The organism is Nocardioides imazamoxiresistens (assembly GCF_032378595.1).
Classification (GTDB): domain Bacteria; phylum Actinomycetota; class Actinomycetes; order Propionibacteriales; family Nocardioidaceae; genus Nocardioides; species Nocardioides imazamoxiresistens.
Genome location: NZ_JAVYII010000010.1, coordinates 1 through 55,704, shown reverse-complemented (window position 1 = coordinate 55,704; position 55,704 = coordinate 1). Strand labels below are relative to the sequence as shown.

Genomic DNA, 55,704 nt, shown 5'->3' with positions numbered 1-55,704 from the left:
GTAGGCGTCGCACTCGGAGAACGCGCCGCACTCCTCGACGACCGCGAAGTCGTAGCCCACGCTGGTGCCGTCCCAGCCCGCACGGTTCTTCTGGCCGGCTGCGAGCCCCGCCTCGTGGGCCGCGTCGACGAGCAGCTCGGCGTACGCGTCGGCGTCGGCCTCCGCGATGCGGCCCCCGCTGCGCGAGAAGGAGTCGAGGTTGTCGAGCTCGACGGCGTCGAACCCGTCGTCGGCGCAGCCCTCGATCTCGGGGCCCAGCTCGTCCACCAGCGCCTCGCGGTTCTCCGGCGTGGTGATGTCGAAGATGTACTCCTGCCAGACCTCGTCGATCACGGGCTCGCCGGAGTCGTCGCGCAGGATCAACTCCGAGTCCGCCCAGCGCTCCTCCTCGTCGGGCTGGCCCTGGAAGCCGTTGACGTAGCAGATGTCGTAGCCGCCGGTCGGCTCCGCCGTCCGGTCGCGCTCGACGATCGAGACGTCCTCGGGCACGTCGCGCGGTCCGCCGAGCTGGATGTCCCAGCGGGCGTCGGCGGGCGGCAGCGCGACCTCCCGGCCCGCGGCCGCGTCGTCACCGGCACCACCGTCCTCCGCGCCGTCGTCGGTCCCGCCCTGGGCCGAGCAGCCGAGGAGGACGACGAGCGCGGCCGGCAGCGCGACCAGGGCCCGGGCGCCCCGCGGTCCCCGACGGACCATCAGTCGTCGACCTCGACGTCGGAGATCGCACCCGGCTGCCCGGCCGAGGCCGCCTCGTTCCCGACCTGGACGACGACCTGGTAGTTGTCGCCGACGAACGTGCAGTACGACGACCCCGCCGCTCCCTCGCAGCCCTGCAGTGCGGGCGTACCGCGCAGGTCGTCCTCGTCGAAGAGCTCGTCGGCGTCGTCGAGGTCGCGCACGAGCTGCTCGGCCGCCGGCCGGTCACCGGCCTGCCACGCGTCGACGAACGCCTGGGCGTACGCCTGCGCGTCGGTCGGCAGGGCACCCCCCGCACCTCCCCCGCCGTCGGTCGGCGCCGTGGTGGGCGTCGAGGTCGCCCCTCCGCCCGCGCCGCCCTCGTCGGAGCCGCCGGTGCCCGTGCTCGTGGGCGACGCGTCCGGGGTCACGGTCTCCGTGACCGTCACCGTGGGCGTCGGGGCCGCCTCGTCGTCCCCGCCCGAGCAGGCGGCCAGCGCCGCGCCGCCCATGGCGAGGAGGGCCGCTGCGGCCGCTCCCCGCCGCGCGCGGTCGAACCGTCGTGCCTGCACCCGACCTGCTGTGGCGACCATGGCGCCCATCGAACACCCGCCGTCAAGCCCGGGCAGCGCCGACCGCGGGCGCTCACGCGTACTCGTGGAAGCCCGCCCCGGTCTTGCGCCCCAGGCGCCCCTGGGCGACCAGGCTCTCCAGGGTCGCCGCGGGCTTCAGGCCCGGCTCGCCGAACTCGGCGTGCAGCTCCTTCTGGATGGCCAGGGAGACGTCGGTGCCGACCACGTCGAGCAGCTCGAACGGGCCCATCGGCAGCCCGACCTGCGCCTTGATCGCGGCGTCGATCTCGACCAGCTGGTGCTCGCCCGCCTCGGCGAGCAGCACCGCGTCGTTGAGGTAGGGGAACAGCAGGGCGTTGACGATGAAGCCCGAGCGGTCGCCGCAGGAGACCGCGACCTTGCCCACGGAGGCGCACAGGGCCCGCACGGTCTCGTCCACTTCGGGGGAGGTCTGGTCGGTGGTGACGACCTCGACCAGCTTCATCACGGGGGCGGGGTTGAAGAAGTGCATCCCGATCACGGCCTCGGGCCGCTTCGTGGCGGCGCCGAGCTGGGTGATCGGCAGGGAGGACGTGGTGGTCGCCAGGATCGCCCCCGGCTTCGTGATCCGGTCCAGGTCGCGGTAGAGCTCCGTCTTGACGTCGAGGTCCTCGGCGATCGCCTCGACCACGAGGTCCACGTCGCCCAGCGCCTCGCGCTCGGTGGCGCCGGTGAGGCGCCCCAGGATCGCGTCCTTCGTCGCGGCGTCGCTGCGCCCCTTCTCGATGGCGCGGTCCTGGTTGCGGGTGATCTGGGTGACCACGGCGTCCAGCTTGTCCTGGCTGCGCCCGACGTAGACGACGTCGTAGCCCGCCTTGGCGAACACCTCGACGATGCCGCCGGCCATCGTCCCGGTCCCGACGACGCCGACCCGGGTGATCTCGTGACGCAGGGCCGGGGCGTCGTCGGCCGTGGGCGTCTCGTCGTCGGCGACGACCTCGCCGTCGGCGTAGGTGTAGAAGCCCCGACCCGACGCCTTGCCGGTGCGTCCCTCGCCCACCAGTCGCTCGAGGAGCTCGGCGGGACGGTGGAGCGGGTCACCCGTCTGCGCGTACCGGGCGGCCAGCGCGTCGCGCACGACGTCGAGGCCGATCTCGTCCAGCGCCGCGAGCGGGCCGACGGGGTAGCCGCAGCCGAAGCGCATGCCGGCGTCGACGTCGCCGCGGGAGGCGTACGCCTGCTCGTACATCCGCACCGCGTGGTTCAGGTACGGGTAGACCAGGGTGGCGCTGATCTGCTCGTTCGTTCCAGAGGTCATGGCCGGGATGATGGCACGAAACCTACTCGTGGGTAAGTACCTGGGCGCAGAGAAGTTCGCCCGTCCGGTCGGGCAGGCGCACGCCCGTGCGCCCGCCCGACGGGGGCGTCAGACCATCCGGCGCTCCTCCTTCGGCACGGGCGCGATCGACCCGTCCTTCAGACCGGCGCGGAACGAGCGCAGCTCGCGCTTCACGACCGGCAGCAACAGGTAGCAGGCCAGCAGGTTGACGATCGCGCACACGAAGAGCATCGAGTCCGCGAAGTCGATCACGGAGCCGAACGAGATGACCGTGCCGATCACGGTGAAGGAGCAGAACACCACCTTGAAGACCAGCTCGCTGCGCGGCGAGCGGCCGAACAGCTCCGTCCACGCCTTCATCGTGTAGTAGGACCAGGTGATCAGCGTCGAGAACGCGAACAGCGCGACGGCCAGGGCGAGGACGACCGGGAACCACGGCACGAACGTCTCGAAGGCGTTCGAGGTGACGACGACGCCGTCCGGAGCCGGTCCCCCGTCCGCGACGATCTGCCGCTGCTCGGAGTAGAACGCCGTGTCGGCGATGACGATGGTCAGCGCCGTCATCGTGCAGACGATCACCGTGTCGATGAACGGCTCGAACAGCGCGACGAAACCCTCGCTGACGGGGTGCTTGGTCTTGACCGCGGAGTGGGCGATCGGCGCCGAACCGACGCCCGCCTCGTTCGAGAACGCCGCGCGCTGGAAGCCGATGATCAGCACGCCGATGGCGCCACCGGCGACGCCCTCCGGCTGGAACGCTCCGGTGACGATCGAGCCGACGGCTCCGGGGGCGTGGTCGATGTTGAACCCGATGACGAGCGCGCAGGCCGTGAGGTAGATCAGTCCCATCGCGGGGACGAGGCGCGCGGTGGCACTGGCGATCGAGCGGATGCCGCCGATGATGACGGCCCCGACCATCACGGCCAGGACGATCCCGAAGCCCAGTGCGGCACCGGCGGAGGAGAGCATCCCGTCGTCGCCGCCCGTGACCTCCTTGGCCTGCGCGAAGGTCTGGTTGGCCTGGAACATGTTGCCGCCGACGGCGCCGAAGAAGAACAGGGCGACGGCGAAGATGCCGGTCAGCACCTTGGTCGGGATCTTCCCGAACCGCTCGAAGGCGACCGGGAGGTAGCGGAACGGTCCGCCGGTCACGGTGCCGTCCTCGTGGACCTCGCGGTACTTCACGCCCAGGGTGCACTCGACGAACTTCGTGCACATCCCGAACAGGCCCGCCAGGATCATCCAGAAGGTCGCACCGGGACCGCCGAGGGTGACGGCCGCGCCGACGCCGGCGATGTTGCCCAGACCCACGGTGCCGGACACGGCCGAGGTGAGCGCCTGGAAGTGGGTGATCTCGCCCGGGTCCGATCGCCGGCTGTACGTGCCGCGGACCAGCTTGGTCGAGAGGCCCGCGCTGCGGAACTGGATGCCGCGGAAGTAGATGGTGAAGATGACCGCCGCGGCGACCAGCCACAGCACGATGAGCGGAAAGGTGACCCCGCCGATGGTCGGGGCGTAGAAGATGACGTTGCTGACAGCGGTGGCGACCGGCTCGAAGGCGTCGCTGATCGTGGTCTCGAGGTCCCCGATCCAGCCGGACTGGGTCGGTTCGGCGGCCAGGTCCTGGCTGCCGGAGGGGGCCAGCAGTGGGTGCGCTGAGGTCATGCGCACCGACACAACCCGTCCCGGACGGGGAGCGTCAACGGCTGACGGTCGATCGTGACCCGCCTGTTGTCGAACCCGACCGCCGGACCCGCCGCGGTCGTGCGCGGGTAGATTCCTCCGGCGTGAGAATCGTCGTCGCTCGCTGCCAGGTCGACTACGCCGGCCGCCTGACCGCCCACCTGCCCATGGCCACGCGCGTCATCATGGTGAAGGCCGACGGCTCGGTGCTGGTCCACTCGGACGGGGGCTCCTACAAGCCCCTGAACTGGATGAGCCCGCCGTGCACGCTGCGCGAGGGCGCGACCGACGACGGCCAGGTCGAGTGGACGGTCACCAGCACGGCGTCCGGCAAGGGCCCCGGGGACACCCTGCGGATCCTCCTCGAGGAGGTGCACTCCGACTCCCGCCACGAGCTGGGCGTCGACCCCGGCCTGCAGAAGGACGGGGTCGAGAAGCACCTGCAGGCGCTGCTGGCCGACCACCCCGCGACGCTGGCCGACGGGCTGACGCTGGTGCGCCGGGAGTTCCCCACCGCCATCGGGCCCGTCGACCTGATGTGCCGCGACGCGGCGGGCGCCTCCGTGGCCGTCGAGATCAAGCGCCGCGGCGAGATCGACGGCGTCGAGCAGCTGACGCGCTACCTCGAGCTGCTCAACCGCGACCCCGCCCTCACCCGGCTGGGCCCGGTGCGCGGCATCTTCGCCGCCCAGGAGATCAAGCCGCAGGCCCGCGTGCTCGCCACCGACCGCGGCATCGCCTGCGCGGTCGTCGACTACGACGCCCTGCGCGGCATCGACGACGTCGAGGACCGGCTGTTCTGAGGCGTACGCCGTGACCCTGCGACTCCACGACGCGTCCGGGCACGGGCTGACGCTGCGCGTCGCGCACTACGAGCACCCCGACCGCACCGGGCCCCTCGACCACCACGACGGGTACGACGACGACGCCAACTGGCTCGTCGTCGACGGCGAGGTGGTCGACGGCGGGCGTCGGTGGGCCTTCCGCGCCCCGTGCCTGACGACCAGCGAGGCCGGCGCTCTGGCGCACTGGCTCCGCGAGGCTGCAGCGGGCCGCGCGCCCGCCCGCCTCGGCTTCGTCGAGCCCTGCCTCGGCCTCCGCATCGGACGGCAGGCGGGCGGGTCCGTCCACCTCACCGCGACGTTCGCGTCCCGGGCGCTGCCCCCCGGCGAGGAGGCGCCCCGCGCGGTCGCGCTCGTCGTACCCTCGGCGCACCTGCGACGCGCCGCCGAGGCGTGGTCGGAGCACCTGCTGGCCTACCCGGAGCGCTGACGTGCTGATCTTCCACATCTCCACCGTCTCCGACTGGACCCGTGCGCAGGCGGACGGCGCGTACACGACGTCCACCCGCGGCCGCACGCTCGAGCAGGAAGGTTTCCTGCACGCCGCGCGGCGCGAGCAGGTCCGCGGCGTCTTCGAGCGCTACTACGCCGACCTCGCCGAGCCGCTGGTGCTGCTGACGGTCGACACGGACCGCCTCGAGGAGGCCGGGGTGCCCTGGCGCGAGGACGCTGTCGGCGACGACCGCTACCCGCACGTGTACGGCGCGCTGCCGCCCGCCGCCGTGGTCCGGGTGACGCCGATGACCCGCAACGGGGTCGCGGCCTCGTTCACCGAGCTGTTCCTGCGCGAGGCGCTCGTCGCGGCCGCCTGGCTGCTCGGGGCGATGCTGCTCGCGGCGCTCGGCGTCGTCCTGGGGCGCGCGACGGGCACGGCCTGGGGGCCGTTCCTGGGCGGGGTCGTCGGGCTGGTGGTGGGCGGCGCCGTGGCGGTGCTGCTCAGCCGTCGGCGCGGGCGCCGCTGACGCCGGCGTCGCGGCGGGCCCCTGCGGCGTCGCCGCCGACGAGGCGTACGACCTCCTCGGCGCAGCCCCACGCCAGGGTGACCCCCGAGCCGCCGTGGCCGTAGCAGTGCACGACGTCGTCGACGCGCTCGACGCGCACCGAGGGCCGCAGCGGGCGCAGGCCCACCTTGTGGCGCAGCACGCGGGCGCCCCGCAGCTCGGGCACGAGGTGCGCGGCCCGCTCGAGGATCTCCTGCGCCGTCTCCGGGGAGGGGGTGCGGCTCCACTCCCCCTCGATCTCGGTGCCGCCGACCACGACGTCGTCGGAGCGCGGGACCACGTACGTCGGGTGGTCGCCGTCGCCGTCGCCCGGCGCGAGGCACCAGCGCTCGAGGCCGACCTGCTCGACGTAGAGGACCTGGCCCCGCACCGGGACCACCGTGCGGTCCGAGGCGAGCAGCCGGGCGCCGATGCCGGTCGCGTTGACCACGACGTCCGCGTGCGTCGGCAGGGCCGACAGGTTCATGCGGGTGACGGTCCCGCCCAGCTGCTCGACCCGCGAGTGCAACCACCGCAGGTGCAGCGGCATCTCGACGACGGGCAGCCGGAACGACCAGCCGCTGGCGTACCCGTCCGGCAGGCTCGTCTCACGGGCGGGCGTCGGCCCGGGGACCGAGGCCGCCCACCACGGCTCGCCCGTCGGGCGACGGGAGAGCTCCGTGCCGTCGCGCATCGTCACGCCGGCCGCGGGCTCGGTGTCGCTGAGGGCGTCCAGCACCGCGTAGGAGGTGCGGGCCCAGTCCGCGACGCGGGCCCGTGGCAGCGCCAGGTACGGGTACCAGATCGCCGCCGCGACCGAGGAGGTCGTCTCCAGCGGCAGGTCGCGCGCGACCACGTCCACCCGGTGCCCGGCCTCGAGCAGCCGCACGGCCGCCGTGAGACCGACGACGCCGGCGCCGACGACGATCACGCGGCTCATGCTCAGGCCCCGGCGACCGGAGGGGCGGTCGGGTCGGCACCCTCGCCGCCCTGCTCGCGCGCGACGTACTCCTCGATGTCGTTCACGTCGTCGCGGCTGCGGGTGACGACGGTCAGCAGGTCGCTCATGGTGGCGACCTCCTCGACCTGCTCCTTGATGAACCACTGCATGAACTGCTCGGAGGCGTAGTCGTGCTCCTCGCGGGCGATCCGGAGCAGTCCGTTGATCTGCTCGGTGACCTTCTTCTCCTGCGCGAGCGCGAGCTCCACCGGGGCGACCACGTCGGCGAAGCCGGACGTCGGCGCCTCGACGCCGGGGATCGTCACGTCCGCGTCGGTGTCGAGGAGGTACTGCACCATCATCATCGCGTGCTCGCGCTCCTCGAGCGCCTGGCCGTAGAAGAACGCCGCCATCTGCGGCATCGTCAAGGCGTCGTAGTGGACCGCGCACGCCAAGTACTGGTTGTGCGCCGCGAGCTCGTTGCCGATCTGGACGTTGAGCTGCTCGGCGAAGCGGGCGGCGGGCATGCGGGATCTCCTCGGTCGTCGGTCCGGGCCGGACGGCCCACGACGATTCAAGCAGACCTCGCGTCCCGCGGGGCGTCGCGCGGGGCTCAGGCCGCCTTCTGCAGCTTCTTCTTGCTGACCTTCTTGCCGTCGACGCGCACGAGGTGGCGGTGCTTGACGGTGTACCCGTCCGGCAGCGTGCCCTCCTTCAGCATGCGCAGGGGGCAGCGACCGCACCGCGACTTCGACTCGCAGCACTTCAGCTTGGGAAGCTTCTTCTTCCCCTTCGACTTGCCCACGTCGCGGATGCTACGGGACGACCGGGCAGATCAGCGAAGCCAACCCTTACCCGAGACCGTTGGCGCGGCGGATCACGTCGACGATGCCACCCATGATCTCCGTGAGCCCGAAGTCCTTCGGCGTGTAGACCGCGGCCACCCCGAGCTCGCGCAGCCGCCGGGCGTCGGAGTCGGGGATGATCCCGCCGACGATCACGGGGATGTCGCCCGCGCCCGCGTCCCGCAGGCCCTCGAGCACGTCCGGCACCAGCTCCATGTGCGAGCCCGACAGGATCGAGAGCCCGACGCAGTGCACGTCCTCGGCGACGGCCGCGGACGTGATCTGCTCCGGCGTCAGTCGGATGCCCTGGTAGACGACCTCGAACCCGGCGTCGCGCGCCCGCACCGCCACCTGCTCGGCGCCGTTGGAGTGGCCGTCGAGACCGGGCTTGCCGACGAGCAGTCGCAACCGGCCGCCCAGCTCGTCACCGGTCGCCGCGACCCGCTCGCGCACCGCGGTGAGCTCCGCGCCGGCCTCGGCCACGCCGACCGCGCCGGAGACCCCGGTCGGGGCGCGGAACTCGCCGAACACCTCGCGCAGCGTCGAGGCCCACTCCCCCGTCGTCGCGCCGGCGCGCGCGGCCTCGAGCGTGGCGTACATGAGGTTGGCGTCCGTCTTCGCGTCCGCGGCGAGCTTCGCGAGCGCGGCGGTGACCGCGGCCTCGTCGCGCTGGGCCTTCCAGGCCTCGACCGAGGCGATCGCCGCCTGCTCGGCCTCCGGGTCGGCGGTCTGGATCGCGCCGTCCAGGTCGGCGGTCAACGGCGAGGGCTCGGTCGTCTCGAACTTGTTCACCCCGACGATCACCTCGTCGCCCGACTCGATGCGCGAGCGGCGCGCGGCGTGCGAGGAGACCAGCGACTGCTTCATGTAGCCCGACTCGACGGCCGCGATCGCCCCACCCATCGCCTGGACCCGGTCGATCTCGGCCTTCGCACCCTCCACCAGCTCGGCCACCTTGGCCTCGATGACGGTGCTGCCGTCGAAGATGTCGCCGTACTCCAGCAGGTCGGACTCGTACGCCAGCACCTGCTGCAGGCGCAGCGACCACTGCTGGTCCCACGGGCGCGGCAGCCCGAGCGCCTCGTTCCACGCCGGCAGCTGCACGGCGCGGGCGCGGGCGTTCTTGCTCAGCGTCACCGCCAGCATCTCCAGCACGATGCGCTGCACGTTGTTCTCCGGCTGCGACTCGGTCAGGCCGAGGCTGTTGACCTGCACCCCGTAGCGGAACCGGCGCATCTTGGCGTCCTTCACGCCGTAGCGCTCGGCGGTGATCTCGTCCCACAGCTGCACGAAGGCGCGCATCTTGCAGGTCTCCTCGACGAAGCGCACCCCGGCGTTGACGAAGAACGAGATCCGCCCGACGACCTTCTCGAAGTCCTCCTCGCCGACCTGGCCGGCAGCCTTGACCGCGTCGAGGACCGCGATCGCGGTGCACAGGCTGTAGGCCAGCTCCTGCGTCGGCGTCGCCCCCGCCTCCTGCAGGTGGTAGCTGCAGATGTTGATCGGGTTCCACTTCGGGATCTGGTGGACCGTGTACGCGATCATGTCGCTGATCAGGCGCAGCGAGTGCTCCGGCCCGAACACGTACGTGCCCCGGGACAGGTACTCCTTGATGATGTCGTTCTGCGTCGTGCCCGCCAGCTGCTGGGCCACCTCCGAGGGGTCCAGTTCGGGGTTCTGCTCCTCCGCGGTCACCTGGTACATCGCGAGCAGCCACATCGCCGTGGCGTTGATCGTCATCGACGTGTTCATCGCGGTCAGCGGGATGTCGGCGAACAGCTTGCGCATCTCGCCCAGGTGCGGCACCGGCACCCCGACCTTGCCCACCTCGCCCCGCGAGAGCGGGCTGGTCGGGTCGTAGCCCGTCTGCGTCGGCAGGTCGAAGGCGACCGAGAGCCCGGTCTGTCCCTTGCCGAGGTTGGAGCGGTACAGCGCGTTCGACGCCTCGGCCGTGGAGTGACCGGCGTACGTCCGCATCACCCACGGGCGGTCCTTCGCCGGGCGCTGGGGGACGGCGGCGGGCGTGGGGGCTTCCGCGGCGTCGACGGCGCGGGGCGAGGAGTCACTCATGAGGGCAGAGTAAGCGAAAGTGACCCGTAAGTAACCACGTCCGGCAGGGTGGAATGTCACCCCTCCGATCGGCGGGCGCGCCCCCGCGCGCGTCCGCCGACCGGGGCCGGGTCAGGCCGGCACGTCGAGGCGCTCGACCTCGAGCAGGCGCGCGAGGTGCGAGACGTGCATGAGACGCCGCACCCCGGGCCGGGGCCCGGCCACGAGGAGGTGGCGCCCGGCGTGCGTGGCCCGCCAGCTCGCGACGGCGAGCACGCGGAGCCCGGTCAGGTCGGCGTTGTCGACCTCGGAGAGGTCCACCACGACCCGCTCGTACGCGGCCACGGCGGCGTCGACGGCGTCGCGGACCCAGTAGGTGCTGCGACCGTCGAGGTCCCCGACCAGCTGCAACCGCGGACCGTCGCCGAGGATCTCCATGCGGCTGCCCGCGGCGCTGCTGCGACCTGCTGACGTGCTGAGCTCATCCATGCGAATGCCTCACTCCCGGAGTTCGCCGAGTCGCGCTCTCACACCTGACAGACGCTTCCGGCGCCGACCGGGTTGCATCCGATCCGCGCCCCGCTGCCGCGGTGTGAGATGGGCCACACTGTACGCCGCCGAGGCGCCGTGGCGGCGCTCCTCGCCGCGTCGCGCGGCTGTCATGCTGGGCGGCATGGTCAACCTGACGCGCATCTACACCCGCACGGGCGACGCCGGCCGCACCCGTCTCGGCGACATGAGCGAGACGACGAAGACGGACCTGCGGCTTGAGGCGTACGCCGACGTCGACGAGGCGAACGCCCACATCGGGGTCGCGCTCTCGGTCGGCGGGCTCGACGAGGACGTCGTCGGCGTGCTCACCCACGTGCAGAACGACCTGTTCGACGTCGGCGCCGACTTCTGCACCCCCGTCGTCGCCGAGCCCGAGTTCCCGCCGCTGCGCATCGAGCAGGAGTACGTCGACCGGCTCGAGGGCTGGTGCGACGCGTACAACGAGGACCTCCCGAAGCTCCGCTCGTTCATCCTCAACGGCGGCACCGCCGGCGCTGCTCACCTGCACGTCGCCCGGACGGTCGTGCGCCGCGCCGAGCGCGCCGCCTGGGCCGCCCACGAGGTGCACGCCGAGACGATGAACGTCGTCGCGATCACCTACCTCAACCGGCTCAGCGACCTGCTGTTCATCCTGGCGCGCCACGCGAACCGCGCCCAGGGCGACGTGCTGTGGGTGCCGGGCGGCGACCGGGGCTGAGCGCCTCACGCCGCTCTCCCCCGTCGCCACAGGCCCTCGACGAGGTCGATCACCCCGACGACCACGAGGACGATCCCGAGCGGACGGCCCTCGAACCACCCCAGCTCGGCGTCGGGGAACCCCAGGGCGAGGACGGCACCGGCCGCGACGAGCGCGACGCCGATCGCGAGCTGCAGTGCGGTGGTCATGGCTCCACCCTCGCGGACGCCGACCGGACGGCGCGTCCGCCGATGGTCGGACGTCGTGCGACTTCGGTCGCGGGGTCGTCCGCCCACGGGTGGACGTGGCGGGCCGGTCCTCAGCCCGACGTGCGGTCGGCGTGGCCGAGCGAGCGCCCCGGCGCGACGAGGTCGCGCACCCGGCGCTTCGCCTCGGTGATCTCGGGGAACCCGCCGTCGGTCTTGCGGTTCCACACGCCGTGCCGCTCGCCGTCGACGGTCACGTCGATCCGGAACACCCCGCCCGTCGCGGGCGCGAGCGCGACCTCGTCCAGCTCGTCGGCGAAGGTCTGCAGCAGCTCACCGGCGTACCAGCTCGCGCGGAGCAGCCAGTTGCACTGCGTGCAGTAGGTGATGCGGACGCTCGCCACGGTCGCGCTCAGACGTGCTCGGTCGTGCCGGGCGGCTTGGCCTCGAGCCAGGCCTGCAGGCCCATCAGCGACGAGGCGCTCATCGCCAGCTCGTCGACGCCGTCGGGCGTCGTGCACTCGACCACGAGGTGGCCGTCGTAGAGCGAGACGGCCTCGGGGCCCTGCGGCGCACGGCGGGAGACGTACTCCAGCTCCGTGCGCTGCCAGGCTCGCTTCGGTCGCGGGGAGAGGGAGAAGATGCGGAACCACTCGAGCCGTCCGCCCGCGTAGCGGCCGAGGCCGAGGACCCAGCCGTGACCGGGGCGTGCCTGGGGGCTGCGGACGCTGAGCTCGAAGGTGCCGCCGTGGCGCGAGAGCGTGCGGCGACGGACGACGAGACCCACCCCGTACAGGAGGACGAGCCCGACGAGCACGGCGACGACGTCGAGCACCACCTGCCACAGGGGCATCCGTCACCTCCCTCGACCCTCGCCGGTCCCTCCCGCGCGAGCCGCTTCACGCCGAGGATGGGAAAAGACTACTGCCCGGCTCCGCGCCACGAGGGCGAGGGCCGGGCAGCAGCCGGTGGTGCGTGGCGCAGGTCTCAGGAGGCCTGCTCCGCGGCGCGGATCCGCGCCTCGGCGAGGCGCAGGGTCTCCAGCGCCTCGGTGTCGTCCTCGCCGGCCGCGGCGGCGCGCTCGGCGTCCGCCCGGGCCTTCTCGAGGTCGATGTCGTGCGACAGCTCGGCGTACTCCGCGAGCACCGAGACGCGGTTGTCGGCGACGGAGAGGAACCCGTCGGAGACCGCCGCGACCCAGGTCTGACCCTCGTCGGACTGGATGTCGACCACGCCGTGCGAGAGCAGCGAGAGCAGCGGCGCGTGACCCGGCAGGATGCCCACGTCACCCGCGACGGTGCGCGCGATGATGCGGACGGCCTCGCCGGACCACACCACGCGGTCCGCGCTGACGAGCTCGACGTGCAGGGTGCCGGCCATCGTCAGAGGCTCTTCTGGATCTCGGCCCACTTGGCCTCGACGTCGTCGAGGCCACCGCACATGAAGAACGCCTGCTCGGCGACGTGGTCGTACTCGCCCTCGGCGATCTTGTTGAACGCCTCGATGGTGTCCGCGATGGAGACCGTCGAGCCCTCGATGCCCGTGAACTGCTTGGCCACGTAGGTGTTCTGCGACAGGAAGCGCTGGATGCGACGCGCGCGGTGCACGACGACCTTGTCCTCCTCGGAGAGCTCGTCCACACCGAGGATCGCGATGATGTCCTGCAGCTCCTTGTTGCGCTGCAGGATCTGCTTCACGCGGATGGCGCAGTCGTAGTGCTCCTTGCCGATGTACTGCGGGTCGAGGATCCGCGAGGTCGACGTGAGCGGGTCCACGGCGGGGTAGATACCGAGCGACGCGATGTCGCGCGAGAGCTCCGTCGTGGCGTCGAGGTGCGCGAACGTCGTGGCCGGCGCCGGGTCGGTGTAGTCGTCGGCGGGCACGTAGATCGCCTGCATCGAGGTGATCGAGTGACCGCGCGTCGAGGTGATCCGCTCCTGGAGCTGACCCATCTCGTCCGCCAGGTTCGGCTGGTAGCCCACCGCGCTCGGCATGCGGCCGAGCAGGGTCGAGACCTCCGAGCCGGCCTGCGTGAACCGGAAGATGTTGTCGACGAACAGCAGCACGTCCTGCTTCTGGACGTCGCGGAAGTACTCCGCCATCGTCAGCGCGGACAGGGCGACGCGCAGGCGCGTGCCCGGCGGCTCGTCCATCTGGCCGAAGACGAGAGCGGTCTGCCCGAAGACGCCCGCCTCCTCCATCTCGACCATCAGGTCGTTGCCCTCGCGGGTGCGCTCACCCACGCCGGCGAACACCGACACACCGCCGTGGTTGCGGGCCACACGCGCGATCATCTCCTGGATGAGCACGGTCTTGCCCACGCCCGCGCCGCCGAACAGACCGATCTTTCCACCGGTCACGTAGGGCGTGAGGAGGTCGATGACCTTGATGCCGGTCTCGAACATCTGCGTCTTCGACTCGAGCTGGTCGAAGGCCGGCGCCTTGCGGTGGATGCCCCACCGCTCGTTCACCTCGAGCGTCTCGCCCTCGGGGAGGTTCAGGCAGTCGCCGGTCGTGTTGAACACCTTGCCGAGGGTGATGTCACCCACGGGGACGGTGATCGACTCGCCGGTGTCGCGCACCTGCAGGCCGCGGACCAGGCCGTCGGTCGGCTTCATCGAGATGGCACGCACCATGCCGTCGCCGATGTGCTGCGCGACCTCGAGCGTGATCGTCGTCGACTCGCCGCCGAGGTCGAACGTGACCTTGAGGGCGTTGTAGATCGCCGGCATCGCGTCGGTCGGGAACTCGATGTCCACGACCGGGCCGATGACGCGGGCGATGCGGCCGACGGAACCGGTGGCCCCGCCAGCCTGGGTCTCTTCAACAGTGGCAGTCATTACTTCTCACTCGCTCCCGGCTTGGGCGTCGGCCAGCGCGTTGACGCCACCGACGATCTCGCTGATTTCCTGGGTGATGCCGGCCTGGCGGGCCTGGTTGGCGATCCGCTTGTACTTCTTGATGAGCTCGTCCGCGTTGTCCGTGGCCGACTTCATCGCCTTCTGACGTGCGGCGAGCTCGGAGGCCGCCGCCTGCAGGAGCGCGAAGAAGATCCGGCTCTGCACGTACTTCGGCAGCAGCGCGTCCAGCACCTCGGTGCCCGACGGCTCGAACTCGTAGAGCGGCAGCAGGTCGCCCTGCTCGGGCGCCTCCTCCCCCTCGACGACCTCGAGCGGCAGCAGGCGGATCGCCTGCGGCTCCTGCACCAGCATCGAGCGGAAGCGCGTGAAGACCACGTGCACCTCGTCGGCGCCGGCGATGTCGTCCACGACCTCGCCGGTCTCCGTGAGGAACGCCGAGATCAGCGTCTGCCCGATCGCCTTCGCGTCGTCGTACGACGGCTGGTCGCTGTAGCCGGTCCACGCCCGGGCCACGTCCCGCTGGCGGAACTTGAAGTACGCCTCGCCCTTGCGGCCGCTGACGTACAGGTCCACCTTCTTGCCCTCGGCGCCGAGCCGCTCGACGAGCCGCTCCGCCTCCTTGAGCACGTTGGCCGAGTACGCCCCGGCCAGGCCGCGGTCGCTCGTCACGACGAGGACCGCGGCACGGGTCGGGTTCTCCGGCTCCGTGGTCAGCGGGTGGTCGACGTTCGAGAACGTCGCCACCGCCGACACGGCTCGGGTGAGCTCCCGGGCGTACGGCGCGGCGGCCTGCGCCCGCTGCTGCGCCTTGATGATGCGGGACGCAGCGATGAGCTCCATGGCGCGCGTGATCTTCTTCATCGACTCGGTCGATCGGATCCGCGCGCGGTACTCACGCAGCGAAACGGCCATGGGTCAGCCCCGCTTCTGCTTGACGATCTGCTCCTGCTCGAGCTCGTCGTCCTCGAGCGCCTCGTGCGACTCCTTGCCGGCCTTGATCGACTGGCCGTCGGAGGTCTCGAACTGGTCGAGGAACGAGTCGTAGGCGCTGGCCAGCGAGTCCGCGGTCGAGTCCTCGAACTTGAGGGACTCGCGGATGCCGGCCAGGACGCCGTCGTGGGAGCGACGCAGGTAGTCCAGGAACTCCTGCTCGAAGCGGAGCACGTCGTCGGTGGGGACCTTGTCGAGGCGGCCGGAGGTGCCCAGCCACAGCGACACGGTCATCTCGTCGATCGGGTACGGCGAGTACTGCGCCTGCTTGAGCAGGGCCATCAGCCGCTGGCCGCGGTCGAGCTGCTGGCGCGAGGCCGCGTCGAGGTCGGAGGCGAACATCGCGAACGCCTCCATGGCGCGGAACTGCGCCAGGTCGACCTTGAGCGAGCCGGTGACGGCCTTCATCGCCTTCGTCATCGCCGCGCCACCCACGCGGGAGACCGAGACGCCGACGTCGATCGCGGGCCGCTGGTTGGCCGCGAACAGGTCGGACTGCAGGAAGATCTGGCCGTCGGTGATCGAGATGACGTTGGTCGGGATGAACGCCGAGACGTCGTTGGCCTTCGTCTCGATGATCGGCAGGCCGGTCATCGAGCCCGCGCCGAGCTCGTCGCTGAGCTTCGCGCAGCGCTCGAGCAGCCGGGAGTGCAGGTAGAAGACGTCACCCGGGTACGCCTCGCGGCCCGGCGGGCGGCGCAGCAGCAGCGACACGGCGCGGTACGCCTCGGCCTGCTTGGTCAGGTCGTCGAACACGATGAGGACGTGCTTGCCCTCGTACATCCAGTGCTGGCCGATGGCCGAGCCGGTGTAGGGCGCGAGGTACTTGAAGCCCGCCGAGTCCGACGCCGGGGCGGCGACGATCGTCGTGTACTCCAGGGCGCCGGCCTCCTCGAGCGCGCCACGCACGGAGGCGATGGTCGAGCCCTTCTGGCCGATGGCGACGTAGATGCAGCGGACCTGCTTCGACGGGTCGCCCGACTCCCAGTTCTGCTTCTGGTTGATGATCGTGTCGATCGCGATCGTGGTCTTGCCCGTCGCGCGGTCGCCGATGATCAGCTGGCGCTGGCCACGGCCGATGGGCGTCATGGCGTCGATGGCCTTGATGCCGGTGGCGAGCGGCTCGTGCACCGACTTGCGCTCCACCACGGTGGGCGCCTGGAGCTCGAGGGCGCGGCGGCCGACGGTCTCGATGTCGCCCAGTCCGTCGATGGCCTTGCCCAGCGGGTCCACGACCCGGCCGAGGTAGCCGTCGCCGACGGGCACCGAGAGGACCTCGCCCGTGCGCTTGACGGTCTGGCCCTCCTCGATGTTGTCGAAGTCACCGAGGATGACGACGCCGATCTCGCGGGCGTCGAGGTTCAGCGCGAGGCCGAGCGTGCCGTCCTCGAACTCGAGCAGCTCGTTGGCCATCGCGGACGGCAGGCCCGAGACACGGGCGATGCCGTCGGCGGCCTCGGCGACCAGGCCGACCTCTTCACGGCTGGCGGTCTCGGGCGTGTAGTCCGACACGAAACGCTGCAGCGCGTCGCGGATCTCGTCCGGACGGATCGAAAGCTCCGTCATCACTCTTCCTTCTGGTTCGGCCCGGGTGGTGGAGGGCGCGGGAACGGGGATCGGGGCCGGGGTCAGCCGGCGAGGCGGCGGCGTGCGGTGTCGAGGCGACCGGAGACGGTGCCGTCGATGACGTCGTCGCCGATCTCGACGAGGACACCTCCGACGACGCTCGGGTCGACCACGACGTTGAGGTGCACCGGACGGGAGTACTGCCGCGAGAGTACGTCGACCAGGCGAGCGCGGTCGGCGTCGGCGAGGGGCTTGGCGACGGTGACCGTCGCGACCCGCTCGCCGTTGACGTCCGCGGCCACCCGCTCGTACGTGGCCAGCGCGACGCCGACCGTGCGGTACGTGCCGGCGAGTGCCTGCCGCACCAGCGCGACCGTGGCCGGCAGCGCCTTCTGAGCCAGGAGGTCGTCGACCAGACGGGCCTTGTCCTCCGGGGAGCGGGCAGGGTCGGAGAGGGCGTCGCGCAGCTCGGGCGCACCCTTCACGACCTGACCGACCGCGAAGAGCTCGTCCTCGAGCCGCGCCGTGTCGTCACCGGCCGAGCGGACGACGGCGATCTCGCCGAGGCGCTCGACGGCGTCCGCCAGGTCGCGCGCGACCGTCCACCGCTGGGCGACGGCGTTCGCGACCAGCGACAACGCGGCGTCGCTGACCTTGCCGCCCAGGATCTGGCGGACCAGACCCTGCTTGGCCTCCGGGGCGACCGACACGTCCGTCACGACCCGGCGCAGCGCCGGCTCATCGCGGAGGATGCCGGCCACCGCGAACAGGTCGCCGCCGACGCGAGCGAGCTCGCCGGACGGGACCGAGCGCAGCTCGTCGGTCCGCGCCGCGAGGGCGTCGGCCGAGGCACCCCGGAAGTCGGCCATCAGTTGACTCCGCCCGAGGACTCGAGGTCCGCCAGGAAGCGGTCGACGACGCGGCTCTGGCGAGCCTCGTCCTCGAGGCTCTCCCCGACGATGCGACCGGCCAGGCCGGTCGCGAGCGCGCCGACCTCGGCACGGAGCGAGGTGACCGCCTGCTGGCGCTCGGCCTCGATCTGGGCCTTGCCGGCCTCGACGATGCGGGTGGACTCGGCCTGGGCCTGCTCCCGCATCTCGGACACGATCGTCGCGCCCTGCTCACGCGCCTCCTCACGGATGCGCGCGGCCTCGTGCCGGGCGTCGGCGAGCTGCTTCTCGAGCTCGGCGAGCTTGGCGTCGGCCTCGGCCTGCTTCGTCTCGGCCGCCGCGAGGCCGCCCTCGATCGCCGAGGTGCGCTCCGCGAAGGTCTTCTCGAAGTTCGGCACGACGAACTTGTTGACGAGCCAGAGGAGCACGAGGAACACGACCACACCGAGCACGAGCTCGGGGATGTGCGGGATGAGCGGGTTCGGCTCTTCGCCCTCTGCCGCGAGGAGGTAGTTCATGGGCTGTCCTTCGCTGGAGTGCCGTTCGGGTTACGTCAGAGGACGAACGCGAGGGCGATACCGATGATCGCCAGCGCCTCGGCGAGCGCGAAGCCCAGGATGGCGATGGTCTGCAGGCGGCCCTGGGCCTCCGGCTGACGCGCGACGCCGTTGATGTAGGCGGCGAAGATCAGACCGACGCCGATACCCGGGCCGATGGCGGCCAGGCCGTAACCGATCATGTTGAGGTTGCCGTCCACGGCGATTTCCTTTCGGTTGGTTCCCCCGCGGTGTCGCGAGGGACGGGGTGGGGCTGGAGTGCTGAGGCTCAGTGCTCGTCGGCGAGTGCGCCGGCGATGTACATCGCGTTCAGCAGGGTGAAGACGTACGCCTGGAGGAAGAGGATCAGGAGCTCCAGGAAGTAGATGGCGGCGAAGAGCAGCCAGGCGACCACGCCGACCGGCGCGTACAGCAGCTCTTCGCTCTGGAAGATCAGCCAGTACCCACCCATCGAGAAGAGGATGAGCAGCAGGTGGCCGGCGAACAGGTTGCAGAAGAGTCGCAGCGCGAGCGTGACCGGGCGGACCACGAGGTTGGAGAAGAACTCCAGCGGCACGATCAGGAGGAGGACCGGGCCGGTCACGCCGGACGGCAGCGTCTGCAGCTTGAGGTAGCCGAGGAAGCCGTGCTTGCGGATGCCGACGCCGTTGTAGACCAGCCAGCTGATGGCGGCCAAGCCGTAGACCAGACCGGCGCGCGAGAACGTCGGGAACTGGATGCCCGGGATCGCTGCCGCCCAGTTGTTGAACAGCAGGAAGAAGAACATCGTCACCAGGTAGGGCACGAACTTCTGGAAGTCGTGGCTGCCGATGATGTCGCGGCCGAGCGAGTTGCGGACGAAGCCGTACGCCGTCTCGCCGGCGAACTGCAGCCGGCCCGGGACCATCGCACGCTTGCGGGCGGCGAGGTAGAGGAAACCGACGGCGAGCAGACCGAAGACGACGATCTGCACCATCGGCTTCGTGACGACGGTGCCCTCACCGAAGATCGGCGGGAGGTCGAAGCTCGAAGGACCAGGGATGTACGGGTCTTCGGCAGCGAGAACGTTGACGCTCAACGCGCGTGCTCCTTCGTGAGGTCGGCCATCAGGTGAGGGTGGTCGATCGCAGCGGTCCGCCGGGGACCGCAGGCGTTCAGGTCTTCGGTTTGTCCCCGGCCTGGCCGGGGGATGCACGGTTGTACCGCGCGAAGGTCATGTAGATGCCCAGTCCGGCCCCGACCAGGATGCCGATGGCAACCAGGAAGGACGTGCCCAGCCACCGGTCCGCGAGCCAGCCGATCAGTCCGTAGACGAGGACGCCCGACATCAGATAGCTGAACGACCTCCAGGGGTCGGCCATCGGCACGTCGGTGGTCCTCCGCTGCTCGGAGGGCTGCTGCGGTGTCATCGCGCACCGGACGATAGCAGGAGGTCTGCGCCATCACGCACCTGGCCTCCCCGGCTCGTCCGCCGGCCGATCGGGCAGGTCGTAGACGGGGATCCGGGTGCGCACGGTGATCGCCACCTGCGCCACGCTCCACACCACCGCGCCGAGCACGACCGCTCCCCCGACCCACTGGCGGTCCAGCGTCGAGGTCGTCAGCCCGGACCGCTCCAGGGCCACCAGGGCGAGCAGCAGGAAGGCCAGGTGCGCGGCGTACGTCACCAGCCCCACGAGGACGACGGGGGCCGAGGCCACGGAGGCGACGAGGTCCATCAGCAGCGCACTGGTCGCGAGGATCACGACGAGGAGCGCGGCACCGACGACGGCGCCCCAGGCGGCCGGTGCACCGGACACGAGCCCACCGACGACAGCCAGACCGGCGCCCGCGAGGGCCACGGGTCCCACCGTGCGCACCACGACGCCGGAGGCCCGACTGGGCCCCAGGACGCGAGGGGTGGAGGTCGCGGTCGTCATGCTCGGCGGCCGTTCTCTGGGGGATCGCTGCTGCGGAAACTGCTCGTGAAAGTTATCACAAGGTCTCCGCGGCACCGCTCCCGGGGGCGTCCTCGGGGTCGTCCTCGGGGGCGTCGATGCCCTCCTTGGTCTGGCGCACCACGAAGGTGACGGCGACCGTGGCCACGGCGGCCACCACGATGCCCACCGCCACGGCCCGTCCGGAGTACAGGCTCATCACGACGACCCCGAACCCGATCAGGGCGGCCCACATCCACATCACGCCGACCGCGCGCCGGTGGGAGTGGCCCAGCTCGAGCAGGCGGTGGTGCAGGTGCTGCTTGTCGGCCTTCAGCGGGGACTGGCCGCGCCAGAGCCGTCGCACCACGGCGAGCGCGAAGTCGCTGAGCGGCACGATCATGATCCCGACGGGCAGCAGCAGCGGCAGGAGCGTCGGTACGAGGCTCGCCGGCCCGCCGTCCGCGCCGGAGGCGATCTGCGCGCTGGAGAACTGGCCCGTCAGGGTGATCGCGCTGGCGGCCAGCATGAGGCCCAGCAGCATCGAGCCGGAGTCCCCCATGAACAGGCGGGCGGGGTGGAAGTTGTGTCCCAGGAAGCCGAGGCACGCGCCCGCGAGCATCACGCTCAGCAGGGCGCCCGTGGTCGCGAGCGTCTCCCCGTTGACCCGGGTGAGCTGGTAGCAGAACCAGAAGAAGGCCAGCGCGCCGATGCCGATCACGCCGGCGGCGAGGCCGTCGAGTCCGTCGACGAAGTTCACGGCGTTGACGGTGAGCACCACGATGATGACCGTCAGCACCGCGCCCTGCGTGCCGTCCATCGCGAACACCGTGCCGCCGGGCCCGGGGAAGAAGAAGAACTGCACGTTCTGCAGCACGAGGTAGCCGGCGACCAGGACCTGTCCGCCCAGCTTCATCAGGGGATCGATCTCGAACAGGTCGTCGAGGACGCCGACCACGCAGATCATCGCGCCGGCGATGATCACCGTCCTGGCGCTGTCGAACATCTGCTCCGAGCCGCGGTACGACAGGAACGGCAGCTGCCGGGCCACCAGGTAGGCGGCGACGATGCCGACGAGCATCGCCACTCCCCCGAAGTACGGGATCGGCACGGCGTGGACGTCACGGTCGCGCACCCGCGCCACGGCGCCGGTGCGGATCGCCACCTCGCGCGCCAGCACCGTCGCCAGGTAGGTGGCGGCGGCGCCGACGAGGAAGACGAGGAGGTACTCGCGCATCCGCCGCCTCAGCCCTCGTCGACGACGGTCGCGCCCTGCGGCTCGAGCACCGCGTTGATCTCTTCGAGGCTCAGCGCGCCGGTGCGCAGCACCCGGCCCTGGGCGCCGGTCGCGTCGACGATGGTGCTGGCCGCGGCGTCCGGCTGCGCGGGGCCGCCGTCCAGGATCACCTCGACCGCACCACCCAGCATCGCGTCCGCCTCGGCGGCGCTGAGGGCGGCGGGGCGCCCGGTCAGGTTCGCCGAGCTGACGGCCAGGGGGCCCGTGCGCTCGAGCAGGTCGCGGGCGAGCGCGTGGTCCGGCATCCGCAGCGCCACCGTGCCCCGGGTCTCCCCCAGGTCCCACTGCAGGGAGACCTGCTGCGGGAGGACGAGCGTCAGGGGGCCGGGCCAGAACGCCTCCATCAGCGCCCGGGCGTACTGCGGGATCGAGCGCGCGAGCGCGTCGGCGGTCACCGCGGCCGAGATGAGGACCGGCGGGGGCATGCTGCGCCCACGTCCCTTGGCGTCGAGCAGGGCCTGCACGGCCGAGGCGTCGAAGGCGTCGGCGCCCACGCCGTACACGGTGTCGGTGGGCAGGACCACGAGGCGTCCGGTGCGGACCGCCAGCGTCGCCGCCTGCAGCGCGGTCTCGCGCTCCTCGTCGGTGCCCGTCGCCAGGACGCGCTCGTCCTGGTCGCCCGCGTCGCCCGCCTTGCGGAAGTCCGGTCCGTCGTCGCTCACGGGGCTCATCGTGCCAGCCGCGCCGTCGTGTAGCGCGCTCGACCTGCCAGGTCGCGGTGGTCGGCGACGTCGCTCCAGCGACCGTCGGCCACCACCACCGCGGGCGCGGCCTCGCCCTGCACGTCGGCGTGCTCGAAGCCCAGGTGCCCGCCCGGCCGCAGCAGCACGGCCGCCCGGGCGACCAGGACGCGGATCGCGTCGAGGCCGTCGTCGCCGGAGAACAGGGCCAGGTGCGGGTCGTGGTCGCGCGCCTCCTGCGTAACGGACTCCCAGGCCTCGAGGGGCACGTACGGCGGGTTGCAGACCACCACGTCGACACCGCCCAGCAGGTCGTCGGCCGCGCTGGCCAGGTCGCCCTCGCGCAGGTCGACGCCGGTGCCCGCGAGGTTGCGGCGGGCGAAGTCGTACGCCGCGGGGTCGAGCTCCACGGCGTGCACCCGCGCGGAGGGCACCTCGTGGGCGACCGACGCCGCGATGGCTCCCGAGCCGGTGCACAGGTCGAGGACGACGGCGCCCTCCCCCGTGCGGTCGCGCACCTCCTGCGCCCGCTCGACCGCCCACCCCGCCAGCAGCTCGGTCTCGGGTCGGGGGACGAAGACGCCCGGGCCGACCTCGAGGTCGACGTAGCGGAAGGTCGCGGTGCCCGTCAGGTGCTGCAGCGGCTCCCGGGCGGCGCGCCGCGTGGCCAGCGCGTGGAACGCGTCCGCCTGCTCGGGGGTCAGCTCGTCGACCAGGGCCACCTGCCCGAGCGGCACCCCCAGCACGTGCGCGAGCAGCTCGTCGACGTCGCGCTGCGGGCTCGCCACCCCGGCGCCCGCCAGGTGCTCGGCGACCACGCGGCGTACCCGGCGCACCTCGCGCGTCACGACCGCGCGCCCGTCTCGACGGCCGCGAGCCGCGCCTGGAGGTCGGTCTCGATGCAGGACTCGAGCACCGGGCCCAGGTCGCCGTCGAGCACGCCGTCGAGGTTGTACGCCTTGTAGCCCGTGCGGTGGTCGGAGATCCGGTTCTCGGGGAAGTTGTAGGTGCGGATGCGCTCCGAGCGGTCGACCGTGCGCACCTGCGAGCGGCGGGCGTCGCTCGCCTCGGCCGCCGCGGCCTCCTCGGCGGCCGCCAGCAGCCGCGAGCGCAGGATGCGCATGGCCTGGTCCTTGTTCTGCAGCTGCGACTTCTCGTTCTGGCAGGACACCACGATGCCGGTCGGCAGGTGGGTGATCCGCACCGCCGAGTCGGTCGTGTTGACGCTCTGCCCGCCCGGCCCGGAGCTGCGGAAGACGTCGATGCGCAGGTCGTTGTCGTCGATGCGGACGTCGACCTGCTCCGCCTCGGGCAGCACGAGGACGCCGGCGGCCGAGGTGTGCACGCGGCCCTGGGACTCGGTGACGGGCACGCGCTGGACCCGGTGCACGCCGCCCTCGAACTTCAGCAGGGCGTACGGCGCGGTGCCCGGCTCCGCCGACCCGCGCGCCTTCACCGCGACGGTGACCGACTTGTAGCCGCCGAGGTCCGAGGCCGTGGCGTCGAGGACCTCGACCGACCAGCCCTGCCGCTCGGCGAAGCGCGAGTACATCCGCAGCAGGTCGCCGGCGAACAGGGCGGACTCCTCTCCTCCCTCCCCCGACTTCACCTCGAGCAGCGCGTCCTTGCCGTCGGCCGGGTCGCGCGGCACCAGCAGCCGACGCAGCCGCTCCGCGGTCTCCTCGCGGCGCCCGGCCAGCTCGTCGGCCTCCTCGGCGAAACCGGGGTCGTCGGCGGCCAGCTCGCGCGCGGCCTCCAGGTCGTCACCCAGCTGCTGCCAGGAACGCCACACGCGGACGATCGACCCGACCTCGGCGTAGCGCTGGTTGACCCGCTTGGCCGCCTGCTGGTCGGCATGCAGCGCGGGGTCGGCCAGGCGCAGCTCGAGCTCGGCCTGCTCGGCCGCGAGGGCCTCGACTGCCTCGAACACGCGACTCCCTGCCTCCTGCGACGGTCACGACGCCGCGGACGCGGGTCGCGAAATGACAGAGCGCCGACCCGCGGACCTCGACCCGGAGGCCGAGGTGCGGGCCGGCGCTGCTGCGCGCGACTACTTCTTCGCGGCGTTCTTCTTGTAGCGGGCCTCGAAGCGGGCCACGCGGCCGCCGGTGTCGAGGATCTTCTGCTTGCCCGTGTAGAACGGGTGGCACTGCGAGCAGACGTCGGCGTGGAGCGAGCCGGAGGTCGCGGTGCTGCGGGTCGTGAACGACGCGCCACAGGTGCAGGTCACCTGGGTCACGACGTAGTCCGGGTGGATGTCCTTCTGCATGGTGTCCTCTTCCTCGGCGCCCGGGTCGTCGCTCCCCATGAACGACGTGAACCGGGACCAGCGGGTGATTGTGCCACCGTCCAGAACACGCGGTCGAATCGCGGCATTCCCGACGGCCGGCGGGGCCGGACGGCCTCCCCCACGAGGGTGGGAGGCCGCCGCGGCGCGTGCTCAGTGACCGTTCTGCTGGTCCGGCATCGTCTTCTGGACCTGCATGAGGAACTCGATGTTGCTCTGCGACTTCTTGAGCCGCTCGAGCAGGAGCTCCAGCGCCTGCTGGCCGTCGAGGCCCGAGAGCAGTCGACGCACCTTCCAGATGATCGCCAGCTCCTCCTTGCTGATGAGGAGCTCCTCGCGCCGGGTGCCCGACTGGACGGCGTCGATGGCCGGGAAGATCCGCTTGTCCGCGAACTCGCGGCGCAGCCGGATCTCCATGTTGCCGGTGCCCTTGAACTCCTCGAAGATCACCTCGTCCATCTTCGAGCCGGACTCGATGAGGGCCGTGGCGAGGATCGTCAGCGAGCCGCCGTTCTCGATGTTGCGGGCCGCGCCGAAGAACCGCTTGGGCGGGTAGAGCGCCGCGGAGTCGACACCACCGGAGAGGATCCGGCCGCTGGCCGGGGCCGCGAGGTTGTACGCCCGGCCCAGCCGCGTGATGCCGTCGAGCAGCACGACGACGTCGTGGCCGAGCTCGACGAGACGCTTGGCGCGCTCGATGGCGAGCTCCGCGACGATGGTGTGGTCGCTCGCCGGGCGGTCGAAGGTCGAGGAGATGACCTCGCCCTTGACCGAGCGCTCGAAGTCCGTGACCTCCTCGGGGCGCTCGTCCACGAGCACGACCATCAGGTGGCACTCGGGGTTGTTGCGCGTGATCGAGTTGGCGATGGACTGCATGACCATCGTCTTTCCGGCCTTCGCCGGGGAGACGATGAGGCCGCGCTGGCCCTTGCCGATCGGGGCGGCGATGTCGATGACGCGCCCGATCAGGTTGCTCGCGTCGGTCTCGAGACGCAGGCGCTCCGAGGCGTAGAGCGGGGTCAGCTTGGAGAACTCCGCACGGCCCTTGGCCTGCTCGAGGTCGGCACCGTTGACCGAGTCCACCCGGACCATCGGGTTGAACTTCTCCTTGCGCTCGCCCTCGCGGGGCTGGCGCACCTGGCCGACGATCGCGTCCCCGCGTCGCAGACCCATCTTGCGGACCATCGAGAGCGACAGGTAGACGTCGTCCGGGCCCGGGAGGTAGCCGCTGGTGCGCACGAACGCGTAGCTGTCCAGCACGTCGAGGATGCCCGCCGCCGGGACGAGGACGTCGTCCTCGAGGATCGTGGTGTCGGGCTCGTTGCGCCCGCCGCGGCCGCCGCGCTCGTTGCGGTCGCCCCGCTCGTTGCGGTCCCGCCCCCGGCGCCGCCGGCTGCGGCGACCACCCTCGTCGTCGCGGTTGGACTGCGGACCCTGGTCGCCGCGGTTGCCGCCCTGGTTGTTCTGGCCGCCCTGGCTGTTGCCGCCACCCTGGCCGCGCTGGCGGTTCTGGTTGCCGCCCTGGTTGTTGTTCTGGCGGTCCTGGTTGTTCTGGCGGTCCTGGTTGTTCTGGCGGTCCTGGTTGTTCTGGCGGTCCTGGTTGTTGCCGCCACCCTGGTCGCCCCGGTCGCCGCGCTCGCGGCGGCCCTGTCGGCCCTCGGGCGCGTCGGACTGGTCGCCCTGACGGTCCTGGCCGCCCTGGCCGCCCTGGTTCGCCTGGTCTCCCTGGCGGTCCTGGCGGTCCTGGCGGTCCTGGCGGTCCTGGCCACCCTGGTCGTCCTTGCGCTCGCGGCGGCGTCGGCCGCCGTCGCCGTCGCGCGCCGACGCGTCGTCGGTCGGCGCGGGAGCGGATGCCTCGACCTGCTGAGCGGCCGCGGCGTCACCGCCACGGGCCCGGCGGGCGCGGGCGGGACGCTCGGTCACCGTGGGGGCGGCCGCCTCCTCGGTCGACGGCGCCTTCGCGGCGCGGGCCGAGCCGCCGCCGGACTGGCCACCACCGGACTGGCCACCGGACTGGCCACCGGACTGGCCACCCGACTGGGCCGCCTTGATGGCGTCCACCAGCTGCGCCTTCTTCATGGCGCCCGAGCCGGCGATCCCCATGCCCGACGCCATCGACTTCAGGTCGGCGAGCAGCAGGGAGTTGAGTCCACCGCCCCGCTTGCGGGGTGCCTTGGCGGCATCGGCGGAGTCGATCGTTTCCGTCACGTGAGGTCCTTCCCACGTATCAGTGCTGGTCGTGCGCACGGGTTGCGCGTGTCCCCAGCTCTTGGTCATGGTCTCTCCGTCAGGACGCGCGTCCGTCGGGCTCCGAGCGTGCTCGGACGGAGCGGGACGAGAAGGATCCGCGTGCGGGACGGGGAGGAGGGGTGCGACCCGGTCAGTCCGGGTGCTGCGTCGTGCCGTTCGGCAGGTCGCGGAGGACCGGCCTGACGCGGCGCGTCGCTACCGTACCACCACGCCCTGCAGATCGACGGCAAGGTGGTGCGCGGCCCAGCCCGCGGGGCAGCGGTCGAGCAGCGCGCCCGCGCTGTCCACCGCCACCGGGTCGATCTCGTCGGAGTGCTCGCCGTCGCCGACGAACGCCAGGACGGTCGGCCCGGCCCCCGAGATCACGGCCGCCACGCCGTCGGCCCGCAGGCCCCGCACCAGGGCGGCGCTGTCGGGCATGGCCGAGGCGCGGTAGTCCTGGTGGAGGTAGTCGCGGGTCGCGGCCGGCAGCAGGTCGGGGCGCTGGCCGAGCGCGACGACCAGCAGCGCGGCACGCGCGGCGTTGGCCGCGGCGTCGGCGTGCGGCACCTCGCGCGGCAGGAGCCCGCGGGCGACCTCGGTCGAGACCGGGTCCGGCGGGACGAACACCACCACCGAGGTGCCCTGCACCACCGGCGCCGGCACCGCGAAGAAGTTGCCCGCCTCGGCACCCGAGACGGTGAAGCCGCCGAAGGTCGCGGGGGCCACGTTGTCCGGGTGGCCCTCGAGCTTGGCCGCCAGCGCGAACAGGTCCGTGTCGTCGATGCGGGCCGTGCCGTCGAGCACGAGCGCGCGAGCGAGCGCGAGGCCCCCGACGATCGCCGCCGACGAGGAGCCGAGTCCCCGGCTGTGGGGCAGCACGTTGCGGCAGTGCAGCCGCAGGCTCGGCTGCGCCAGGCCCATCTGCTCGAAAGCGGTCCGCATCGCCCGCACCACGAGGTGCGACTCGTCGAGCGGCACCCCGTCGGCGCCCTCGCCCTCGACGACCACCTCGAGGTGCGGCGTACCGGTGGTGTCGCCGGCCGCGAGCACCTCGCCGGTCAGCTCGTCACGCAGGTCCAGCGCGAGCCCGAGCGTGTCGTAGCCCGGCCCGAGGTTGGCCGACGTCGCCGGCACGCTCACGGTGACCGTGCCGCGCACGAAGGCCTCGTGCGTCACGGTCGAGGTCTCCCCCGCGGCCACGTCAGGCGAGCCCGGCGGCCTGCGCGACCGCGGCCACGTCGGCGTCCACGACGGAGTCGACGACGTCGCCGAGGCCCTCCAGCGCCGTGACCGTGTCCTTGAGCCCGTGACCGGTGACGGTCACGACGGTGACGAGGTCGGCGTACGACTCCCCCGCCGCCAGGTCGGCGAGCAGACCGGCCACGCCCGTGGCCGACGCCGGCTCGACGAAGACGCCGTCCCTGCGGGCCAGCTCGTGCTGCGCGGCGAGGATCTGCTCGTCGGTGACGGCGCGGAACCGACCGCCCGACTCCTCCGCCGCGGTGACCGCGAGCTTCCAGGAGGCCGGGTTGCCGATGCGGATCGCCGTCGCCTTGGTCTCGGGGTGGGCGACCGGTGCGCCCTCGACGAGCGGGGCGGCGCCGGCGGCCTGGAAGCCGCGCATCACGGGGCGGCGGCTCGCCCGGCCGAGGCCGGCGTACTGCGTGTAGCCGAGCCAGTAGGCCGCGATGTTGCCGGCGTTGCCGACGGGCAGCACGTGCACGTCGGGGGCGTCGCCGAGGAAGTCGACGATCTCGAAGGCGGCGGTCTTCTGGCCCTCGAGGCGCGCCGGGTTCACGGAGTTGACCAGCGCGACCGGGTAGGAGTCGGCGAGCTGGCGCGCGAGCATCAGGCAGTCGTCGAAGTTGCCGCGCACCATCAGGACCTGCGCGCCGTGCACGATGGCCTGGGCCATCTTGCCGGCGGCGATCTTGCCCTCGGGGACGAGGACGAGGGGCACGAGGCCCGACTTCGCGGCGTACGCGGCCATCGACGCCGACGTGTTGCCGGTCGAGGCGCACACCACGGCGCGGGCGCCCTCGTGCTTGGCCAGCGAGATCGCCGCGGTCATGCCGCGGTCCTTGAACGAACCGGTCGGGTTGTCGCCCTCGACCTTCAGCCACACCGTGCCTCCGGTCAGGCCGGACAGCCAGCCCGAGTGCACGAGACCCGTGCCGCCCTCGCGCAGCGTGACCGCCTCGACGCCGGCCGGCAGGTCCAGCAGCTCGCGGTACTCCTCGATGACGCCCCGCCACTGCGGACGCGCCGACACATCGACCGTGCTCATTCGCTCTCTCCCTCGACGCGCATCACCGAGGTGACCTCGCGGACGATCTCCATCTGCTGCAGGTGCGCCACCGTCGCCGCCAGCTGGGCGTCGGTCGCGCGGTGCGAGACGACCACCAGCTGGGCGTCCTCGCCGCGGCCCTCCTGCCGCACCGTCTGGATCGACACGCCGTGCTCGGCGAACGCGGTCGCGATCGTGGCGAGCACGCCGGCGCGGTCCTGGACGTCGATCGCGACGTGGTAGCGGGTCACGGTCTCGCCCATCGGCAGCACCGGGCGCGCCGCGTACGCCGACTCCCCCGCCCCGCGCGTGCCGGCGCGGTGGTGGCGCGCCACGGTGACCAGGTCGCCCATCACGGCCGAGGCCGTGGGCGAGCCGCCCGCGCCGGGGCCGTAGAACATCAGGCGGCCGGCGGCCTCGGACTCGACGAACACCGCGTTGTACGCGCCGCGCACGGAGGCCAGCGGGTGGCTGCGCGGGATCATCGCCGGGTGCACGCGCGCCGAGACGGACTCGCCGTCGGCGTCCTCGCGCAGCTCGCAGATGGCCAGCAGCTTGACGACCGCGTCCATGTCGGCGGCCGAGCGGACGTCCGCGGCGGTCACGTCGCTGATGCCCTCGCGGTGCACGTCGGCGGCGACCACCCGGGTGTGGAACGCCAGGGACGCCAGGATGGCGGCTTTCGCGGCGGCGTCGAAGCCCTCGACGTCGGCGGTCGGGTCGGCCTCGGCGTAGCCCAGGTCCTGCGCCTCGGTGAGCGCGTCGGCGAACCCGGCTCCCGAGCTGTCCATCTTGTCCAGGATGTAGTTCGTCGTGCCGTTGACGATGCCGAGGACCCGGGTGACGCGGTCGCCGACGAGGGACTCGCGCAGCGGCCGGATGATCGGGATGGCGCCCGCGACGGCGGCCTCGTAGTAGAGGTCGCGACCGGCCTTCTCGGCGGCGTCGAAGAGCGTGGCGCCGTCCTCGGCCAGCAGGGCCTTGTTGGCCGTCACGACCGAGGCGCCGCTCTCGAGGGCCGCGAGGATCAGGCCGCGCGCGGGCTCGATCCCGCCGATCACCTCGACGACGAGGTCCACGCCGCTGGTGACCAGCGCGTGGGCGTCGGTGGTCAGCAGGTGGGCGGGGACGTCGACCTCGCGGGCGGCGTCGAGGCGGCGCACGGCCACCCCGGCGAGCTCCAGCGGGGCTCCGGCCCGCATCGCGAGGTCGTCGGCCTGCTCGGTCAGGAGCCGCACCACCTGCGACCCGACGGAGCCGCAGCCGAGCACGGCGACGCGCAGGGCGTCCTTGGACTGCATCGATCTCAACCTTTCCAGCGTCGCCGTCACCACGGGCGACGGGGACGGACGGCACGTGGGTCGAGCGAACGGTAGCCCGAACCGGCGTCGGTCGTCGGATCGACCACCGAATCCGGATGGGCCCCGTCGCGGTTCACGCCTGCGGCCCCACGTCGGTGGCGAGCAGGTCGTCGAGCGTCTCGCGCCGCACGACCACGCGGGCGACGCCGTCCTTGACGGCGATGACCGGCGGACGCAGCGCGTGGTTGTAGTTCGAGGCCATCGAGCGGCAGTACGCGCCCGTGGCCGGCACCGCGAGCAGGTCGCCGGGGGCGACGTCGCCGGGGAGGAACTCGTCCTTGACGACGATGTCGCCGGCCTCGCAGTGGTGGCCGACCACGCGGGCCAGCACCGGGTCGGCCGCCGAGGCGCGCGAGGCGATGGTGCACGAGTAGTCGGCGTCGTAGAGCGCGGTGCGGATGTTGTCGCTCATGCCGCCGTCGACGGAGACGTAGGTGCGGCGCGCGCCGCCGTCGAGCGCGACCTCCTTGACCGTGCCGACCTCGTAGAGCGTGCAGGTCGACGGACCCACGATGGCCCGGCCCGGCTCGATCGACAGGTGGGGCACCTCGATCTGCAGGCCGCGGCACTCGTGATCGACGATCGCGCGCATCTCGGCGGCCAGCACCTCGGGCGTCGACGGGTCGTCCTGGGTCGTGTACGCGATCCCGAAGCCGCCGCCGAGGTCCATCTCCGGCAGCACCGCCCCGAGCTCGGCCGCCGCCCGGGCGTGCAGCGCGAGCACGCGGCGGGCCGCGACCTCGAAGCCGGCCGAGTCGAAGATCTGGCTGCCGATGTGGGAGTGCAGGCCGCGCAGCTCCACCCCGTCGGCCGCGAGCACCCGGCGTACCGCCTCGAAGGCGTCGCCGGAGGTGATCGAGAAGCCGAACTTCTGGTCCTCGTGCGCGGTGGCGATGTACTCGTGCGTGTGGGCCTCGACGCCCGCGGTGACCCGGATCATCACCCGTGCCGGCAGGCCGGTCTCGGCGGCGAGGGCCGCGACCCGCTCGATCTCGGCGAACGAGTCGAGGATGATCCGCCCCACGCCGACCTCGAGCGCGTGCCGCAGGGCCGGCACCGTCTTGTTGTTGCCGTGGTAGCCGATCCGCGCCGGGTCCACGCCGGCCCGGAGCGCGACAGCGAGCTCGCCCGGGGAGCAGACGTCGAGGCACAGCCCCTCCTCCGCGACCCAGCCGGCGACCGCCGTGCAGAGGAAGGCCTTGCCCGCGTAGTAGACGTCCCAGCCGGCGAACCCGTCGCGGAAGGCGCGGGCGCGGTCGCGGAAGTCGTCCTCGTCGAGGACGTAGGCCGGCGTGCCGTGGGTGGCCGCGATCTCCGTGACCGGCAGGCCACCGACGTGCAGGACGCCGGCGTCGTCCTTGCGGGCGCTGCCCGACCACAGGTGGGCGACCAGCTGGTTGGCGTCGGCGGGCTCCCGCAGCCAGGCGGGACCCTTCAGGGCCCCTTCGGCGTGGGCCCAGCCGGCCTCGTGCGCGCGGACCACGTCACATCCTCTCGGGGGCGCTGACGCCCAGCAGGTCGAGACCGTTGGCGAGGACCTGGCGCGTCGCGGCGACGAGCGCGAGGCGCGCGCCGTGCAGCGGACCGGGCTCCTCGTCGCCCTGGGGCAGCACCCGGCAGGCGTCGTTGAAGCGGTGGTAGGTCGCGGCCGTGTCCTCCAGGTAGCGCGCGACCCGGTGCGGCTCGCGCAGCTCGGCGGCCGTCGCCACGACGCCCGGGAAGGCGGCCAGCGCCCGCAGGAGCTCACCCTCCTTCGCGTGGGCCAGCAGGCCCGCGTCGAAGGCCTCGCCGGTCGCCGGGGCGATCCCCAGGTCGGCGGCGTTGCGCAGGATGGAGGAGACGCGGGCGTGCGCGTACTGCACGTAGTAGACCGGGTTGTCGCTGCTCGCCCGCGTGATCTCCGCGATGTCGAGGGTCAGCGGCGAGTCGGCCGGGTAGCGCGCCAGGGAGTAGCGCAGCGCGTCGACGCCGATCTCGTCGGCCAGCTCGTTGAGCGTGACGATCGTGCCGGCGCGCTTGGAGAGCCGCACCTCGGCGCCGTCGCGCATGATCTTGACCATCTGGCCGATCAGCACGTCGAGGGTCTGCGCCGGGTCGTCGCCGACGCACGCTGCCATCGCCTTGAGCCGACCCACGTAGCCGTGGTGGTCGGCGCCCAGCAGGTAGAGGCAGCGGTCGAAGCCGCGGGCCCGCTTGTCGAGGTAGTACGCCGTGTCCGAGGCGAAGTAGGTCAGCTCGCCGTCCGACTTGATCAGCACCCGGTCCTTGTCGTCGCCGAAGTCCGTGGTGCGCATCCACAGGGCGCCCTCGGACTCGTAGACGTGGCCGAGGTCCTTCAGCCGGGCCAGGGTCTCGGGCACCGAGCCCGACTCGTGCAGGGACAGCTCGGAGAACCAGACGTCGAAGTGCGTCTGGAAGCTGGCCAGCTGCTCCTGCTGCTGCGCGAGCTGCAGGGCGTACCCCTCGGCCCGCACCGCCGCGCGGCGCTCGTCGGCGGGGAGCTCGAAGATCCCGGGGCGCGAGGCACCCACGGCCCGCGCGAGGTCCTGGACGTACGCCCCCGCGTAGCCGTTCTCGGGGGTCGGCTCGCCGAGCGCGGCCGCGATGATCGAGTCCGCGAAGTGGTTCATCTGCACGCCGCGGTCGTTGATGTAGAACTCGCGCGTCACGTCGGCGCCGGCCGCGGCGAGGACCCGGCCGATCGCGTCGCCGAGCACCGCCCAGCGGGTGTGGCCGAGGTGCAGCGGACCGGTGGGGTTCGCCGAGATGAACTCGACGTCGATCTTCTGGCCGGCGAGCGTCTGCGAGCGCCCGTACGCGGCGCCCGCGGCCAGGACGTCGGCCGCCACGCGACCCTGCGCCCCCGCCTCGACCGTGATGTTGAGGAAGCCCGGGCCCGCGATCTCGACACCCGCCACGCCCGGGTCCTGCTCGAGCCGCTCGGAGAGGAGGCCGGCGAGCGCGCGCGGGTTGGTGCCGGCCTTCTTCGCCAGCTGGAGCGCGACGTTCGTCGCGTAGTCGCCGTGACCCTTCTGCCGGGGTCGCTCGACCGTCACGCTCGTGGGGAGGTCGGCGTCCGCCAGCGCGACGGCGCCGTCGGCGACGAGCCCCTGGAGGGCGTCGAGAACGGTGGAGGAGAGCTGCTCGGGGGTCACCGGCTCAGGGTATCGGCGCTCGGCCCCCGGCCGTGCAGCGGTGACGCGTGGACCTGATTCGGCGGCGTCGCGGGGCCGTTGTACAGTTCCCGCAGTTCGCTGCCGGGTCTCCCGCCACGGACGTTGCCTCCGTAGCTCAGGGGATAGAGCACTGGTTTCCGGTACCAGGAGTCGCAGGTTCGAATCCTGCCGGGGGCACCCTTCTCCACCGCCCGCCGCGCCGTCCGCGCGGTGGGCGTCCGTCATTTCGGGAGCCCGGGCACCGGCCCCTCTGGATTACCCGGTTCACCGGGTAACGCTCGACCTGGGCCCTGTTCGAACGGGTCACAAGTCGAGCGTTCCGGCACGGAGTCGAGGTATCGGCGCCACCCGGGGTCGTCTTTGCGCAGCCCTCCCGGACCCGGTCGCGCGACCCCCTCCCACCCGTACGGGCGAGCGGTGAAATCAATGGGTGTCGCCGACACCAAGCGAAGCAACCGTTAGAGTCACCCCTCGGTCCGACGGGGACGCCGCTTGGTCGCGGTGAACCTCGGCCCCAGGTACGAGCGGAAGCGCCTCGGGTTCCTGCTCAGCTTCAACGGCCAGTCGGACCTGCCAGCGACGTCGGCAACCGGTCGACGTCCTCAGTGCCGCCGAGGGAGTTCTAGCGAGTGCCGTTGATCGAGGCTCATGACGTCTACAAGGTGTTCGGCCGCAAGCCGCAGCGAGCGGTCGAACGACTACGAGGGGGCGCGAGCCGCGAGCAGCTCCGCGAGGACGGGTACACCGCCGCGGTCATCGACGCGTCGTTCGAGGTCGAGCAGGGCGGCATCTTCGTCGTCATGGGCCTGTCCGGGTCCGGCAAGTCGACCCTCATCCGCATGGTCAACGGGCTCCTGTCCCCCACGGCCGGGTCGCTCGAGGTCGCCGGTCGCTCCGTGTCCGACCTCGACTCCGCCGGCCTGCGCGCCCTGCGTCGCGACAAGGTCAGCATGGTGTTCCAGCACTTCGCGCTGCTGCCGCACCGCACCGTCGGGGAGAACGCCGCGTACGGACTGAAGGTCCAGGGCGTCAACCGCGCGGAGCGCGAGAAGCGCGCGGAGTCCGCCCTCGAGCTCGTCGGCCTCGGCGGGTGGGGAGCGTCGCTGCCCGGCGAGCTGTCCGGCGGCATGCGCCAGCGCGTCGGCCTCGCCCGCGCGCTGGCCGCCGACACCGAGGTCCTCCTCATGGACGAGGCGTTCAGCGCCCTCGACCCGCTGATCCGGCGCGAGATGCAGGACCAGCTCGTCGAGCTGCAGCACCGGCTCGACAAGACCATCCTCTTCATCACCCACGACCTCAACGAGGCGATGCGCCTGGGCGACCAGATCGCGATGATGCGCGACGGCCGGATCGTGCAGGTCGGGACCGCCGAGCAGATCCTCAACGACCCCGCCAACGACTACGTCGCCCAGTTCGTGCAGGACGTCGACCGCACCCGCATCCTGACGGCGTCCTCCGTCATGGAGCCCCCCGTCGCGACCCTGGGGCTCGAGCAGGGCCCCCGCGCCGCCCACCGCCTGATGCGCGAGCACCAGGTCGCGTCGCTGATGGTCGTCGACCGCAACCGGCGGCTCCACGGCGTCGTGACCGACGACGCCACGGCGGCCGCCGTCACCCGCGGCGTCGACACCCTCGACGGCCTGATCACCCCCGCCGTGACCACGGGCCCCGGCACCGCCGTGGCCGAGCTGTTCACCGCGGCCGCCGACAGTCCGGTCCCGCTCGCCGTCGTCGCCGAGGACCACCGGCTGCTCGGCGTGATCCCCCGGGTCACCCTGCTCAACGCGCTCGGCGCGGGCGCGTCGGCCGAGGTCACCATGCTCCCGTCGGGTCCCGACGACACCGCTCGCAACGCCACGGAGGTCCCGGCATGAGCCGCATCGACATGGCGGAGACCGTCGACGGGGTGCCGCGCATCCCGGTCGGCGAGTGGATCGACACGGCGTTCGACTGGGTCGACGACACCTTCGGGGCCGTCCTCGACAGCGTCTCGGACGCGATCGCCTCGACGGTCGGCGGGCTCGCCGACGTCCTCAACGCCCCCTCTCCCCTGCTGATGGTCGCCATCCTCTCGCTGCTCGCGGGACTCCTCGGGACCTGGAAGCTCGGCATCGGGTCGCTGGCCGCCCTCACCGTGGTCGTGGGGATGGACCAGTGGGAGGCGACGATGACCACCCTCGCCTCGGTGTTCTTCGCAACCGTCCTCGCGCTGCTGATCGGGATCCCCCTGGGGATCTGCGCCGCCCGGTGGAACGCGGTCAGCCGGGTCGTGCGTCCGGTCATGGACCTGATGCAGACCATGCCCGCGTTCGTCTGGCTCGTCCCCGTCGTGACCCTGTTCAGCATCGGCGTCCCCGCCGGTCTGGTCGCGACGGTGATCTTCGCCCTCCCGCCCGGCGTGCGGCTCACCGAGCTCGGGATCAGGCAGGTCGACGCCGAGGTGGTGGAGGCCGGGCACGCGTTCGGCGCGACCCCGCGCCAGATCCTCCGCGAGACCCAGCTCCCGCTCGCGCTGCCGACCGTCATGGCCGGCGTGAACCAGGTGATCATGCTGGCGCTCTCGATGGCCGTGATCGCCGGGTTCGTCGGCGGTGGGGGCCTCGGCAGCCAGGTCACGACCTCGATCTCCCGGCTCGACGTCGGTCTCGGGTTCGAGGCCGGCCTGTCGGTCGTCGTGCTCGCCGTGTACCTCGACCGACTCACGGGCGCGCTGGGCGGCGGCGCCGGATCCGGGCCCCTCGCGCGGCTGCGACGCCGCACCCTCGCCCGTGGCTCCGGTCGCGGCCCGGCCGTCCCCGCGACGCCGACCGGTGCGGCGCAGACCGGTGCGGCGCCGACCGGTGCGGCGCAGGACGCGCCCGCCGCGTCGCTGGAGAAGGCGCCGACGGGCGCGGGAACCTCCGAGCCCGCCGCCACGACGAAGGGCGTCTGACGTCTCGCACTCCACTCGGACCCGTGGACCACCCCCGACGACCGGACGACCCGACCCACTCGGACCTGCAGGTGAGCGAACGAATGAGAGAGAGACGACGAATGACGACGAAGAAGACGCGGACCCGGGTCGGAGCCGCCCTCGCCGGCGCGCTGAGCATCAGCCTGCTCGCCGCCGGTTGCGGCAGCGGCGACGACGCGGCCGACGACAACTCGATCACGCTCGGGATCATCCCGTCGTGGACCGACGGCCTCAGCACCGCCTACCTGTGGCAGCACGTGCTGGAGGAGGAGGGCTACGACGTCGAGATTCAGGAGCTCGCCGACGCCGCCCCGCTCTACGCCGGCCTCGCCAACGGTGACGTCGACGTGTTCCCGTCCGCCTGGCCCGAGGTCACGCACGCCGACTACATGGACCAGTACGAGGACGACCTCGAGGACATCGGCACCTACTACGGCAACGCCAAGCTGACGTTCGCGGTGCCGACGTACTCCGACATCACCTCGATCGCCGAGCTGCCCGACTACGTCGACGAGCTCGGCGGCCAGATCTACGGCATCGAGCCGGGCGCGGGCCTGACCCGCACCACCAAGGAGTCGGTGATCCCCACCTACGGGCTCGAGGACTTCACCCTCGTCGAGTCGTCGACGGCCGCGATGCTCGCCGAGCTCCAGAGCGCGACCGACGCCGAGGAGCCGATCGTCGTCACCCTGTGGAAGCCGTTCTGGGCCAACAGCGCGTTCCCGGTGAAGGACCTCGAGGACCCCGAGGGCGCCCTCGGCGACTCGGAGGGCCTGCACCTCCTGGGCCGCGACGGCTTCTCCGAGGACCACTCCGAGATCGCCGAGATGATGGCGCGTCTCGACCTCGACGACGAGCAGTACGGCTCGCTCGAGGACATGGTCGTCAACGAGTACGGCGAGGGCCGCGAGGCCGAGGCCGTCGACGCGTGGTTCGAGCAGAACCCCGACGTCCTCGAGGCCCTGCAGGGCTGAGCCCGACCCTCGACGCGTCACCTCCGAGCACCTGGCTCGGACGGGGGCCCGGACCGCACGCCGCGGTCCGGGCCCCCGTCGTCATCCCAGGATCCCCTCGTGCAGCGCGCGCAGCACCGCGTTCGTCCGGTCGCGCGCCCCGAGCTTGAGCAGGATCGTCGAGACGTGGTTCTTCACGGTGCCCTCCGCGAGGTGCAGCAGGCCGGCGACCTCGCGGTTGCTGCACCCGGACGCGACCAGCCGCAGCACCTCGAGCTCGCGCTCGGTCAGGTCCTGGACCGCGGCCGGCGCGGGCCCGGCCGGCGACGGTCCGGACCGGATGGCGCGCAGCAACCGGTCGGTGACGGACGGCGCGACCAGCGTGCCGCCGTCCGCGAGGGTGCGCACGGCCGCCGCCAGCCGCTCGACGGTCACGTCCTTGAGCAGGTAGCCCCGGGCCCCCGCCCGCAGCGCCTCGAGCAGCAGCTCGTCGTCGTCGAAGGTCGTCAGCACGAGCACCGGGACGTCGACGCCCTCCTCCGCGAGCCGGCGCAGGGTCCAGATGCCGTCGAAGCGCGGCATCCGCAGGTCCAGCAGCACGACGTCGGGCGGATCCGCGCGGACCACCTCGAGCGCGGCCGCACCGTCGTCCGCCTCGCCCACCACGTCCAGACCGGCCAGCTCGAGCAGTGTCCGCACCCCCTGGCGCACCAGCGTCTGGTCGTCGACGACGACCACGCGCACGCTCACCGGGCGGGCACCCAGGCCTCGACGCGGAACCCGTCCGCGCCGTCGAACCGCGCCCCGCCGCCCAGGTCCGCGAACCGCTCCGCGAGGCCGCGCAACCCGTTGCCCGCCACGGCCTCGCCGCCCCAGCCGTCGTCGCCCGCGGTCAGGAGCACCTGCCCGTCCACGCGGCGCACGACGACGTCCAGCCGGTCGGCCCGGGCGTGCCGCAGGCAGTTGGTCACGATCTCCTGCATCGCGCGCACCATGGCCGCCGCCTGCTCGGCGTCGACCGCGACCGCCGGCTCCACCTCGACACCCACAAGCAGGCCCGGAGCCGCCCGCCCGACCTCGGACAGCGCGGCGACGAGGTCCACCGGCGCCTCGCGCAGCTCGCCCACCGTCGAGCGCACGTCCGCCAGGAGGGCCCGCGCCACGGCGTCGGCGCGCTCGACGTGCTGGCCCGCCGCTCCCGGCCCGCGGTGCCGCGCCGCCTCGAGCTCGAGGACCAGCACCGTGAGCTGGTGCCCGATCAGGTCGTGCAGGTCGCGGGAGATCCGCAGACGCTCCCCCGCCCGGGAGGTCTCGGCCAGCAGGACGCTCTGCGCCTGCAGGCCCACGTGGGCCTCCGACAGGGCCGCGCGCAGCTGCTGCTCACGCAGGATCGCCGCGACGCTGAGCACCGAGGCCACCTGGATCATCAGGTAGAAGGCGCCGTTCGCGGCGACGTTGACGACCGAGTCCGAGACCTGCAGCGTCGCCGCCACCACGACGCCGGTGTTGACCGCGACCACGGCGGCGTTCCACCCGCGCGGGACGGTGTAGGGACCCACCGCCGCGACCAGCACCAGCAGGATGGGCAGCCACCCCGCGCCCGGCGCGGTCAGCACGAGGGCTGCGGCGAGCACGGTCGCGAGGGCGTACGCCCGGCGCCGGCGCCGCGGCACCCCCGCGACCGCGGCCACCACCAGGGCGCACAGACCCACCGCGAAGGCGAGTGCCCAGACCCCGCGCGGCACCGTGGTCGGGAAGTCCCCCAGCAGCACCGGCAGGGGCGCCGCCAGGCAGATCACGAGCATCGCGAGCGCCGACCACTCCTCCGCCGCGATCCTGCGCATGCGCCGATCCTAGGGCGCGGTCGGCGCTCGGGAGGGTGCCGGAAGTCAGGGGTCGGGGTCGTGACCTCCGGCACCGGCGCGGCGGGGCCCGGCCGTCCTAGCGTCGGCGCCATGACCGAACCAGCCGTCGTCGTCGACGCCGTCCGCGTCACCTACCGCGACGCCGTCGCGCTCGACGACGTCAGCCTGCGGGTCCGGCCGGGCGAGGTGCTCGGCGTCCTGGGCGTCAACGGCGCCGGCAAGACGACGCTCGTCGAGACGATCGCCGGGCTGCGGCGTCCCGACGCCGGCACCGTCCGCGTCCTCGGTCTCGACCCCGTGGCGCAGCGACGCGCGGTGCGCCGCGTGCTCGGCGTGCAGCTGCAGGAGGCGAGGCTCCACGACGCGCTGACGGTCGGGGAGCTCGTCGACCTGCACCGCGCCTTCCACGCCGACCCCCGCCCCGCCGACGAGGCCCTCGCGATGGTCGAGCTCACCGAGCGGCGCGACGTCCGGTTCGAGCGGCTCTCCGGCGGCCAGCAGCAGCGGCTGTCGGTCGCGCTGGCGCTGGTCGGTCGTCCGCGGGTGGTCGTGCTCGACGAGCTGACCACCGGGCTCGACCCGCGGGCCCGGCGTCGGCTGTGGGCCACGGTCGAGTCGCTGACCTCCGAGACGGTGCTGCTGGTCAGCCACGCCATGGACGAGGTGGAGCGCCTGTGCGACCGCGTCGTGCTCCTGGACGCCGGCCGCGTGGTCGCGGAGGGCTCCCCCGCCGAGGTCGTCGACCGGGTCGGGGCCGCGAGCCTCGACGAGGCCTTCCTCCGCCTCACCGGCCGCGCCCCGGGCGAGGACGAGGACGCCGCATGAGCACCACGACCGCCTTCGGGGCCCTCGTCCGCGCCGAGACCCGGATGGTCGTGCGCGACACCGCCGGTCTCGTGGTGCCGTTCGCGCTGCCGACCCTGCTGCTGGTCATGAACGCCGCGGCGTTCGGCGACCAGGAGGTCGGCGGCGGGCGCACCGTCGTCGACGTCCACGTCCTCCCCGTCGTCGTCGCCGTCGTCGTGACGATGGTGGGCGTCGTCAACATGCCGAGCTTCCTGGTCACCTACCGCCGCACGGGCATCCTGCGGCGCCTGGCCGTCACCCCCGTGGCGCCGTCGCTGGTGCTGGCCGCGCAGGTCGTGGTCGGTGTCGTGCAGGCCCTGCTGGGGATCGCGGTGGCGTACGCCGTCGCGGTCGCCGCGTTCGGCGCCTCGCCGCCGTCGCGGGTCGGGGCCCTGCTCGGGGTCCTGGCGCTGTCGATCGCCGCCACGTACGCCCTCGGGGCGCTCGTCGCCGCGGTGGCGCCGACGCCGAGCTCCGCCGTCGCGGGCGGCCTGGTCCTGTTCTTCGCGCTCGGCACGCTCGGCGGGATGTTCGGCAGCACCGACGTGCTGCCCGACGTGCTCGCCCGGATCGGCGAGGTGCTCCCGTTCGGCGCCACCGTCGCCGCCCTGGCGGCCGCGTCGGGCGAGACGGCGCTCCCGGTGGCGCCGATGGTCGGGCTCGCCGTCACCGCCGTCGTCGCCGCCGGCGCCGCGACGTGGACGTTCCGCTGGGACCGCTGAGGCCGGCGGGTCCTACGCTGTCGCCCGTGACGACCCTCGGAACCCCGCTGTCCCCCACCGCGACCCGCGTCCTGCTGCTCGGCTCCGGCGAGCTCGGCAAGGAGGTCGCCATCGAGCTGCAGCGGCTCGGTGTCGAGACGATCGCCGTCGACCGCTACGCCGACGCCCCCGCGATGCAGGTCGCGCACCGCAGCCACGTGGTCGACATGCTCGACGGCGCCGAGGTGCGCCGGGTGGTCGAGCTCGAGCGGCCCGACTGGGTCGTGCCGGAGATCGAGGCCATCCACACCCCGACGCTGCTGGAGCTGGAGGCCGAGGGCGTACGCGTCGTGCCCACCGCCCGCGCCACCCGGCTGACCATGGACCGCGAGGGCATCCGGCGGCTGGCCGCCGAGGACCTCGGCGTCCCGACCTCGCCCTACCGCTTCGCCGACACCCACGACGAGCTCGTCGCGGCGGTCGAGGCCGTCGGGACGCCCTGCGTCGTCAAGCCCGTGATGTCGTCGTCCGGCAAGGGCCAGTCCGTCGTGCGCGACACCGGCGACCTCGACCACGCGTGGGAGTACGCCCAGGCCGGCGGCCGCGCCGGCGCCGGACGGGTCATCGTCGAGGGGTTCGTCGACTTCGACGTCGAGATCACCCTGCTGACCGTCAAGCACGCGGCCAGCGAGCCCGGGGCCCCCGACGTCGTCTCGTTCTGCGCCCCGATCGGGCACGTGCAGGTCGACGGCGACTACCGCGAGTCGTGGCAGCCCCAGCGCCTGTCCGACACCGTCCTGGCCCGGGCCCAGGAGGTCGCCGAGGCCGTCGTCCGCGAGCTGTGCGGGGAACACGGGCGCGGCCTGTTCGGCGTCGAGCTGTTCGTCGCCGGCGACGAGGTGATCTTCTCCGAGCTCTCCCCCCGCCCCCACGACACCGGGCTGGTCACGCTCGTCTCGCAGGACCTCTCCGAGTTCGCGCTGCACGCGCGGGCCGTCCTGGGGCTGCCGATCCCGAACGTCCGCGACCGCGGCCCGGCCGCCTCGTGCGCCGTGCTGGTCGAGGGCGACCTGACCGGTCCGCGGTACGCGGGGGTCGACGCCGCCCTGCGCGAGCCCGACACGACGCTGCGCCTGTTCGGCAAGCCGGCGGTCGAGGGGCGGCGCCGGATGGCCGTCACCCTGGCGCTCGGCGACGACGTGGACGACGCCCGCGCCCGGGCCCGACGCGCCGCCGCCCACCTCACCGTCGCGGACTGACCCGCCGCCCCTCCCGGGCCCGCACCTGTGGCGTCCGTCACGCCGCACCGTCGGCGAGCGGCGTCCGTCGCCCTCGTTCCTCCCCTGCTCGGGCGCCTGCACCGCAGATGATCCTGCCGCCCGCGGGCACTACCCGCAGGTAGCCGTGACCTGCGAGAACGCGCGGGCTCCGGGCGTACCCGGCATCTGACCCCCGCACCTGCATTTGTTGCCGCCAGGCACTAGCCTGGGTGGCCGTCAGACCCACCCCGTTGCGTACTCCCTGGAAGAGGCGAAACAAGCCGTGCCGCAGTCCCCTGGCAGCCCATCCCCAGCATCATCCGTCGACTTCGGAGCCAACGAGTGGCTCGTCGACGAGATGCGCGAGCAGTTCGACCGTGACCCGGACAGCGTGACGCCGGAGTGGAAGGCGTACTTCACCCAGGGAGCCGGCGCGTCCGGCAACGGTGCTGCGAAGTCGGCCCCCACCGCGGCGCCGGCGAAGGCCCCCGCGAAGGCACCGGCGAAGGCGGCCTCCAAGGCCCCCGAGAAGGCTCCGGAGAAGACCCCCGGCAAGACGCCCGAGAAGGCTCCCGAGAAGGCCGCCGACACGACCGCTGACAAGGCTTCCGCCAAGGCTGCGAGCGCCCCCACCCCGCAGGCCAAGCCGCGCCCCGCCTCCGCCGCGTCCGAGCCCGGCCAGGGCGGCTCGAAGCCGGTCGCCAAGGAGAGCGCCGCGCCCGCGAAGTCGGCGTCCGCCGACAAGCCGACCTACACCGTCCTGCGCGGCGCCCCGGCGCGCACGGCGCAGAACATGGACGCCTCGCTGGAGGTGCCCACGGCCACGTCCGTGCGCGCCGTCCCGGTGAAGCTGCTGTGGGACAACCGCACCGTCATCAACAACCACCTCGCCCGCGCGCGCGGCGGCAAGGTCTCCTTCACGCACCTGATCGGCTACGCGCTGGTCCAGGCGCTGAAGTCGATGCCCGAGATGAACGTGGGCTTCGAGGTCGTCGACGGCAAGCCGAACCTCGTCACGCCGGCCCACGTGAACCTGGGCCTGGCCATCGACGTGCAGAAGGGCGACCAGCGCCAGCTGCTCGTGCCGTCCATCAAGGGCGCCGAGACGATGGACTTCGCCGGCTTCTGGACCGCGTACGAGGAGATCGTGTCCAAGGCCCGCAAGGGCAAGCTCACGATCGAGGACTTCCAGGGCACCTCGATCTCGCTGACCAACCCCGGCGGCATCGGCACCGTGCACTCCGTGCCGCGCCTGATGAAGGGCCAGGGCGCCATCATCGGCGTCGGCGCCATGGAGTACCCGGCGGAGTGGCAGGGCGCGTCGGCCGACGCGATCGCGCGCAGCGCCATCAGCAAGGTCATGACGCTCACCTCGACCTACGACCACCGCGTCATCCAGGGTGCGCAGTCGGGCGAGTTCCTCAAGCGCGTGCACCAGCTGCTGCTCGGCGAGAACGACTTCTACGACGAGATCTTCCGCTCGCTGCGGATCCCCTACCAGCCGATCCGCTGGTCCGTCGACATCGCCACGAGCCACGACGACGAGATCAGCAAGCAGGCGCGGATCCTCGAGCTGATCCACGCGTACCGCGTGCGCGGCCACCTGATGGCCGACACCGACCCGCTGGAGTACCGCCAGCGCAGCCACCCGGACCTCGAGATCGAGTCGCACGGCCTCACCCTGTGGGACCTCGACCGCGAGTTCGCGACCGGCTCGTTCGGCGGCGAGGGCCGCCGGTTCATGAAGCTGCGCCAGATCCTGGGGATCCTGCGCGACTCGTACTGCCGCACGACGGGCATCGAGTACATGCACATCATGGACCCGGAGCAGCGCCGCTGGCTCCAGGAGCGCATCGAGAAGCCGTACGACAAGGAGCCCCGCGAGGAGCAGCTGCGGATCCTGCAGAAGCTCAACCAGGCCGAGGCGTTCGAGACCTTCCTGCAGACGAAGTTCGTCGGCCAGAAGCGCTTCAGCCTCGAGGGCGGCGAGACGACCGTCCCCGTGCTCGACGAGATCTGCGAGGCCGCCGCCGAGGCGCGTCTCGACGAGGTCGCGATCGGCATGGCGCACCGCGGTCGTCTCAACGTGCTCGCCAACATCGTGGGCAAGAAGTACAGCCAGATCTTCCGCGAGTTCGAGGGCAACATCGACCCGCGCACGGTCCAGGGCTCGGGCGACGTGAAGTACCACCTGGGCGCCGAGGGCGAGTTCGTCGCCGACAACCGCGACACGATCAAGGTGTCGGTGGCGGCCAACCCGTCGCACCTCGAGGCCGTCGACCCGGTGCTGACCGGCATCGCCCGCGCCAAGCAGGACGTGCTGGACCGCGGCCAGGAGTTCCCGGTGCTGCCGCTGCTCGTGCACGGCGACGCCGCGTTCGCCGGCCAGGGCGTGGTCGCCGAGACGCTCAACCTCTCCCAGCTGCGCGGCTACCGCACCGGTGGCACGATCCACGTGATCGTCAACAACCAGGTCGGCTTCACGACCTCGCCGGGCTCCTCGCGCTCGACGCTGTACGCCACCGACGTGGCGCGCATGGTGCAGGCGCCGATCTTCCACGTGAACGGCGACGACCCGGAGGCGTGCATCCGCGTCGCGCGCCTGGCCTTCGAGTACCGCCAGGCCTTCAACAAGGACGTCGTGATCGACCTCGTCTGCTACCGCCGCCGCGGTCACAACGAGGGCGACGACCCGAGCTTCACGCAGCCGCTGATGTACGACCTGATCGAGCAGAAGCGCTCGGTGCGCAAGCTCTACACCGAGTCCCTCATCGGTCGTGGCGACATCACGATCGAGGAGGCCGAGCAGGTCCTGCGCGACTACCAGCAGCAGCTGGAGCGCGTCTTCACCGAGGTGCGCGAGGCGACCAGCCAGCCGTCGGAGTGGACGACCGTGCCGGACTACCCGGACAAGCCGTCCGGCGAGACGGACACGTCGATCACGACCGAGGTCCTCAAGCGGGTGGCCGACTCGTACACGACGCCGCCCGAGGGCTTCACGGTGCACCCGAAGGTGCTGCCGCAGCTGCAGCGACGCGCCGCGGCGATCACGAACGGTCCCATCGACTGGGCGACCGGCGAGATCCTGGCGTTCGGCTCGCTGCTCATGGACGGCCGCCCGGTGCGCCTGGCCGGTCAGGACTCGCGGCGCGGCACGTTCGCGCAGCGCTTCGCGACGATCATCGACCGCACCAACGCGAACGAGTGGACGCCGCTGGCCAACCTCACGGACGACCAGGCGAAGTTCTTCGTCTACGACTCGCTGCTGAGCGAGTACGCGGCGCTGGGCTTCGAGTACGGCTACTCCGTGGCGCGTCCCGAGGCGCTCGTGCTGTGGGAGGCGCAGTTCGGCGACTTCGTCAACGGCGCACAGACCGTCATCGACGAGTTCATCTCGGCGAGCGAGGCCAAGTGGCAGCAGCGCTCCGGCGTCGTGCTGCTGCTGCCCCACGGCTACGAGGGCCAGGGTCCGGACCACTCGTCGGCCCGCATCGAGCGCTTCTTGCAGATGTGCGCCGAGAGCGCGTTCGTCGTGGCGCAGCCCTCGACGCCGGCCTCCTACTTCCACCTGCTGCGTCAGCACTCGCTCGGCCAGCGCCACCGTCCCCTGGTGGTGTTCACGCCGAAGTCGATGCTGCGCCGCAAGGAGGCCGCCTCGCAGCCGGAGGACTTCACCACCGGCACGTTCCAGCCGTTCGTCGGCGACGCCGAGGCGGACCGGGACGCGGTGGAGACGCTGCTCCTGTGCTCGGGTCGCGTGACCTGGGACCTCGTGGTCGAGCGGGCCAAGCGGGAGAACGGCTCGAAGTTCGCCATCGGGCGCATCGAGCAGCTCTACCCGACGCCCGACACGGCCATCGCCGAGGAGATCGCGAAGTACCCGAACCTCAAGCACGTGCGGTGGGTGCAGGACGAGCCGGCGAACATGGGCCCGTGGCCGCACCTGCAGCTCAACTCCTGGCCGCTGGTGGAGAAGTTCACGGTCGAGCAGGTCACGCGCCCCGCGTCGTCCTCGCCGTCGGTGGGCACCGCCAAGCGTCACGCCGAGGAGCAGAAGGAGCTCATCTCGCGCGCGTTCGCCTGAACCCCGCGCCTGCGCGACGGGCGACGGACGGGCCGGTCACCCTCGGGTGACCGGCCCGTCCGGCGTCCTGGGCCACGGCGTCGGGGAGAATGCCGGCATGTACTTCACCGACCGTGGCATCGAGGAGCTGGAGAAGCGCCGGGGCGACGACGAGGTCACCCTCGCGTGGGTCGCCGAGCAGCTCCAGGCGTTCGTGGACACCCACCCCGAGTTCGAGACGGCCGTCGAGCGGTTCGCCACGTGGCTGGCGCGCCTCGACGACCCCGAGGACTGACGGCTCCCCCGACCGGGCGCCCGGGCGCTCACTCGCGGCGGCCGATCACCGACTCCCCCGTCCGCTCGCCGGTGCCGACCTCGGCGAAGGAGAAGACGTCGAACCCGGCCGCGCTGAGCTCGTGGTCCTCGTCGAGAGGGCCGGCGACCGCGAGGCCGCGGTAGACGACCTCCTCGCCGGCCTCGAGCAGCGCGGCGCAGCGTCGGAAGGTCACGCACTGCGTGCCGCCCTCGCTGCCCGAGACGGCCCGGACGTTCTCGTCGATCGTGGTGCCGTCGACCGCCCCTCCCCGCACCGCGGCGAGGGCGGCGAGCACGGCGCCGTCGTAGGACTCCGAGGACCCGCCGATGCTCGTCAGCGTGGGGGCGCCCGACGCGGCCGCCCACTCGACGAGCCGCTGGCGGAACGCGTCGTCCGGGGTCCGGGTCGGGAACAGGCCGGTGATGCCGGCGCGCAGCTCGGGCGAGAGGCTCGACAGGTCCTCGCTGACCGCGTTCATGCCGAGGACGACCTCGCCGGTCCAACCCGCCTCGTCCAGGGCGGTCAGCAGCGGCAGGGTCACCGAGAGGTCGGGCACCGCGAGGTGCGTGACCTCGCGGTTCTGCAGGGTCGCGACCAGGCCCGCCCAGTCCGTGAAGCCCGAGGGCAGGACCTCGTCGGCGGTGCAGCCGTAGGCGCAGTCCATCGACTGGCGCTCGAACGCGTCGACGACGCCCTGACGATCCGCGCCGTAGGGCTCCTCGGCCGTGCTCACCACGCCCACCGAGAGCCCCCCGGCCAGCTGGTCCGCCATGGCCCAGCCGAGCGAGGCGGAGTCGGCGATCAGTCGGTACACGAAGTCCTGCCCGCCCTCGAGCGGCGTGTTGTAGGCGCCGGGGATGAAGTACGTGACGTCGTCACCGGCCAGCCGGTTCGCCACGGCCCCGGTCTCCAGGGTCTCGAACCCGCCCACGACGGCGGACACCCCGGCGTCCACGAGGTCGTCGGTGGCCTCCTCGCCGAGCGCCTCCGCCGTCACCGAGCAGACCTCGACGCCGTCGACGCCACCCGCGTCGTTGATGTCGCTGATCGCCAGGCCGACACCGGCGGAGACGGCCGGGCTCTGCGTGGCGAACACGCTGGTCTCCGGCGCCAGCGCGCCGATGCGCAGCTGGCCGTCGCTCGGCTCGGTGCCCTCCTCGCACGCGCTCACCGTCAGCGGGGCGTCCACGACGCCGGCCTCGGTGTCGTCGGCGTACGGCACCTCCGTCGGGTCCCCGCCCGGGGTCCCGCCGCCGTCGCGGCCGAGCGTCAGCACGACGGCCGTCGATCCGCCGACGACCACGACCAGGGCGAGCACGGCCGCCAGCCACCAGCGCCCGCGGCCTGCCCGCTGCGGCGCCGGCGAGGCGTACGCGTGGTGCTCACGGCTCCCGGTCCCGGCACCCCCGGTGCGGGTGCCCCCGCCACCGGCGACCCCGCCGGGGGCCGCTCCGGTCGCGTACCGCGTGCCGGCCGCGACGGTCCCACCGCCGCCGACGCCGATCGCGTCGATCGCGGCGACGAGACCGCCGGCCGTGCGGATGCGACGCCCGGGGTCCTTCTCGAGCAGACCGCGCAGCAGCGCGTTGATCCGCGCGTCGAGGGGCGAGGCCTCGGAGAGCTGCGGGACCGGGGCGTTGACGTGGGCGAGTGCCACCGCCATCTCGGTCGAGCCCTCGTAGGGCGGACGCCCGGTCAGCATCACCCACAGCAGGCAGCCCATGGCGTACATGTCCGAGGCCTCGGAGGCCGGCGCCCCGTGGTGGCGCTCGGGCGCCAGGTAGGTCCACGTGCCGATGAGCCCGCCGGTGCGGGTGTGGGAGACCCCGTCGGCCTGGGCGATGCCGAAGTCGCACAGGTACGCCCGCAGCCCACCGTCGGGCAGCCGTCGCACGAGCACGTTGGAGGTCTTGACGTCGCGGTGCAGCACGCCCGCGGCGTGGGCGGTGCCGAGGCCGTCGGCGAGCTGGCGCAGCAGGTCGAGGGCGAGGGCCGGCGGGACCGGGCCGTGCGCCCGCATCCAGTCCGCCAGGTCGCCGTCGGTGACGAGCTGCATCGCCAGGTAGAGCCAGCCGTCCCGCTCCCCCGCGTCGTAGATGCCGACGATGTGGTGCGACTCGAGCCGGGCCAGCGTCCGGGCCTCGCTGAGGAACCGGACCCGGTAGTCGGGGTCCGACGACAGCTGCGGGGCCAGGACCTTCAGCGCCACCTCGCGTTCGAGGTCGCGGTGCACGGCCCGGTAGACCACGCCCATCGCGCCGTTGCCGATGCGGTCCACGACGTCGTAGGGGCCGAAGGACTGGCCGGGCTCCGGTAGCACGCGCTCACTCTCCGAGGTAGGTCACGGGCGGACCGGACCGTCATCCCCCTCGGGCGGGGTCCCCGAAACCACCCGCGACCCTGCGTCGCCCCTCTCGTCGAGCGCGGCGCGACGGGCCGCGTCGCGCAGCTCGAACGCCTCGGTGGCGCCGTCGCCGACCGCACGGGCGACGTCGCGCACGGCGCCGGACACGATGCCCGCGACGCGGCCGACCGTCGTGGCGGCGATCTCGACGGACGACTGCACGACGTCCTTCGCGATCTCCGCCCTGCTCAGCCGGTCGTCGCCGGCGCGCGCGTCACCCATGCGGTCAGTCTCCGGCAGCGTCCGGCACCACGGCAACCGTGGGACGGCGCCGACCCAGGCCGGCCGCGCGGCGCAGCCGTCCGACCAGCCCCGCGCCGGGGAGCTCCGCGAGGTCGTCCGGCAGGGCGTACCGGCAGATCTTCCGCGCGACGCTCAGCAGCTGCCCGTGGAGCGGGCCGGTGTTGTACTGCAGGCCGTAGCGCTCGCAGATCTCCCGCACCTCGTCGGCGACCTCGGGGTAGCGGCGCGCCGGGAGGTCCGGGAAGAGGTGGTGCTCGATCTGGTGCGAGAGGTTGCCGCTGAGCAGGTGGAACAGCGGGCTGCCCGAGATGTTGGCGGAGCCCAGCAGCTGGCGCAGGTACCACTGCCCACGGGTCTCGTCCTCGGTCTCCTCGACGCTGAAGGACGCCACGCCGGCCGGGAAGTGGCCGCAGAAGATGATGTTGAAGGCCCACACGTTGCGCACCAGGTTGGCCACGGTGTTCCCGACCAGCGTCGGGACGAACAGCGGACCGGTCAGCGCCGGGAACAGCACGTAGTCCTTCAGCGCCTGGCGGCGGATCTTGCGGATCAGGCCCGGGTAGAGGGGCTTGTTGTCCTCGAGGGTGCGCGTGCCGTTGACGAGGTTCTCCACCTCGAGGTCGTGCAGCGCCACGCCCCACTCGAAGAAGGTCATTAGCAGGAACGCGTAGAGCGGGTTGCCCAGGTAGTACGGGTGCCACTTCTGGTCGGGGTCCATCCGCAGGATCCCGTAGCCCACGTCGCGGTCCTTGCCGACGATGTTGGTGAACGTGTGGTGGATGTAGTTGTGCGAGTACTTCCACTGCTCGCCGGGGCACACCGTGTCCCAGTCGAACATCCGCGAGTTGAGCCCGGGGTCGCCCATCCAGTCGTACTGGCCGTGCATGACGTTGTGCCCGATCTCCATGTTGTCGAGGATCTTGGACACGCTGAGCGAGGCGACGGCGAGCGGCCACGCGGGCGGCAGGTAGAAGAGCGCGCGACCGGCGACCTCGAAGCCGCGCTGGGCCTTGACGACCTTGCGGATGTAGGCGGCGTCGGCCTCGCCGAGGTCCGTGATGATCCGCTGGCGGATCGCGTCCATCTCGGCGCCGAAAGCCTCGAGCTGGCTCGGCGTCAGCGGCAGGTTCTCGCTGATCGGCTCCTCGCCCGGCTGCGGGGCGGGGGCGACGCGCTCGGTGGTGAGGGCGGACATGGGGTGTTCCCTTCGTCAGGGTGGGTCGGGACGGGTGGTGGCGCTCAGAGGTCGACGGAGCAGTCGCCGACGGGGGCCGAGACGCAGATGCGCACGTCCTCGTCCGGGAGCGACGACTCCTCGCCGGTGAGCAGGTTGCGGACGGTGCCGTCGCTCTTGCGGGCGGTGCAGGAGAAGCAGATGCCCATCCGGCAGCCGAACTCCGGCGTGAGGCCGGCGGCCTCCGCCTGCTCGAGCAGGGAGGCGCCGGTGTTGGCCGCCTGGCGTCCGGAGCGCTCGAAGACGACGTCGCCCTCGGCGTTGCCGGCCCGCAGGACCGGGGGCTTGAAGCGCTCGGTGCGCAGGCGCGGCGAGCCGTCGTAGGCCAGCTCCACGAGCTCCATCAGGGCGGGCGGCCCGCACACCCAGGTGTCGACGTCGCGGAAGTCCGGCACGAGCCGGGCGAGGTCGATCGCGCTGAACAGCGGGTCGCCGGCGCTCTCGTGCCGCAGGACGACGCGGACGCCGTTGTCGGCCGCCGCGATCGCGGCGAGCTCGTCGGCGAAGATCTGGTCCTCGGGCCCGCGGGCGTAGTGCAGGAAGGTCACCCGGCGCCCGACGTGGCCGTCGTACCCGTCGCGCAGCAGCGTGCGCAGCATCGACATCGCCGGGGTGATCCCGGACCCGCCCGTGAGGAGCAGCAGGTGGTTGTTGGTCGGCGTCGCGGGCGACTCCGTCAGGCAGAACTCGCCCTGGGCCTGCGAGAGGTGGACCAGCAGGCCCGGCTCGGCCTGCTCCACCAGGAAGCGGGAGACCAGGCCCTCGGCGTGGGCGCGCACGGTGATGGTGAACGCCTCCCCCGGCTGCGAGGCCGGCGAGGAGACGGTGAAGCAGCGGGTGGTGCGCCGCGCACCGGGGACCTCGATGCCCACCTGGACGTACTTCCCGGCGCGGTGGCCGCGCCAGGTGGCGGTGGGCTGCAGGGTGACGGTCGCGACGGGGTGCTCGCCGGTGGTCTCGCGGCGCACGTCGACCACGCGGGCGCGGACCTCGGTCGCGGCCCACATCGGGTTGACGAGCTCCAGGTAGCGGTCGACACCGTGCGGCTGGGTCAGGGCGGCGAGGGTGCGTGAGCGCAGGAGGGTGGTGGCCAGGCCCATGGGTGCTCCTCGACAGATCGGTGGTCATTTTCAGTGCACGGCTGTGCACTGAGCACCACGGTGCCGCGAAGCTACCGGTCGGTCAAGCACGCGTGGCGGAACCCACACACCCGTCCGTGGGACGATGATCCGCGTGCCCACCCCGGACGACCCCCCGACGCTGACCCGCGTCGAGCGCAAGGAGCAGACCCGTCAGGCGATCCTCGCCGCGGCGCTCGCGCTGTCCTCCGAGGGCGGTCTGTCGGCCCTGTCGCTGCGTCAGGTCGCCCGCCACGTGGGGGTCGTCCCGACCGCCTTCTACCGCCACTTCGACTCCATCGAGGACCTCGGGCTGGCGCTGGTCGACGACGCGTTCGTGTCGCTGCGCGCGATGCTGCGCGACGTGCGGACCGCCGACCCGACCTTCGCCGACGTGATCGACTCCTCGGTGCGGGTGCTGACCGAGCACGTGCGGGCCCAGCGCGAGCACTTCGCGTTCATCGCCCGCGAGCGCTTCGCCGGCCCGGCGGAGGTGCGCACCGCCATCCGTCACGAGATCGAGCTGTGCGAGCGCGAGCTGGCCGCCGACCTGGCCCGGTTCCCGGGCACCGAGAGCTGGTCGCGCGAGGACCTGCAGGTGCTGGCCAACCTCATCGTCGGCGCGGTCGTGTCGACGGCAGAGGACCTCCTCGTCGCGGAGGGGCGCCGCGCGGGCGAGGACGCCGTGGCGGCGCGCTCGCGCACGCAGCTGCGGATGATGCTGATCGGCGCGCTGAACTGGCGCTCGTCCTGAGGACCGCCGCCCCGGGCGGGTAGGCCTAGCGCGGACCGGGGCGCACCACGAGCTCGGGGACCGTCGCGTCGCGCGGCAGGTCGACGCAGGTCAGCACGGCGTCGGCCACCGTGCCCGGGTCGATCCAGCGCGCGGGGTCGTAGTCAGCACCCTCCTGCGCGTGCACCCGCTCCTGCATCGGGGTCGCCGTGCGGCCCGGGAAGACGGTGGACACGCGTACACCGTGCTGCGCCTCCTCCAGCCGCAGCGCGTCAGCGAGGGCCCGCAGCCCGAACTTCGAGGCGGCGTACGCCGACCAGTCGGCGTGGGCGGTGATCCCGGCGCTCGAGCTGACCATCACGACCGTGCCGCGCGCGGAGCGCAGAGCGGGCAGCAGGGTCCGGGTCAGCAGCGCGGGCGCCGTCAGGTTCACCGCGAGCGCCTGCTGCCACACGGCGGCGTCGAGGTCCGCGACGGGACCGAGGTCGACCACGCCGGCGACGTGCAGCACCGAGTCCACCGGGCCCTCGGGGGCCCGCCACGCGGCGACGGCCGCCGTGTCCGCGAGGTCGAGCACCTCGACCTGCGCGCCGGGGTGGCGCTCGGCCAGCTCGTCCGCCCGCTCCTCGGAGCGGGCGAGGAGCACCAGCCGGTCGCCGCGGGCGTGCAGCCGCTGCGCGAGCGCGGCCCCGATGCCCGAGGCGGCGCCGGTGACGACGTGCGTGCGCGGCCCGCTCACGGGACCAGCACGATCTTGCCGAAGACGTCGCCCTCGGCGAGCGCCGCGAGTCCCTCGCGCGCCTCACCCAGTCCCAGCACCCGGTCCACGAGCGGGACGGTGCCCGTCGCGTCGAGCAGCCCGACGAGGCCGGCCAGCTCGTCGCGGGTGCCCATCGTCGAGCCCACCACGTGCAGCTGCAGGTAGAAGATCCGGGTCAGCTCGGCGTCGTCGAGCCGGGGCCCCGACGTCGCGCCCGAGGTGACCAGGCGCCCGCCGGGCCGCAGCGAGCGGATCGAGTGCGACCAGGTGGCGCGGCCCACCGTCTCCATGACGGCGTCGACCTTGACCGGCAGCCGCTCCCCCGACGCGTACGCCTCGTGGGCACCGATCTCGACCGCGCGGGAGCGCTTCGCCTCGTCGCGGCTCGTCGCCAGCACCCGCAGGCCGGCGGCACGCGCCAGGATGATCAGCGCCGTCGCCACCCCGCCGCCGGCCCCCTGGACCAGCACCGTGTCGCCGGGCCGCAGCTCGCCGCGGGTGAAGAGCATGCGGTAGGCCGTCAGCCACGCCGAGGGCAGGCACGCGGCCTGCTCGAAGCTGAGGGAGGCCGGCTTCGGGACCACGTTGCGGCGCGGCACGACGACCTTCTCCGCGAGGGTGCCCTGGTGGACCTCCGAGAGCAGGGTGCGCTGCGGGTCGAGGGTCTCGTCGCCGCGCCAGTCGTCGGAGGAGACCACCGCGTGGACGACGACCTCGTTGCCGTCCTCGTCGTGGCCCGCCGCGTCGCAGCCGAGGATCATGGGCAGCGCCTCGGCCCGCAGGCCGACTCCCTTCAACGACCACAGGTCGTGGTGGTTGAGGGCGGCGGCGCGGACCGTCACGGTGGTCCAGCCCTCGGGCGCGACCGGGTCCGGCCGCTCCCCCACGACCAGCCCGGAGAGCGGGTCGTCGGTCGAGAACGACGTGGCGTAGGCGGCGAGCATGTCCGCCAACCTAGGCCGTGGCCCCCAGCGCCGCGCCCGGAGGTCTCCCGGAGGTCGGCGAGGGGCCCACGACGGGCTCAGGCCCGGGCGACCCCGTCGGCACGGGCCGCGGCCGCCACGGCCGAGGCGACGGCCGGCCCCACGCGCGGGTCGAACGGCGACGGCACGATGAGGTCCTCGCGCAGCTCCTCGGTCACCAGCGCGGCGAGCGCGTGCGCGGCGGCGAGCTTCATGCCCTCGGTGATCGCCGTGGCCCGCGCGTCGAACGCACCCCGGAAGATGCCCGGGAAGGCCAGCACGTTGTTGATCTGGTTGGGGAAGTCGGAGCGACCCGTCGCGACGACCCGGGCGTGCCGGTGGGCCACCTCGGGGTGCACCTCCGGGTGCGGGTTGGCCAGCGCGAAGACGATCGCGTCGTCGGCCATGGTCGCGACGACCTCCTCGGGGACCGTGCCGCCGGAGACGCCGACGTACACGTCCGCGCCCGCCAGCGCGTCCGCGAGCGAGCCCGACCGGACGGTGCGGCCGTCGGTCAGCTCCGCGACCGTGCGCTTGACGGCCGTGAGGTCGTCGCGGTCGGTCGACAGGATGCCCGTGCGGTCGGTGACGACGAGGTCGGTGATGCCGGCCTCGAGGAGGATGCGCGTGACCGCGACCCCCGCGGCGCCTGCGCCGGAGATCACCACGCGGGTGCCCGCGTACGTCCGGCCCGTCAGGCGCAGCGCGTTCTCGAGCGCCGCGAGCACCACGACGGCGGTGCCGTGCTGGTCGTCGTGGAAGACCGGGATGTCGAGGAGCTCCTTGAGCCGGTCCTCGATCTCGAAGCAGCGCGGGGCGGCGATGTCCTCGAGGTTGATGCCGCCGAAGCTCGGCGCGAGCCGCACGACGGTCTCGACGATCTCGTCGGCGTCCGTGGTGTCCAGGCAGATCGGCACGCCGTCGACGCCGCCGAACTCCTTGAAGAGCACCGCCTTGCCCTCCATCACGGGCATCGCGGCGGCGGGGCCGATGTCGCCCAGCCCGAGCACGGCGGTGCCGTCGGTGACGACGGCGACGGTGTTCGGCACCCAGGTGTAGGTCTGCGTCAGGCTCGGGTCGGCGGCGATCGCCTCGCACACCCGCGCCACGCCCGGCGTGTACGCCTTGGAGAGCTCCTCGCGGCTGTCGACCGCGGCCGTCGCCGCTACCGCCATCTTGCCGCCGACGTGGGCGTCGAAGACGGGGTCACCGGCGAACGGGTGCTCGGTGATGGGCTGGGGCGCGACGGGTGCAGCCATGGCCTGCTTCCTCGGGGGTCGGGGGCGGGGCGTCCCGACCGGGGTCCGGGACGCGCCGAGTGTTCCACATCACCTCGTCGTGGGGCCGTCGGGCGACCGAGGGGCGGTACGCAGCCGCCGGGGCCGCGGCCACAGCCGCGCACGGGCGACGCCCAGCACGTCCGGAGCGGCCACCGGCCCGCGGTGGCGGGAGTCGACGCCCACCTCCGGCGCGTCGCTCAGCAGCCACCAGCCCGGGTCGCCGGTGCGGGTCGGGCGTGGCTCCACCGCACGCTTGACCGCCAGCGTCCCGTCGACGAAGCGGGCGACGACCACCTGTCCGGGGCGCACGGGCGCGCCCCAGCGCACCCAGAGCAGGTCGCCGGGAGCGAGCGTGGGCTCCATCGAACCGCCCCGCACCCGCGCCGGCCCCCACGGCAGCAGGCCCCGCTCACGTCTCGGTCCGCCACCCGGTCGCTGGTCCACGAGGAGTAGTGTCGCAACGAGGCGTGGGGGACCCCCGCGCCGCCACACGAACCGAACGAGAGGATCGAAGGATGCTTGCGCGCCTGTTCGCCCCGTCCGTCGACGTCGAGGCCCACTGCGACCTGCCCTGCGGTGTCTACGACCCCGCCCAGGCCC

56 protein-coding genes, 1 tRNA gene and 1 pseudogene (1 of these 58 only partly in view) are annotated in these 55,704 nt (G+C 72.6%); 15 read left to right on the top strand and 43 right to left on the bottom strand.

Annotation, left to right across the window (positions count from 1 at the left end; all coding sequences use genetic code 11):
* The 4 genes from RDV89_RS18720 to RDV89_RS18705 form a co-directional block, all read right to left on the bottom strand.
* A protein-coding gene (locus tag RDV89_RS18720; protein WP_315735568.1) for an endo alpha-1,4 polygalactosaminidase crosses the window boundary here: on the bottom strand, window positions 1-693 show its 5' portion. It extends 147 nt beyond the left edge of the window; only the first 693 of its 840 coding nucleotides appear in the window; it begins with the start codon at window positions 691-693; the stop codon falls past the left edge of the window.
* Window positions 693-1,265: a hypothetical protein gene (locus RDV89_RS18715; RefSeq protein WP_315735566.1), complete on the bottom strand. Its 573-nt coding sequence runs from the start codon at window positions 1,263-1,265 to the stop codon at window positions 693-695. Before RDV89_RS18715 ends, RDV89_RS18720 begins: the two co-directional genes overlap by 1 nt.
* 52 nt (window positions 1,266-1,317) lie before the next feature.
* Window positions 1,318-2,541 carry a 3-hydroxyacyl-CoA dehydrogenase family protein gene (locus RDV89_RS18710; protein WP_315735565.1) on the bottom strand — a complete coding sequence of 408 codons (1,224 nt, stop codon included), beginning with the start codon at window positions 2,539-2,541 and terminating at the stop codon, window positions 1,318-1,320.
* A gap of 108 nt (window positions 2,542-2,649) precedes the next feature.
* Window positions 2,650-4,227: an alanine/glycine:cation symporter family protein gene (locus tag RDV89_RS18705; RefSeq protein WP_315735563.1), complete on the bottom strand. Its 1,578-nt coding sequence runs from the start codon at window positions 4,225-4,227 to the stop codon at window positions 2,650-2,652.
* Between the two features lie 122 nt (window positions 4,228-4,349).
* Here RDV89_RS18705 and nucS point away from each other — a divergent pair, with 122 nt between their 5' ends.
* The 3 genes from nucS to RDV89_RS18690 are packed head-to-tail and all read left to right on the top strand — an operon-like array spanning window position 4,350 to window position 6,049.
* The gene (nucS, locus tag RDV89_RS18700; protein ID WP_315735561.1) at window positions 4,350-5,048 is read left to right on the top strand and encodes an endonuclease NucS; all 699 of its coding nucleotides are present in this window, start codon (window positions 4,350-4,352) and stop codon (window positions 5,046-5,048) included.
* 10 nt (window positions 5,049-5,058) lie between these two features.
* Complete coding sequence (locus RDV89_RS18695) at window positions 5,059-5,517, top strand: WapI family immunity protein (protein WP_315735559.1); 459 nt, start codon at window positions 5,059-5,061, stop codon at window positions 5,515-5,517.
* 1 nt (window position 5,518) lies between these two features.
* Entirely contained in the window at window positions 5,519-6,049 is a 531-nt protein-coding gene (locus RDV89_RS18690) for a DUF952 domain-containing protein (protein WP_315735557.1), read from the top strand.
* Here the strand turns inward: RDV89_RS18690 and RDV89_RS18685 are convergent.
* The 5 genes from RDV89_RS18685 to RDV89_RS18665 form a co-directional block, all read right to left on the bottom strand.
* Complete coding sequence (locus RDV89_RS18685) at window positions 6,024-7,007, bottom strand: FAD-dependent oxidoreductase (protein WP_315735554.1); 984 nt, start codon at window positions 7,005-7,007, stop codon at window positions 6,024-6,026. The genes RDV89_RS18690 and RDV89_RS18685 overlap by 26 nt on opposite strands.
* A 2-nt stretch (window positions 7,008-7,009) precedes the next feature.
* A complete protein-coding gene (locus tag RDV89_RS18680) occupies window positions 7,010-7,534 on the bottom strand; it encodes a ferritin (RefSeq protein ID WP_315735552.1) in 525 nt (174 codons plus the stop codon).
* A gap of 86 nt (window positions 7,535-7,620) precedes the next feature.
* Window positions 7,621-7,812, bottom strand: coding sequence for a hypothetical protein (locus tag RDV89_RS18675; RefSeq protein ID WP_315735550.1), 192 nt, complete (start codon window positions 7,810-7,812; stop codon window positions 7,621-7,623).
* A gap of 46 nt (window positions 7,813-7,858) precedes the next feature.
* Window positions 7,859-9,922, bottom strand: coding sequence for a protein meaA (locus RDV89_RS18670; RefSeq protein WP_315735549.1), 2,064 nt, complete (start codon window positions 9,920-9,922; stop codon window positions 7,859-7,861).
* A 111-nt stretch (window positions 9,923-10,033) separates the two neighbouring features.
* The gene (locus RDV89_RS18665; protein ID WP_315735547.1) at window positions 10,034-10,390 is read right to left on the bottom strand and encodes an STAS domain-containing protein; all 357 of its coding nucleotides are present in this window, start codon (window positions 10,388-10,390) and stop codon (window positions 10,034-10,036) included.
* A gap of 184 nt (window positions 10,391-10,574) precedes the next feature.
* On the opposite strand from RDV89_RS18665, the gene RDV89_RS18660 reads away from it, so the two are divergent.
* Window positions 10,575-11,150: a cob(I)yrinic acid a,c-diamide adenosyltransferase gene (locus RDV89_RS18660; protein WP_315735803.1), complete on the top strand. Its 576-nt coding sequence runs from the start codon at window positions 10,575-10,577 to the stop codon at window positions 11,148-11,150.
* A 5-nt stretch (window positions 11,151-11,155) separates the two neighbouring features.
* Here the strand turns inward: RDV89_RS18660 and RDV89_RS18655 are convergent, their stop codons facing one another.
* The 24 genes from RDV89_RS18655 to argS form a co-directional block, all read right to left on the bottom strand.
* Complete coding sequence (locus tag RDV89_RS18655; protein WP_315735546.1) at window positions 11,156-11,338, bottom strand: hypothetical protein; 183 nt, start codon at window positions 11,336-11,338, stop codon at window positions 11,156-11,158.
* Between the two features lie 110 nt (window positions 11,339-11,448).
* Window positions 11,449-11,739, bottom strand: coding sequence for an Rdx family protein (locus tag RDV89_RS18650; RefSeq protein ID WP_315735544.1), 291 nt, complete (start codon window positions 11,737-11,739; stop codon window positions 11,449-11,451).
* A gap of 8 nt (window positions 11,740-11,747) precedes the next feature.
* Window positions 11,748-12,188, bottom strand: a complete 441-nt coding sequence (locus RDV89_RS18645; RefSeq protein ID WP_315735542.1) for a DUF2550 domain-containing protein — start codon at window positions 12,186-12,188, stop codon at window positions 11,748-11,750.
* Between the two features lie 134 nt (window positions 12,189-12,322).
* On the bottom strand, window positions 12,323-12,715 hold the full coding sequence (locus RDV89_RS18640) for a F0F1 ATP synthase subunit epsilon (RefSeq protein WP_315735539.1): 393 nt from the start codon (window positions 12,713-12,715) through the stop codon (window positions 12,323-12,325).
* 2 nt (window positions 12,716-12,717) lie between these two features.
* On the bottom strand, window positions 12,718-14,175 hold the full coding sequence (gene atpD, locus RDV89_RS18635; RefSeq protein WP_315735537.1) for a F0F1 ATP synthase subunit beta: 1,458 nt from the start codon (window positions 14,173-14,175) through the stop codon (window positions 12,718-12,720).
* 6 nt (window positions 14,176-14,181) lie between these two features.
* On the bottom strand, window positions 14,182-15,108 hold the full coding sequence (locus RDV89_RS18630; protein ID WP_315735535.1) for a F0F1 ATP synthase subunit gamma: 927 nt from the start codon (window positions 15,106-15,108) through the stop codon (window positions 14,182-14,184).
* Between the two features lie 3 nt (window positions 15,109-15,111).
* Window positions 15,112-16,752 (bottom strand): F0F1 ATP synthase subunit alpha, encoded by a 1,641-nt coding sequence (gene atpA, locus RDV89_RS18625; protein WP_315735533.1) that lies wholly within the window; start codon window positions 16,750-16,752, stop codon window positions 15,112-15,114.
* A gap of 62 nt (window positions 16,753-16,814) precedes the next feature.
* Window positions 16,815-17,621: a F0F1 ATP synthase subunit delta gene (locus RDV89_RS18620; RefSeq protein WP_315735531.1), complete on the bottom strand. Its 807-nt coding sequence runs from the start codon at window positions 17,619-17,621 to the stop codon at window positions 16,815-16,817.
* The gene (locus RDV89_RS18615; RefSeq protein WP_315735529.1) at window positions 17,621-18,160 is read right to left on the bottom strand and encodes a F0F1 ATP synthase subunit B; all 540 of its coding nucleotides are present in this window, start codon (window positions 18,158-18,160) and stop codon (window positions 17,621-17,623) included. The genes RDV89_RS18620 and RDV89_RS18615 overlap by 1 nt, the downstream gene beginning before the upstream one ends.
* A 35-nt stretch (window positions 18,161-18,195) precedes the next feature.
* On the bottom strand, window positions 18,196-18,399 hold the full coding sequence (atpE, locus tag RDV89_RS18610; RefSeq protein ID WP_315735527.1) for an ATP synthase F0 subunit C: 204 nt from the start codon (window positions 18,397-18,399) through the stop codon (window positions 18,196-18,198).
* A gap of 68 nt (window positions 18,400-18,467) precedes the next feature.
* Entirely contained in the window at window positions 18,468-19,256 is a 789-nt protein-coding gene (gene atpB / locus RDV89_RS18605) for a F0F1 ATP synthase subunit A (protein ID WP_315735525.1), read from the bottom strand.
* Between the two features lie 76 nt (window positions 19,257-19,332).
* A complete protein-coding gene (locus RDV89_RS18600) occupies window positions 19,333-19,587 on the bottom strand; it encodes an AtpZ/AtpI family protein (protein WP_315735523.1) in 255 nt (84 codons plus the stop codon).
* 33 nt (window positions 19,588-19,620) lie between these two features.
* Window positions 19,621-20,097 (bottom strand): hypothetical protein, encoded by a 477-nt coding sequence (locus RDV89_RS18595; RefSeq protein ID WP_315735521.1) that lies wholly within the window; start codon window positions 20,095-20,097, stop codon window positions 19,621-19,623.
* Window positions 20,098-20,152: 55 nt separating this feature from the next.
* On the bottom strand, window positions 20,153-21,331 hold the full coding sequence (locus RDV89_RS18590) for a glycosyltransferase family 4 protein (protein ID WP_315735519.1): 1,179 nt from the start codon (window positions 21,329-21,331) through the stop codon (window positions 20,153-20,155).
* A gap of 8 nt (window positions 21,332-21,339) precedes the next feature.
* Window positions 21,340-22,053 (bottom strand): L-threonylcarbamoyladenylate synthase, encoded by a 714-nt coding sequence (locus RDV89_RS18585; protein ID WP_315735517.1) that lies wholly within the window; start codon window positions 22,051-22,053, stop codon window positions 21,340-21,342.
* A gap of 5 nt (window positions 22,054-22,058) precedes the next feature.
* Complete coding sequence (gene prmC, locus RDV89_RS18580; protein ID WP_315735516.1) at window positions 22,059-22,919, bottom strand: peptide chain release factor N(5)-glutamine methyltransferase; 861 nt, start codon at window positions 22,917-22,919, stop codon at window positions 22,059-22,061.
* Complete coding sequence (prfA, locus tag RDV89_RS18575; protein WP_315735515.1) at window positions 22,916-24,001, bottom strand: peptide chain release factor 1; 1,086 nt, start codon at window positions 23,999-24,001, stop codon at window positions 22,916-22,918. Before prfA ends, prmC begins: the two co-directional genes overlap by 4 nt.
* 120 nt (window positions 24,002-24,121) lie before the next feature.
* Complete coding sequence (gene rpmE / locus RDV89_RS18570; protein WP_315735801.1) at window positions 24,122-24,340, bottom strand: 50S ribosomal protein L31; 219 nt, start codon at window positions 24,338-24,340, stop codon at window positions 24,122-24,124.
* A 171-nt stretch (window positions 24,341-24,511) separates the two neighbouring features.
* Entirely contained in the window at window positions 24,512-26,566 is a 2,055-nt protein-coding gene (rho, locus tag RDV89_RS18565; protein WP_315735514.1) for a transcription termination factor Rho, read from the bottom strand.
* A gap of 237 nt (window positions 26,567-26,803) precedes the next feature.
* Window positions 26,804-27,766, bottom strand: coding sequence for a homoserine kinase (thrB, locus tag RDV89_RS18560; protein WP_315735513.1), 963 nt, complete (start codon window positions 27,764-27,766; stop codon window positions 26,804-26,806).
* 25 nt (window positions 27,767-27,791) lie between these two features.
* On the bottom strand, window positions 27,792-28,877 hold the full coding sequence (gene thrC / locus RDV89_RS18555; RefSeq protein ID WP_315735511.1) for a threonine synthase: 1,086 nt from the start codon (window positions 28,875-28,877) through the stop codon (window positions 27,792-27,794).
* Entirely contained in the window at window positions 28,874-30,178 is a 1,305-nt protein-coding gene (locus RDV89_RS18550; protein ID WP_315735509.1) for a homoserine dehydrogenase, read from the bottom strand. The genes thrC and RDV89_RS18550 overlap by 4 nt, the downstream gene beginning before the upstream one ends.
* Window positions 30,179-30,311: 133 nt before the next feature.
* Window positions 30,312-31,721, bottom strand: a complete 1,410-nt coding sequence (gene lysA, locus RDV89_RS18545) for a diaminopimelate decarboxylase (protein WP_315735507.1) — start codon at window positions 31,719-31,721, stop codon at window positions 30,312-30,314.
* Between the two features lies 1 nt (window position 31,722).
* A complete protein-coding gene (gene argS / locus RDV89_RS18540) occupies window positions 31,723-33,393 on the bottom strand; it encodes an arginine--tRNA ligase (protein ID WP_315735505.1) in 1,671 nt (556 codons plus the stop codon).
* Window positions 33,394-33,518: 125 nt separating this feature from the next.
* Between argS and RDV89_RS18535 the strand changes: the two genes are divergently transcribed.
* The 4 genes and pseudogenes from RDV89_RS18535 to RDV89_RS18520 all read left to right on the top strand — a co-directional run bounded on the left by RDV89_RS18535 (window position 33,519) and on the right by RDV89_RS18520 (window position 37,341).
* Window positions 33,519-33,591: transfer RNA gene (locus tag RDV89_RS18535), tRNA-Arg, on the top strand.
* Window positions 33,592-34,043: 452 nt separating this feature from the next.
* The gene (locus RDV89_RS18530) at window positions 34,044-35,288 is read left to right on the top strand and encodes a quaternary amine ABC transporter ATP-binding protein (protein ID WP_315735503.1); all 1,245 of its coding nucleotides are present in this window, start codon (window positions 34,044-34,046) and stop codon (window positions 35,286-35,288) included.
* An 11-nt stretch (window positions 35,289-35,299) separates the two neighbouring features.
* Window positions 35,300-36,169, top strand: a pseudogene (locus RDV89_RS18525) (ABC transporter permease); the annotation flags it as partial.
* A gap of 278 nt (window positions 36,170-36,447) precedes the next feature.
* Entirely contained in the window at window positions 36,448-37,341 is an 894-nt protein-coding gene (locus RDV89_RS18520) for a glycine betaine ABC transporter substrate-binding protein (protein ID WP_315735501.1), read from the top strand.
* An 81-nt stretch (window positions 37,342-37,422) separates the two neighbouring features.
* Here RDV89_RS18520 and RDV89_RS18515 read toward each other — a convergent pair whose 3' ends face one another.
* Both RDV89_RS18515 and RDV89_RS18510 read right to left on the bottom strand, forming a co-directional pair.
* Entirely contained in the window at window positions 37,423-38,070 is a 648-nt protein-coding gene (locus tag RDV89_RS18515) for a response regulator (RefSeq protein ID WP_315735499.1), read from the bottom strand.
* Window positions 38,067-39,164, bottom strand: coding sequence for a sensor histidine kinase (locus RDV89_RS18510; protein WP_315735497.1), 1,098 nt, complete (start codon window positions 39,162-39,164; stop codon window positions 38,067-38,069). The genes RDV89_RS18515 and RDV89_RS18510 overlap by 4 nt, the downstream gene beginning before the upstream one ends.
* A 111-nt stretch (window positions 39,165-39,275) precedes the next feature.
* On the opposite strand from RDV89_RS18510, the gene RDV89_RS18505 reads away from it, so the two are divergent.
* The 5 genes from RDV89_RS18505 to RDV89_RS18485 all read left to right on the top strand — a co-directional run bounded on the left by RDV89_RS18505 (window position 39,276) and on the right by RDV89_RS18485 (window position 46,349).
* A complete protein-coding gene (locus tag RDV89_RS18505; protein ID WP_315735495.1) occupies window positions 39,276-40,010 on the top strand; it encodes an ABC transporter ATP-binding protein in 735 nt (244 codons plus the stop codon).
* A complete protein-coding gene (locus RDV89_RS18500) occupies window positions 40,007-40,753 on the top strand; it encodes an ABC transporter permease (RefSeq protein WP_315735493.1) in 747 nt (248 codons plus the stop codon). The genes RDV89_RS18505 and RDV89_RS18500 overlap by 4 nt, the downstream gene beginning before the upstream one ends.
* 26 nt (window positions 40,754-40,779) lie before the next feature.
* A complete protein-coding gene (gene purT / locus RDV89_RS18495) occupies window positions 40,780-41,991 on the top strand; it encodes a formate-dependent phosphoribosylglycinamide formyltransferase (RefSeq protein WP_315735491.1) in 1,212 nt (403 codons plus the stop codon).
* Window positions 41,992-42,274: 283 nt separating this feature from the next.
* The gene (locus tag RDV89_RS18490; protein WP_315735489.1) at window positions 42,275-46,075 is read left to right on the top strand and encodes a multifunctional oxoglutarate decarboxylase/oxoglutarate dehydrogenase thiamine pyrophosphate-binding subunit/dihydrolipoyllysine-residue succinyltransferase subunit; all 3,801 of its coding nucleotides are present in this window, start codon (window positions 42,275-42,277) and stop codon (window positions 46,073-46,075) included.
* 97 nt (window positions 46,076-46,172) lie between these two features.
* Window positions 46,173-46,349: a DUF6104 family protein gene (locus tag RDV89_RS18485; RefSeq protein WP_315735487.1), complete on the top strand. Its 177-nt coding sequence runs from the start codon at window positions 46,173-46,175 to the stop codon at window positions 46,347-46,349.
* Between the two features lie 28 nt (window positions 46,350-46,377).
* Here RDV89_RS18485 and RDV89_RS18480 read toward each other — a convergent pair whose 3' ends face one another.
* The 4 genes from RDV89_RS18480 to RDV89_RS18465 are packed head-to-tail and all read right to left on the bottom strand — an operon-like array spanning window position 46,378 to window position 51,351.
* The gene (locus tag RDV89_RS18480; protein WP_315735486.1) at window positions 46,378-48,690 is read right to left on the bottom strand and encodes a bifunctional serine/threonine-protein kinase/ABC transporter substrate-binding protein; all 2,313 of its coding nucleotides are present in this window, start codon (window positions 48,688-48,690) and stop codon (window positions 46,378-46,380) included.
* 21 nt (window positions 48,691-48,711) lie between these two features.
* Window positions 48,712-48,996 carry a hypothetical protein gene (locus RDV89_RS18475; RefSeq protein WP_315735484.1) on the bottom strand — a complete coding sequence of 95 codons (285 nt, stop codon included), beginning with the start codon at window positions 48,994-48,996 and terminating at the stop codon, window positions 48,712-48,714.
* Between the two features lie 4 nt (window positions 48,997-49,000).
* Window positions 49,001-50,212 (bottom strand): fatty acid desaturase family protein, encoded by a 1,212-nt coding sequence (locus RDV89_RS18470; protein ID WP_315735482.1) that lies wholly within the window; start codon window positions 50,210-50,212, stop codon window positions 49,001-49,003.
* A 44-nt stretch (window positions 50,213-50,256) separates the two neighbouring features.
* Entirely contained in the window at window positions 50,257-51,351 is a 1,095-nt protein-coding gene (locus tag RDV89_RS18465; protein ID WP_315735480.1) for a flavin reductase family protein, read from the bottom strand.
* A 133-nt stretch (window positions 51,352-51,484) separates the two neighbouring features.
* Here RDV89_RS18465 and RDV89_RS18460 point away from each other — a divergent pair, with 133 nt between their 5' ends.
* A complete protein-coding gene (locus RDV89_RS18460; RefSeq protein WP_315735478.1) occupies window positions 51,485-52,123 on the top strand; it encodes a TetR family transcriptional regulator in 639 nt (212 codons plus the stop codon).
* Window positions 52,124-52,148: 25 nt separating this feature from the next.
* Here RDV89_RS18460 and RDV89_RS18455 read toward each other — a convergent pair whose 3' ends face one another.
* The 4 genes from RDV89_RS18455 to RDV89_RS18440 all read right to left on the bottom strand — a co-directional run bounded on the left by RDV89_RS18455 (window position 52,149) and on the right by RDV89_RS18440 (window position 55,548).
* The gene (locus tag RDV89_RS18455) at window positions 52,149-52,841 is read right to left on the bottom strand and encodes an SDR family oxidoreductase (RefSeq protein ID WP_315735476.1); all 693 of its coding nucleotides are present in this window, start codon (window positions 52,839-52,841) and stop codon (window positions 52,149-52,151) included.
* Window positions 52,838-53,806 carry a zinc-binding dehydrogenase gene (locus RDV89_RS18450; RefSeq protein ID WP_315735475.1) on the bottom strand — a complete coding sequence of 323 codons (969 nt, stop codon included), beginning with the start codon at window positions 53,804-53,806 and terminating at the stop codon, window positions 52,838-52,840. The genes RDV89_RS18455 and RDV89_RS18450 overlap by 4 nt, the downstream gene beginning before the upstream one ends.
* Before the next feature lie 77 nt (window positions 53,807-53,883).
* The gene (locus RDV89_RS18445; RefSeq protein ID WP_315735473.1) at window positions 53,884-55,083 is read right to left on the bottom strand and encodes an NAD(P)-dependent malic enzyme; all 1,200 of its coding nucleotides are present in this window, start codon (window positions 55,081-55,083) and stop codon (window positions 53,884-53,886) included.
* A gap of 69 nt (window positions 55,084-55,152) precedes the next feature.
* Window positions 55,153-55,548, bottom strand: coding sequence for a S24/S26 family peptidase (locus RDV89_RS18440; protein ID WP_315735471.1), 396 nt, complete (start codon window positions 55,546-55,548; stop codon window positions 55,153-55,155).
* Window positions 55,549-55,619: 71 nt separating this feature from the next.
* Here RDV89_RS18440 and RDV89_RS18435 point away from each other — a divergent pair.
* Window positions 55,620-55,704: superoxide dismutase [Ni] (locus tag RDV89_RS18435; protein ID WP_315735797.1), on the top strand; the 85-nt coding region annotated here is incomplete at its 3' end.

Coding starts and splice junctions, on each gene's coding strand:
- RDV89_RS18715 (WP_315735566.1), bottom strand. CDS start 1,265: ATGGTCGCCACAGCAGGTCGGGTGCAGGCACGACGGTTCGACCGCGCG.
- RDV89_RS18710 (WP_315735565.1), bottom strand. CDS start 2,541: ATGACCTCTGGAACGAACGAGCAGATCAGCGCCACCCTGGTCTACCCG.
- RDV89_RS18705 (WP_315735563.1), bottom strand. CDS start 4,227: ATGACCTCAGCGCACCCACTGCTGGCCCCCTCCGGCAGCCAGGACCTG.
- RDV89_RS18685 (WP_315735554.1), bottom strand. CDS start 7,007: ATGAGCCGCGTGATCGTCGTCGGCGCCGGCGTCGTCGGTCTCACGGCG.
- RDV89_RS18680 (WP_315735552.1), bottom strand. CDS start 7,534: ATGCCCGCCGCCCGCTTCGCCGAGCAGCTCAACGTCCAGATCGGCAAC.
- RDV89_RS18670 (WP_315735549.1), bottom strand. CDS start 9,922: ATGAGTGACTCCTCGCCCCGCGCCGTCGACGCCGCGGAAGCCCCCACG.
- RDV89_RS18665 (WP_315735547.1), bottom strand. CDS start 10,390: ATGGATGAGCTCAGCACGTCAGCAGGTCGCAGCAGCGCCGCGGGCAGC.
- RDV89_RS18660 (WP_315735803.1), top strand. CDS start 10,575: ATGGTCAACCTGACGCGCATCTACACCCGCACGGGCGACGCCGGCCGC.
- RDV89_RS18655 (WP_315735546.1), bottom strand. CDS start 11,338: ATGACCACCGCACTGCAGCTCGCGATCGGCGTCGCGCTCGTCGCGGCC.
- RDV89_RS18645 (WP_315735542.1), bottom strand. CDS start 12,188: ATGCCCCTGTGGCAGGTGGTGCTCGACGTCGTCGCCGTGCTCGTCGGG.
- RDV89_RS18640 (WP_315735539.1), bottom strand. CDS start 12,715: ATGGCCGGCACCCTGCACGTCGAGCTCGTCAGCGCGGACCGCGTGGTG.
- atpD (WP_315735537.1), bottom strand. CDS start 14,175: ATGACTGCCACTGTTGAAGAGACCCAGGCTGGCGGGGCCACCGGTTCC.
- RDV89_RS18630 (WP_315735535.1), bottom strand. CDS start 15,108: ATGGCCGTTTCGCTGCGTGAGTACCGCGCGCGGATCCGATCGACCGAG.
- atpA (WP_315735533.1), bottom strand. CDS start 16,752: ATGACGGAGCTTTCGATCCGTCCGGACGAGATCCGCGACGCGCTGCAG.
- RDV89_RS18620 (WP_315735531.1), bottom strand. CDS start 17,621: ATGGCCGACTTCCGGGGTGCCTCGGCCGACGCCCTCGCGGCGCGGACC.
- RDV89_RS18615 (WP_315735529.1), bottom strand. CDS start 18,160: ATGAACTACCTCCTCGCGGCAGAGGGCGAAGAGCCGAACCCGCTCATC.
- RDV89_RS18600 (WP_315735523.1), bottom strand. CDS start 19,587: ATGACACCGCAGCAGCCCTCCGAGCAGCGGAGGACCACCGACGTGCCG.
- RDV89_RS18595 (WP_315735521.1), bottom strand. CDS start 20,097: ATGACGACCGCGACCTCCACCCCTCGCGTCCTGGGGCCCAGTCGGGCC.
- RDV89_RS18590 (WP_315735519.1), bottom strand. CDS start 21,331: ATGCGCGAGTACCTCCTCGTCTTCCTCGTCGGCGCCGCCGCCACCTAC.
- rpmE (WP_315735801.1), bottom strand. CDS start 24,340: ATGCAGAAGGACATCCACCCGGACTACGTCGTGACCCAGGTGACCTGC.
- thrC (WP_315735511.1), bottom strand. CDS start 28,877: ATGAGCACGGTCGATGTGTCGGCGCGTCCGCAGTGGCGGGGCGTCATC.
- RDV89_RS18550 (WP_315735509.1), bottom strand. CDS start 30,178: ATGCAGTCCAAGGACGCCCTGCGCGTCGCCGTGCTCGGCTGCGGCTCC.
- RDV89_RS18520 (WP_315735501.1), top strand. CDS start 36,448: ATGACGACGAAGAAGACGCGGACCCGGGTCGGAGCCGCCCTCGCCGGC.
- RDV89_RS18510 (WP_315735497.1), bottom strand. CDS start 39,164: ATGCGCAGGATCGCGGCGGAGGAGTGGTCGGCGCTCGCGATGCTCGTG.
- RDV89_RS18505 (WP_315735495.1), top strand. CDS start 39,276: ATGACCGAACCAGCCGTCGTCGTCGACGCCGTCCGCGTCACCTACCGC.
- RDV89_RS18500 (WP_315735493.1), top strand. CDS start 40,007: ATGAGCACCACGACCGCCTTCGGGGCCCTCGTCCGCGCCGAGACCCGG.
- RDV89_RS18485 (WP_315735487.1), top strand. CDS start 46,173: ATGTACTTCACCGACCGTGGCATCGAGGAGCTGGAGAAGCGCCGGGGC.
- RDV89_RS18475 (WP_315735484.1), bottom strand. CDS start 48,996: ATGGGTGACGCGCGCGCCGGCGACGACCGGCTGAGCAGGGCGGAGATC.
- RDV89_RS18470 (WP_315735482.1), bottom strand. CDS start 50,212: ATGTCCGCCCTCACCACCGAGCGCGTCGCCCCCGCCCCGCAGCCGGGC.
- RDV89_RS18465 (WP_315735480.1), bottom strand. CDS start 51,351: ATGGGCCTGGCCACCACCCTCCTGCGCTCACGCACCCTCGCCGCCCTG.
- RDV89_RS18450 (WP_315735475.1), bottom strand. CDS start 53,806: ATGCTCGCCGCCTACGCCACGTCGTTCTCGACCGACGACCCGCTCTCC.
- RDV89_RS18445 (WP_315735473.1), bottom strand. CDS start 55,083: ATGGCTGCACCCGTCGCGCCCCAGCCCATCACCGAGCACCCGTTCGCC.